This is a genomic window from Jiangella ureilytica, assembly GCF_004348545.1.
Taxonomy (GTDB): Bacteria; Actinomycetota; Actinomycetes; order Jiangellales; family Jiangellaceae; genus Jiangella; species Jiangella ureilytica.
Genome location: NZ_SMKL01000006.1, coordinates 55,992 through 112,557, shown reverse-complemented (window position 1 = coordinate 112,557; position 56,566 = coordinate 55,992). Strand labels below are relative to the sequence as shown.

General features: G+C 70.9%; 52 protein-coding genes and 3 pseudogenes (2 of these 55 only partly in view). 32 read left to right on the top strand and 23 right to left on the bottom strand.

Annotation, left to right across the window (positions count from 1 at the left end; genetic code table 11):
- Positions 1–95, top strand: the final stretch of a protein-coding gene (locus E1212_RS04225; protein ID WP_131979567.1) for an ABC transporter permease. It extends 697 nt beyond the left edge of the window; only the last 95 of its 792 coding nucleotides appear in the window; the start codon falls outside the window, past its left edge; the stop codon is at positions 93–95.
- Between the two features lie 43 nt (positions 96–138).
- On the opposite strand, the gene E1212_RS04220 is transcribed toward E1212_RS04225, so the two are convergent.
- Genes E1212_RS04220 through E1212_RS04205 form a run of 4 tightly spaced genes read right to left on the bottom strand, consistent with a single transcriptional unit; the run spans position 139 to position 7,506 of the window.
- Positions 139–3,417, bottom strand: coding sequence for an AfsR/SARP family transcriptional regulator (locus tag E1212_RS04220; RefSeq protein WP_131979564.1), 3,279 nt, complete (start codon positions 3,415–3,417; stop codon positions 139–141).
- Positions 3,418–3,453: 36 nt separating this feature from the next.
- Entirely contained in the window at positions 3,454–4,278 is an 825-nt protein-coding gene (locus tag E1212_RS04215) for a serine hydrolase domain-containing protein (RefSeq protein ID WP_131979561.1), read from the bottom strand.
- A gap of 48 nt (positions 4,279–4,326) precedes the next feature.
- Positions 4,327–6,375: a M3 family metallopeptidase gene (locus tag E1212_RS04210; protein ID WP_131979558.1), complete on the bottom strand. Its 2,049-nt coding sequence runs from the start codon at positions 6,373–6,375 to the stop codon at positions 4,327–4,329.
- A gap of 9 nt (positions 6,376–6,384) precedes the next feature.
- Complete coding sequence (locus E1212_RS04205; protein ID WP_131979555.1) at positions 6,385–7,506, bottom strand: Gfo/Idh/MocA family protein; 1,122 nt, start codon at positions 7,504–7,506, stop codon at positions 6,385–6,387.
- Positions 7,507–7,885: 379 nt separating this feature from the next.
- On the opposite strand from E1212_RS04205, the gene E1212_RS04200 reads away from it, so the two are divergent.
- The 3 genes from E1212_RS04200 to E1212_RS04190 all read left to right on the top strand — a co-directional run bounded on the left by E1212_RS04200 (position 7,886) and on the right by E1212_RS04190 (position 10,302).
- Complete coding sequence (locus E1212_RS04200) at positions 7,886–8,812, top strand: aldose 1-epimerase family protein (protein ID WP_203416363.1); 927 nt, start codon at positions 7,886–7,888, stop codon at positions 8,810–8,812.
- Positions 8,813–8,923: 111 nt separating this feature from the next.
- Positions 8,924–9,871: a DNA polymerase domain-containing protein gene (locus E1212_RS04195; protein WP_131979549.1), complete on the top strand. Its 948-nt coding sequence runs from the start codon at positions 8,924–8,926 to the stop codon at positions 9,869–9,871.
- A 227-nt stretch (positions 9,872–10,098) separates the two neighbouring features.
- A complete protein-coding gene (locus E1212_RS04190; RefSeq protein WP_131979546.1) occupies positions 10,099–10,302 on the top strand; it encodes a cold-shock protein in 204 nt (67 codons plus the stop codon).
- Positions 10,303–10,358: 56 nt separating this feature from the next.
- Here the strand turns inward: E1212_RS04190 and tsrT are convergent, their stop codons facing one another.
- Both tsrT and E1212_RS04175 read right to left on the bottom strand, forming a co-directional pair.
- Positions 10,359–12,017, bottom strand: a complete 1,659-nt coding sequence (gene tsrT / locus E1212_RS04185; RefSeq protein WP_131979543.1) for a tryptophan 2-C-methyltransferase — start codon at positions 12,015–12,017, stop codon at positions 10,359–10,361.
- A 378-nt stretch (positions 12,018–12,395) separates the two neighbouring features.
- Positions 12,396–13,826, bottom strand: a complete 1,431-nt coding sequence (locus E1212_RS04175; RefSeq protein WP_131979641.1) for a tryptophanase — start codon at positions 13,824–13,826, stop codon at positions 12,396–12,398.
- A gap of 304 nt (positions 13,827–14,130) precedes the next feature.
- Between E1212_RS04175 and E1212_RS04170 the strand changes: the two genes are divergently transcribed.
- Together E1212_RS04170 and E1212_RS04165 are read left to right on the top strand one after the other, a co-directional pair.
- Positions 14,131–15,111, top strand: coding sequence for an AraC family transcriptional regulator (locus E1212_RS04170; protein WP_131979539.1), 981 nt, complete (start codon positions 14,131–14,133; stop codon positions 15,109–15,111).
- 61 nt (positions 15,112–15,172) lie between these two features.
- Positions 15,173–15,778: a cupin domain-containing protein gene (locus tag E1212_RS04165; RefSeq protein WP_162605308.1), complete on the top strand. Its 606-nt coding sequence runs from the start codon at positions 15,173–15,175 to the stop codon at positions 15,776–15,778.
- Positions 15,779–15,798: 20 nt separating this feature from the next.
- Here E1212_RS04165 and E1212_RS29885 read toward each other — a convergent pair whose 3' ends face one another.
- A complete protein-coding gene (locus E1212_RS29885) occupies positions 15,799–17,295 on the bottom strand; it encodes a helix-turn-helix domain-containing protein (RefSeq protein WP_203416359.1) in 1,497 nt (498 codons plus the stop codon).
- A gap of 283 nt (positions 17,296–17,578) precedes the next feature.
- Here E1212_RS29885 and E1212_RS04155 point away from each other — a divergent pair, with 283 nt between their 5' ends.
- Together E1212_RS04155 and E1212_RS04150 are read left to right on the top strand one after the other, a co-directional pair.
- Positions 17,579–18,610, top strand: coding sequence for a nucleotidyltransferase family protein (locus tag E1212_RS04155; protein WP_203416355.1), 1,032 nt, complete (start codon positions 17,579–17,581; stop codon positions 18,608–18,610).
- A 79-nt stretch (positions 18,611–18,689) separates the two neighbouring features.
- Positions 18,690–18,989: a helix-turn-helix domain-containing protein gene (locus tag E1212_RS04150; protein ID WP_131979530.1), complete on the top strand. Its 300-nt coding sequence runs from the start codon at positions 18,690–18,692 to the stop codon at positions 18,987–18,989.
- Here the strand turns inward: E1212_RS04150 and E1212_RS29250 are convergent.
- On the bottom strand, positions 18,984–19,346 hold the full coding sequence (locus tag E1212_RS29250; protein ID WP_162605307.1) for a helix-turn-helix transcriptional regulator: 363 nt from the start codon (positions 19,344–19,346) through the stop codon (positions 18,984–18,986). The two genes, E1212_RS04150 and E1212_RS29250, sit on opposite strands and share 6 nt — an antisense overlap.
- A 177-nt stretch (positions 19,347–19,523) precedes the next feature.
- On the opposite strand from E1212_RS29250, the gene E1212_RS04140 reads away from it, so the two are divergent.
- The 5 genes from E1212_RS04140 to E1212_RS30680 all read left to right on the top strand — a co-directional run bounded on the left by E1212_RS04140 (position 19,524) and on the right by E1212_RS30680 (position 22,228).
- Entirely contained in the window at positions 19,524–20,528 is a 1,005-nt protein-coding gene (locus tag E1212_RS04140) for an ABC transporter ATP-binding protein (protein ID WP_131979524.1), read from the top strand.
- Positions 20,525–21,340 (top strand): ABC transporter ATP-binding protein, encoded by an 816-nt coding sequence (locus E1212_RS04135; protein WP_131979521.1) that lies wholly within the window; start codon positions 20,525–20,527, stop codon positions 21,338–21,340. Before E1212_RS04140 ends, E1212_RS04135 begins: the two co-directional genes overlap by 4 nt.
- A gap of 83 nt (positions 21,341–21,423) precedes the next feature.
- Positions 21,424–21,648: a DUF5988 family protein gene (locus E1212_RS04130; protein ID WP_131979518.1), complete on the top strand. Its 225-nt coding sequence runs from the start codon at positions 21,424–21,426 to the stop codon at positions 21,646–21,648.
- Positions 21,645–22,049, top strand: a complete 405-nt coding sequence (locus E1212_RS04125; protein WP_162605305.1) for an aldolase/citrate lyase family protein — start codon at positions 21,645–21,647, stop codon at positions 22,047–22,049. Before E1212_RS04130 ends, E1212_RS04125 begins: the two co-directional genes overlap by 4 nt.
- Entirely contained in the window at positions 22,046–22,228 is a 183-nt protein-coding gene (locus E1212_RS30680) for a hypothetical protein (RefSeq protein ID WP_275296148.1), read from the top strand. Before E1212_RS04125 ends, E1212_RS30680 begins: the two co-directional genes overlap by 4 nt.
- On the opposite strand, the pseudogene E1212_RS04120 reads toward E1212_RS30680, so the two are convergent.
- The 6 genes and pseudogenes from E1212_RS04120 to E1212_RS04100 form a co-directional block, all read right to left on the bottom strand.
- Positions 22,206–22,598 (bottom strand): annotated as a pseudogene (locus tag E1212_RS04120) (CoA transferase); the annotation flags it as partial. The gene E1212_RS30680 and the pseudogene E1212_RS04120 overlap by 23 nt on opposite strands.
- Positions 22,595–23,044, bottom strand: a complete 450-nt coding sequence (locus E1212_RS04115; protein WP_203416351.1) for a MaoC family dehydratase — start codon at positions 23,042–23,044, stop codon at positions 22,595–22,597. The gene E1212_RS04115 and the pseudogene E1212_RS04120, both read right to left, overlap by 4 nt.
- A 158-nt stretch (positions 23,045–23,202) precedes the next feature.
- Entirely contained in the window at positions 23,203–24,216 is a 1,014-nt protein-coding gene (locus E1212_RS04110) for a GNAT family N-acetyltransferase (protein WP_131979515.1), read from the bottom strand.
- Positions 24,217–24,810: 594 nt separating this feature from the next.
- Positions 24,811–25,432: pseudogene (locus E1212_RS04105) on the bottom strand (N,N-dimethylformamidase beta subunit family domain-containing protein).
- A gap of 88 nt (positions 25,433–25,520) precedes the next feature.
- Positions 25,521–25,964: pseudogene (locus tag E1212_RS31005) on the bottom strand (N,N-dimethylformamidase beta subunit family domain-containing protein); the annotation flags it as partial.
- 511 nt (positions 25,965–26,475) lie between these two features.
- The gene (locus tag E1212_RS04100) at positions 26,476–26,868 is read right to left on the bottom strand and encodes a hypothetical protein (protein WP_131979509.1); all 393 of its coding nucleotides are present in this window, start codon (positions 26,866–26,868) and stop codon (positions 26,476–26,478) included.
- A gap of 197 nt (positions 26,869–27,065) precedes the next feature.
- On the opposite strand from E1212_RS04100, the gene E1212_RS04095 reads away from it, so the two are divergent.
- From E1212_RS04095 to E1212_RS04085, 3 genes are read left to right on the top strand one after another with little or no spacing between them, the layout of a single operon-like run.
- Positions 27,066–28,064: a 3-oxoacyl-ACP synthase III family protein gene (locus E1212_RS04095; protein ID WP_131979506.1), complete on the top strand. Its 999-nt coding sequence runs from the start codon at positions 27,066–27,068 to the stop codon at positions 28,062–28,064.
- Positions 28,061–28,942: a 3-hydroxybutyryl-CoA dehydrogenase gene (locus E1212_RS04090; RefSeq protein WP_131979503.1), complete on the top strand. Its 882-nt coding sequence runs from the start codon at positions 28,061–28,063 to the stop codon at positions 28,940–28,942. Before E1212_RS04095 ends, E1212_RS04090 begins: the two co-directional genes overlap by 4 nt.
- Positions 28,943–28,966: 24 nt before the next feature.
- A complete protein-coding gene (locus E1212_RS04085; protein WP_238992242.1) occupies positions 28,967–30,160 on the top strand; it encodes a phthiocerol/phthiodiolone dimycocerosyl transferase family protein in 1,194 nt (397 codons plus the stop codon).
- Here E1212_RS04085 and E1212_RS29240 read toward each other — a convergent pair.
- Complete coding sequence (locus E1212_RS29240) at positions 30,124–31,413, bottom strand: serine hydrolase domain-containing protein (protein WP_162605302.1); 1,290 nt, start codon at positions 31,411–31,413, stop codon at positions 30,124–30,126. The genes E1212_RS04085 and E1212_RS29240 overlap by 37 nt on opposite strands.
- 180 nt (positions 31,414–31,593) lie before the next feature.
- On the opposite strand from E1212_RS29240, the gene E1212_RS29235 reads away from it, so the two are divergent.
- The 10 genes from E1212_RS29235 to neuC all read left to right on the top strand — a co-directional run bounded on the left by E1212_RS29235 (position 31,594) and on the right by neuC (position 41,929).
- Complete coding sequence (locus E1212_RS29235; protein WP_162605301.1) at positions 31,594–33,981, top strand: hypothetical protein; 2,388 nt, start codon at positions 31,594–31,596, stop codon at positions 33,979–33,981.
- Entirely contained in the window at positions 33,981–35,126 is a 1,146-nt protein-coding gene (locus E1212_RS04075; protein ID WP_131979497.1) for an acyl-CoA dehydrogenase family protein, read from the top strand. Before E1212_RS29235 ends, E1212_RS04075 begins: the two co-directional genes overlap by 1 nt.
- Complete coding sequence (locus E1212_RS04070) at positions 35,119–35,634, top strand: FAS1-like dehydratase domain-containing protein (protein WP_131979495.1); 516 nt, start codon at positions 35,119–35,121, stop codon at positions 35,632–35,634. The genes E1212_RS04075 and E1212_RS04070 overlap by 8 nt, the downstream gene beginning before the upstream one ends.
- A gap of 5 nt (positions 35,635–35,639) precedes the next feature.
- Entirely contained in the window at positions 35,640–36,062 is a 423-nt protein-coding gene (locus E1212_RS04065; protein WP_238992241.1) for a hotdog family protein, read from the top strand.
- Between the two features lie 84 nt (positions 36,063–36,146).
- Complete coding sequence (locus E1212_RS04060; RefSeq protein WP_162605300.1) at positions 36,147–36,794, top strand: acetyltransferase; 648 nt, start codon at positions 36,147–36,149, stop codon at positions 36,792–36,794.
- The gene (locus tag E1212_RS04055; RefSeq protein ID WP_203416349.1) at positions 36,791–37,789 is read left to right on the top strand and encodes an SDR family NAD(P)-dependent oxidoreductase; all 999 of its coding nucleotides are present in this window, start codon (positions 36,791–36,793) and stop codon (positions 37,787–37,789) included. The genes E1212_RS04060 and E1212_RS04055 overlap by 4 nt, the downstream gene beginning before the upstream one ends.
- Positions 37,786–38,919, top strand: coding sequence for a DegT/DnrJ/EryC1/StrS family aminotransferase (locus E1212_RS04050; protein ID WP_131979486.1), 1,134 nt, complete (start codon positions 37,786–37,788; stop codon positions 38,917–38,919). Before E1212_RS04055 ends, E1212_RS04050 begins: the two co-directional genes overlap by 4 nt.
- Entirely contained in the window at positions 38,916–39,728 is an 813-nt protein-coding gene (locus E1212_RS04045; protein ID WP_131979483.1) for an SDR family NAD(P)-dependent oxidoreductase, read from the top strand. Before E1212_RS04050 ends, E1212_RS04045 begins: the two co-directional genes overlap by 4 nt.
- A gap of 28 nt (positions 39,729–39,756) precedes the next feature.
- Positions 39,757–40,782: an NAD-dependent epimerase/dehydratase family protein gene (locus E1212_RS04040; protein WP_131979480.1), complete on the top strand. Its 1,026-nt coding sequence runs from the start codon at positions 39,757–39,759 to the stop codon at positions 40,780–40,782.
- A 4-nt stretch (positions 40,783–40,786) separates the two neighbouring features.
- Positions 40,787–41,929 carry a UDP-N-acetylglucosamine 2-epimerase gene (neuC, locus tag E1212_RS04035; protein WP_162605299.1) on the top strand — a complete coding sequence of 381 codons (1,143 nt, stop codon included), beginning with the start codon at positions 40,787–40,789 and terminating at the stop codon, positions 41,927–41,929.
- A 271-nt stretch (positions 41,930–42,200) separates the two neighbouring features.
- Here the strand turns inward: neuC and E1212_RS04030 are convergent, their stop codons facing one another.
- The 6 genes from E1212_RS04030 to E1212_RS04005 form a co-directional block, all read right to left on the bottom strand.
- On the bottom strand, positions 42,201–43,076 hold the full coding sequence (locus E1212_RS04030) for an ABC transporter permease (RefSeq protein WP_131979475.1): 876 nt from the start codon (positions 43,074–43,076) through the stop codon (positions 42,201–42,203).
- Positions 43,073–44,098, bottom strand: coding sequence for an ABC transporter permease (locus E1212_RS04025; protein ID WP_162605298.1), 1,026 nt, complete (start codon positions 44,096–44,098; stop codon positions 43,073–43,075). The genes E1212_RS04030 and E1212_RS04025 overlap by 4 nt, the downstream gene beginning before the upstream one ends.
- Before the next feature lie 40 nt (positions 44,099–44,138).
- Positions 44,139–45,773, bottom strand: coding sequence for an ABC transporter substrate-binding protein (locus tag E1212_RS04020; RefSeq protein ID WP_131979470.1), 1,635 nt, complete (start codon positions 45,771–45,773; stop codon positions 44,139–44,141).
- A gap of 103 nt (positions 45,774–45,876) precedes the next feature.
- Entirely contained in the window at positions 45,877–46,872 is a 996-nt protein-coding gene (locus E1212_RS04015; protein WP_131979467.1) for an NAD-dependent epimerase/dehydratase family protein, read from the bottom strand.
- A gap of 175 nt (positions 46,873–47,047) precedes the next feature.
- Positions 47,048–47,542 carry a nuclear transport factor 2 family protein gene (locus tag E1212_RS04010; protein ID WP_131979464.1) on the bottom strand — a complete coding sequence of 165 codons (495 nt, stop codon included), beginning with the start codon at positions 47,540–47,542 and terminating at the stop codon, positions 47,048–47,050.
- Positions 47,539–48,201 (bottom strand): nuclear transport factor 2 family protein, encoded by a 663-nt coding sequence (locus E1212_RS04005; protein ID WP_131979461.1) that lies wholly within the window; start codon positions 48,199–48,201, stop codon positions 47,539–47,541. The genes E1212_RS04010 and E1212_RS04005 overlap by 4 nt, the downstream gene beginning before the upstream one ends.
- Here E1212_RS04005 and E1212_RS04000 point away from each other — a divergent pair.
- The 5 genes from E1212_RS04000 to E1212_RS03980 all read left to right on the top strand — a co-directional run bounded on the left by E1212_RS04000 (position 48,200) and on the right by E1212_RS03980 (position 53,114).
- Positions 48,200–49,141, top strand: a complete 942-nt coding sequence (locus E1212_RS04000) for a succinylglutamate desuccinylase/aspartoacylase family protein (protein ID WP_131979458.1) — start codon at positions 48,200–48,202, stop codon at positions 49,139–49,141. The two genes, E1212_RS04005 and E1212_RS04000, sit on opposite strands and share 2 nt — an antisense overlap.
- Entirely contained in the window at positions 49,138–50,259 is a 1,122-nt protein-coding gene (locus tag E1212_RS03995; RefSeq protein ID WP_131979455.1) for a pyridoxal-phosphate dependent enzyme, read from the top strand. Before E1212_RS04000 ends, E1212_RS03995 begins: the two co-directional genes overlap by 4 nt.
- Positions 50,256–51,224 carry a Gfo/Idh/MocA family protein gene (locus E1212_RS03990; RefSeq protein ID WP_131979452.1) on the top strand — a complete coding sequence of 323 codons (969 nt, stop codon included), beginning with the start codon at positions 50,256–50,258 and terminating at the stop codon, positions 51,222–51,224. The genes E1212_RS03995 and E1212_RS03990 overlap by 4 nt, the downstream gene beginning before the upstream one ends.
- Complete coding sequence (locus E1212_RS03985) at positions 51,221–52,021, top strand: SDR family NAD(P)-dependent oxidoreductase (protein ID WP_162605297.1); 801 nt, start codon at positions 51,221–51,223, stop codon at positions 52,019–52,021. The genes E1212_RS03990 and E1212_RS03985 overlap by 4 nt, the downstream gene beginning before the upstream one ends.
- A 121-nt stretch (positions 52,022–52,142) precedes the next feature.
- Positions 52,143–53,114, top strand: coding sequence for an aldo/keto reductase family protein (locus E1212_RS03980; RefSeq protein ID WP_131979447.1), 972 nt, complete (start codon positions 52,143–52,145; stop codon positions 53,112–53,114).
- A 105-nt stretch (positions 53,115–53,219) separates the two neighbouring features.
- Here the strand turns inward: E1212_RS03980 and E1212_RS03975 are convergent, their stop codons facing one another.
- Both E1212_RS03975 and E1212_RS03970 read right to left on the bottom strand, forming a co-directional pair.
- Complete coding sequence (locus tag E1212_RS03975; protein ID WP_131979445.1) at positions 53,220–54,140, bottom strand: SMP-30/gluconolactonase/LRE family protein; 921 nt, start codon at positions 54,138–54,140, stop codon at positions 53,220–53,222.
- Between the two features lie 81 nt (positions 54,141–54,221).
- Positions 54,222–55,115, bottom strand: coding sequence for an IclR family transcriptional regulator (locus tag E1212_RS03970; RefSeq protein ID WP_131979442.1), 894 nt, complete (start codon positions 55,113–55,115; stop codon positions 54,222–54,224).
- 284 nt (positions 55,116–55,399) lie between these two features.
- Here E1212_RS03970 and E1212_RS03965 point away from each other — a divergent pair, with 284 nt between their 5' ends.
- Positions 55,400–56,566, top strand: the 5' portion of a protein-coding gene (locus E1212_RS03965) for an aspartate aminotransferase family protein (RefSeq protein ID WP_131979439.1). The gene runs 105 nt beyond the window's last position; the window shows 1,167 of its 1,272 coding nt (coding positions 1–1,167); its start codon is at positions 55,400–55,402; the stop codon falls past the right edge of the window.

Below are 56,566 nucleotides of genomic sequence, written 5' to 3'. Positions count from 1 at the left end.
ACAACGCGATCCTGGCGCTCGGCTGGACCGTCGTGATCGGCGTGTTCAGCTACCTGTGGGCGATGAAGCTGTTCCGCCGCCCGCCGGTCCGCTGAGCTGGCTGCTACATCCGATGCGTCGGGCCGGGCCTGCCCGCAGCTAGGGTCGCCCTGGCTCGGCGTCCGGCACCGACGATGTCGAGGAGGCCTCCGGCCCCCTCTCATCGCCGGTCTGCCCGGCCCGCCGAGGGGCCAAGACGGACCCGGCCAGCTCGACCGCCCAGGAATGGGCCGCCGCACCGTCGCGGCCGGTGAGGTCCCGCACCGTCTCGGCCCACACCTGCGAGGCCGCCCCGTCGCCCAGTGCGATGCGGGCGGCCTCGTCGGCGTTCCGGGCCTCCGGGGCGGACCGGTCCAGCCCGCCGGCCAGCGTCTCGACGGCGGCCAGCAGCCGGACGGCGTCGGCGGGCCGGCCCACCCGCAACGCCTGGTCCGCGGCCCCCACCAGTACCCGGCCGAGCACGTCCTCGTCGCTGTTCTGCCCCAGCTCGAGAGCGGCCGCGCGCTCCGTCGCCGCGGTCTCCAGGTCGCCGGCCGCGGCGGCCAGGTGGCCGCGCGACGTGGCGACCATCGCCAGGAAGAACGGGTGCACGGAGATGTCCTGCAGCAGCCGCTCGCAGCGGTCCATCTGCACCCGGGCCGTGTCGAGGTCGCCGGTCCACCGGGCCAGGTCGCTCTGGTACAGCGCGAGGCCCGCCACGGAGTCGGCCCAGGCCAGCCCGGCGGCGTCGTGCTCGGCACGGGCCAGCGCGGCCGCACTGCCCTCGTGGTCGCCGAGCAGCCAGCGCAGCTGCGCCTCGCGGCCGCGCATGAAGACGACGTCCTCGACGGTGCCGACGGCGGTGGCGCAGGTGATCGCCTCCTCGAAGAGGCGCAGGGCCGCGGCGAGGTCGCCCTGCCGTGCCTCCAGGTCGCCCATCGTGGTGAGCGCGAACGAGGTGCCCCACCGCTCGCCGGTCTCGCGGAACTCCGCCAGCGCCAGCTCGACGTGCTCGCGCCGTTCGGCGAACGAGAGCTGACGGGCGTAGTTGAGCCGAGCGAGCGCCCGGACCCACGGGTCGTCGTTCTCGAGCAGCGACCGCATGTTCGCGCCGAACCGGCCCTCGGTGGGCGACATGAAGTCCGCGAGGCCGCCGACCATGACCAGCAGCGGGTTGCTCCGGTCGCCGCCGGAGAGCCGCTCGGCCTCGGCGATCCAATCCTTCACGATCCACTCGTCGCCCAGGCCGGCGGTCGCCGTCATGGCCAGGCCCGCGTACGCCGTCGCCCTGGTCACGTCGTCGGCCGGGCCTGGCACCGCCAGCGCCGCCGTCGTCAGCTCCGCGCCCTCGGTCCGGTGGCCCGACAGCCACCAGTACCAGAGGGCCGCCACCGTCAGCCGCAGCGCGCCCCGGGCGTCGCCGGCCGCGGCCGCGCCGCGCAGCGCCACGGTGAGGTCGTCGTGCACGGCGCGCAGCCGGCGCAGCCAGACCAGCTGCTCGGCCCGGCGCAGCTGTGGCTCGGCGGCCTCGGCCAGCTCCGTGACGTAGCGCAGGTGCGCCCGGCGGACGGCGTCGAGCTCGCCGGCCTCGTCCAGCCGCTCCAGGCCGTAGGCCTTGATCGTCTCGAGCATCCGGTACCGCGGCGCGTCGCCGTCGTCGTCGACCACGAGCAGCGACTTGTCGCTCAGCGAGATCAGCTGGTCGAGCACGTCGGCGCCGTCGCCGCACACCTGCGCCGCCGCGTCCGCCGTCGCCCCGTGCGCGACCACGGCCAGCCGGCGCAGCACGACCCGCTCGGGCTCGGGCAGCAGTCCCCAGCTCCAGTCGACGACGGCGCGCAGCGTCCGGTGGCGGGGGAGTGCGGTGCGGCTGCCGCCGGTGAGCAGCCGGAACCGGTCGTCGAGCCGGGCGGCCAGCTGCTCCACCGTCATGGTGCGCAGCCGGGCGGCGGCCAGCTCGATCGCCAGCGGCATCCCGTCGAGCGCGCGGCAGATGCGGGCGACGGCGGGGGCGTCGGCTTCGGTGAGGGTGAAGCCGGGGCGGACGGCGCGCGCCCGGTCGACGAGCAGCCGGACGGCGTCGACGCCCAGCAGGTCCGCGGCGGCGCCGTCGTCCTCGGGCGGCAGCGCCAGCGGCTCGACCGGCCAGACCGCCTCGCCCGTGATGCCCAGCGGCTCGCGGCTGGTCGCGAGGACGCGCAGGTCGGGGCAGTCGCCGAGGAGCCGGTCGGCCAGCGCCGCGGCGGCGTCGATGACGTGCTCGCAGTTGTCCAGCACCAGCAGCGCGGCCCGGGTACGCAGCGCCGCGACGAGGCGGCCGGTGGCGTCGTCGTCGGAGCTGCCGCCGAACGGCTGGTCGCGCAGTTCCAGGGCGCCGAGCACCGCGGCCGGCAGATCCGCACCGGCCGCGACCGGTGCCAGCTCGACCAGCCAGACGCCGTCGGGCATCCGGTCGACCAGCGTCCGCGACGCCTCGCCGGCCAGCCGGGTCTTGCCCGACCCGCCCGGCCCGGTCAGCGTCGTCAACCGGTACTCGCCGACCAGGTCGCGCACCCGGACGACGTCGGCGTCGCGGCCGATGAAGCTGGTCAGCCCGGTGCGCAGGTTGGTCCGGGCGGTGGCCCGCCGCTCGTCGGGAGGTGCAGGGGCAGGAGCGGGCTCCGAGGAAGGGGCCGCCAGCTCGCCGCGGAGGACGCCGGTGTGCAGGGCGGACAGCTCGGCCGACGGGTCGGTGCCGAGCTCGTCGGCCAGCGCCTCGCGGGTCCGCTCGTAGGCCGCCAGCGCCTCCGCCGGGCGGCCGGCCGCGACCAGCGCCCGCATCAGCTGCCCGACCAGGCGCTCGCGCAGCGGATGCTCGGCGACCAGCGTGGTCAGCTCGGTGGTCAGGGCGGCGCCGCGGCCGAGCCGGAGCGCGGCGTCGACCCGCTCCTCCGTCGCAGCGAGCCGCAGTTCCTCGAGGCGGGTCCGCGGCGCCTGGAAGAACTCCGACTCCGCGACGTCGAGCAGCGCCGGGCCGCGCCACAGCGCCAGCGCCTCGCCGAGCCGGTCCGCCGTCGTCTGGTCGTCCGACGCCGACCGGGCGGCCGCGACCAGCCGCTCGAACCGCGCGGTGTCGACGGCGTCCGGGGGCAGGGCCAGCCGGTACCCGGCCGGGTGCGACTCGACGGCCAGCCCCGGCAGCGCCCGCCGCAGCCGCGACACCAGCGCCTGCAGCGCGTTCGCGGCCCCCGCCGGCGGGTCGTCGCCCCAGATGCCGTCGACCAGCTGTCCGGCCGGGACCAACCGGCCGGGGTCGAGGGCCAGGACGATCAGCAGCGTGCGCAGCCGCGCGCCGGCGATGTAGACCGGCGCGTCGTCGTCGTCGAGGACCTCCAGCGGCCCGAGCAGCCCGATGCGCACCGGAGGCATTCTCCCCCAGAGCGCTCGCGCTCCCGGCTAGCCGCGCAGCTCGGCGACGACGGCGTCGCTGAACGGCGGCCACGCCTCGGCCGCCCACGGCCCGAAGTCGCGGTCGGCGAGTGCGACGCAGGCGGCACCCAGGTCGGGGTCGACCCAGAGGAACGTGCCGGCCTGGCCGAAATGGCCGAACGTGCGCGGCGAGTTGGTGGTGCCGGTCCAGTGCGGCGACTTGCCGTCGCGGATCTCGAAGCCGAGGCCCCAGTCGTTGGGGCTGCGCATGCCGAAGCCGGGCAGCACGCCCACGAGACCGGGGAACTGCACCGTCGTCGCCTGCTCGACGGTGGACGGGTCGAGCAGCGTGGGGGAGAGGAGCTCGGCCGCGAACCTCGCCACGTCGGCGGCCGTCGACCGCGCCCCCGATGCCGGCGACCCTTCGAACACCGTCGCCGTCATGCCGAGTGGGCGGAGAACGCCGTCGCGCACGTAGTCGGCGAACGGGATGGCCGAGTGCTTCGCGACGTGGTCGGCCAGCTGCTCGAACCCGGAGTTCGAGTACAGCCGCCGCTTGCCCGGCGCCCAGGCGGCCTTGTGCTCGTCGAACGCCAGCCCGGAAGTGTGGGCGAGCAGGTGGCGGACGGTGGAGCCCTCGGGCCCGGCCGGCTCGTCCAGCCCGACCGCCCCCTCCTCGACGGCGAGCAGGGCGGCGTAGGCGGTGATCGGCTTGGTCACCGACGCCAGCCGGAACACCCGGTCCTGGTCGCCGTGGGTGCCCGCGACGACGGCGCCGCCGGCGTCCGCCCGCACGACCGCCGTCGCGGCGTTGCCGACCGGCCACTGCTCGATGATCCGCACGCTCTGCATGCCCACGACCCTATGCGCGCCGGTAGCGGCGACGGGCGACCCGGGTGACTACCGGGCCAGGCCGCGGCGGACGAGGAGCGGCTCGATCTGGGGGTCGCGGCCGCGGAAGTTGCGGAACGCCTCCATCGAGTCGATGCTGCCGCCCCGCGAGAGCAGCTCGCGACGGAAGTGGTCGCCGTTGGCGCGCTCGAGGCCGCCGTTCTCCTTGAACCACTCCACCGTGTCGGCGTCGAGGACCTCGCTCCAGATGTAGGAGTAGTAGCCCGCGCTGTAGCCGCCGGAGAAGATGTGCGCGAAGTACGAGGTCCGGTACCGCGGCGGTACGGACTCGAGCGCGACCCCCGCCTGCGACAACGCGGCCGCCTCGAACGCCAGCGGATCCTCGACCACCGTCCCGGGCGCGATCTCGTGCCAGGCCAGGTCGAGCAGCGTCGCCGCCAGGTACTCCGTCGTCGCGAAGCCCTCGCCCCAGATCTGCGAGTCGAGCAGCCGCTGCACGACGTCCTGCGAGAGCGGCTCGCCGGTGGAGTGGTGGACGGCGTAGTTCTCGAGGACCGAGGGCCAGACCGCCCACATCTCGTTGACCTGCGACGGGAACTCGACGAAGTCGCGGTACACGCTGGTGCCGGAGAACGTCGGGTAGGTCACCGACGAGAACAGCCCGTGCAGCGCGTGGCCGAACTCGTGGAACATGGTGTTGACCTCGTCGAACGTCAGCAGTGCCGGCTCGCCGGCCGGCGGCTTGACGATGTTGAGGTTGTTGACGACGACTGGCTTGGTGCCCATGAGCGCCGACTGCTCGACGAAGGAGTTCATCCAGGCGCCGCCGCGCTTGGAGTCGCGGGTGAAGAAATCGCCGATGAACAGGCCGATCCCGGTGCCGTCCTCGTCGAACACCTCGAAGACGCGGGCGTCGGGGTGGTACGCCACCAGGTCGGGACGCTCGGTGAACGACAGGCCGTAGAGCCGGCCGGCCGCGTGGAACACGCCGTCGCGCAGCACCCGCTCGAGCTCGAAGTACGGCCGCAGCTCGGCCGCGTCGATGGAGTACGTGGCGCGCCGGACCCGGTCGGAGTAGTGCGCCCAGTCCCACGCCTGCAGCTCGAACTCGTCGCCGATGGACTCCTGCAGCCGGGCCGCCTCGGCGTGCGCGTTGGCGACGGCGGCCGGGGTCAGCTTGCCGAGCATGTCGTGGACGGCGGCCGGCGTCTTGGCGGTGCGGTCCTCGAGCACGTAGGTGGCGTGGTCGGGGTGGCCGAACAGTGCGGCCCGCTCGGCCCGCAGCGTCGCGATGCGCGCGGCCGTCTGCAGGGTGTCGTTGTGGTCGCCATGGGCGCCGCGGCTCACCGACGCGCGGTGGATGCGCTCGCGCAGCCCCCGGTTGGTCAGTGACGTCAGCACCGGCTGGCCGCTCGGCAGCCCCAGCGTGATGACGTACTTGCCGTCCAGCCCGCGCTCGCGGGCGGTCTCGGCGGCGGCGGTGACGGCGTCGGCCGCCAGCCCGTCGAGCTCGGCGGCGTCGTCGACCACGACGGCGGTGGCGTTGGTGTCGGCGAGCAGCTTGTTCTGGAACGCCGTCTGCAGCGCCGACAGCTCCTCGTTGATGGCGCGCAGCCGGGACTGCTGCTCGTCGGTCAGGCCGGCGCCGGCCCGGACGAAGTCGAGGTGGTAGCGCTCGAGCAGCCGCCGCGACTCGGCGTCGAGGTCGCCGGCTCCGTCCTCGACCAGCGCCGAGATGCGCGCGAACAGCCGCTTGTCGAGGTGGATGGCGTCGGAGTGCGCGGCCAGCTTCGGCGACACCTCGCCCTGGATCTCCTGGATCTCCTCGTCGGCGTCGGACGACGCCTGGTTGAAGAACACCGCGGACACCCGCTGCAGGATCTGCCCGGACCGCTCCAGCGCCACGACGGTGTTCTCGAACGTCGGAGGCTCTGCGTTGGTGGCGATGGCCTCGACCTCGGCCAGCTGGTCGGTCATGCCGCGCTCGAACGCCGGCCGGTAGTGGGCGGTCTCGATGCGCTCGAACGGCGGCAGCTGGTAAGGCAGGTCGCTGACGGCGAAGAACGGGTTCTGGGCTTCCGCACCGGGAGTCTGCATAGACGCACGCTACCCGAGCAGCGACGACGGCTCGCGGCCCGGCTCGTCGGCCGGCGGGACCGCGGCGGGCCGCTGCGCCGGTGTCTCGACGGCGACCGCGCCGGTGCTGTCGGCGGCCGACCGCAGCACCGATTCCATGATGTCGAGGACGTGCAGTGCCAGCGTCCCGTTCGCCCGCGCCGCGTCCGCTGACGGTGCCGTCATCAGTTCCGCGACTCCGAGGCCGCGCCCGCTGATGCGGTATCCGGCCGCGACCGGCAGCGGCTCCCAGCCGGCGCCGCCGAGGCGGCGCAGCAGCACCTCGCCGTCGAAGTGGTTCGGGTCGGGCACGATCAGCGATCCGGCCGAGCCGTGCACCTCGATCGGTTCGGCTCGGGTCGCGACGGCGTCGAAGCTCATCGTGACGGTGGACAGCGCACCGGAGGCGTGCGTGAGCACCCCGGTGACGTGGGTGAGCACCTCGACAGTGATCTCCTCGCCGGTCCGCGGGCCGCTGCCGATGGTCCGCGTCGGCCGCGCGGTGCTGCCGGCGCCGAGCACGGACACGACCGGCCCGAGGAGCGTGACCAGTGCGGTCACGTAGTACGGGCCCATGTCGAGCAGTGGCCCGCCGCCGGTGGCGTAGTAGAAGTCGGGGTCGGGGTGCCAGCGCTCGTGGCCGGGGCAGAGGAAGGTGGCCGTGGCCGCGGCCGGGGTGCCGATGAGGCCGGTGTCGACGGCGTGCCGCGCGGTCTGCACGCCGGTGCCGAGGACGGTGTCGGGTGCGCCGCCGACCCGCACCCCGGCCGCGGCGGCCGCCGTCAGCAGCCGCCGTCCGTCGGCCACCGTCGCGGCGAGCGGCTTCTCGTTGTAGACCGCCTTGCCCGCCGCTATCGCCGCCAGCGCGACGGGCGCGTGCCCGGCGGGGGGCGTGAGGTTGAGCACGACGTCGACCTCCGGGTCGGCCAGCAGGGCGTCGACGGAGACCGCGCGGACCCCGTCGAGCCCGGCGACCGCCGCCTGGGCCCGTGCCTGGTCGAGGTCGGCCACCGCGACCACCCGCACGGTGCTGAGCCTGCGCAGCGTGTCGAGGTACTGCCCCGAGATCGCCCCGGCTCCGACGATGCCGACACCTACGACCTGCTGGCCCACTGCAGTCCTCTCTTCACGACGGTGCGCACGTTCTCCTCGCAAGTGCACGGCTCATCGGTCGCCGCCGTCGGGCAGGGTGAGCCCGTAGAACCACCGCGCGGTCTCGGCGCGCAGGTGCGACGCGACCGCCGGTCCGTACCCGTCGACACCTCGATCAGTGCGGACGAGACCGGGTCGAACCCGCCGGCCAGCTCCGCGATGGGCCAGTCGCTGCCCAGCATCAGCCGCTCCGGCCCTTCGGGTTCCAGAAGTGCTGATGCGCGTCGATCAGGGGCACGGGCTCCTCCTCGGCGACTGCTGGCGTCGCGGGCAGGCTACCCGGCACGTCCCGGCTACAGTGACCACGCCGATCCGACCATCGCCGGCGCGAGGAGAGCCCGTGGACGCCACATCCAGCACGGCCCGGCACGCCACCCACGTGCTCGAGCTCGGCACCACCCGCGCGGTCGTGTCCGAGTACGCCGCCGCGCTGCGCGCGCTGACGGTCCGCGGCACGGAGCTGATCGAGCCGCACGACGCCGACGGCCCGCCGCCGCTGGCTGCCGGCGCCGTCCTCGTACCCTGGCCCAACCGCGTCGACGGCGGCCGCTGGCTGCTGAGCGGGGTCGAGCAGCAGCTCGAGATCACCGAGCCCGCGGCCGGGCACGCGGTGCACGGCCTGCTCATGCGCACCCGGTACAGTCGCGGCTCGTGCGCCGCCGCGTCGGTCACGCTGGCAGCCCCCGTCACGCCGCAGCCGGGCTACCCGTTCACGCTCGACACCGCCGTCGAATACGAGCTCGCGCCCGACGGCGTCGTCGTGCGGCACCGCGTGCGCAACGCCGGGAACGGCCCTGCCCCGGTCGCGCTGGGCACCCATCCCTACCTGCGCATCGGCGACGTGCCGGTCCGCGACCTGACGCTCACCGTCCCGGCCGGGCGGGCGTTCCGCATGGACGACCGCTTCATCCCCACCGGCACCTACGACGTCACCGGCACCGACGACGACCTGCGCGGCGGCGTCCACGTGGGCGACGGCCCCGGCCACGCCTGCTTCACCGACCTCGCCGTCAGCGGCGGCGTGGTCACCTCGTCGCTGCGGGCGCCCGACGGCCGCACGCTCGAGCTCTGGCAGGAGCCGGCGTTCGGTTACGTCCAGATGTGGGTCACCGACCGGTTCCCGGGCCCCGGCGGCGAGACCGACGCCGTCGCCGTCGAGCCCATGACCGCCCCGCCCAACGCGCTGCGCACCGGCGAGGCGCTGCGCTGGCTGCTGCCCGACGAGACCTGGACGCTGACCTGGGGTCTGCGGCTCGCTCAGGGATAGGTTGAGGCCTACGGGAGGCCAGGCACACCGGCGGCCACTGGGCGCCGGTGGCTCGCACGAGTCGTCGGTCCGGCGTTCGTCGGGTGTGGCCGGACCTGAGAGGAGATGTCGATGAGCGCCGACGAGGAACGCGACGGTGTCCCGCTGACCCACCTCGACCAGGTGCTGTCCGACGGCGACGACGCCACCAAGCGCGACCTCGTCGACTATCTCGACGCCGTGCACCAGCGGATCCTGCCCGGACTCGAGGGCCGGCCGCTGTCGGTGGTCCGCGTCCGGCCCGGTCAGCCCGGCTTCATGCAGAAGAACATCCCCAAGTACGCGCCGTCCTGGATCCCGACCGTGAAGACATGGGCGCAGGCGTCCAAGCGCGAGGTGTCGTACGCGCTGTGCAACGATCGCCGCACGCTGCTCTGGTTCGCCAACCAGCGTGCCGTCGAGTACCACCCGACTCTGGTCAAGGCCGACGCCTGGGACGTGCCGACGCACCTGATCATGGACATCGACCCGCCCGAGGGCGAGACCTTCGCGGCCGCCGCGGCCGCCGCGCAGCTGGTCCGGCAGGCGCTCGAGAACGACGGGCTGACCGGCGCGGTGAAGACCAGCGGATCCAAGGGCGTGCACATCTTCGTGCCGCTCGAGCCGCAGTCGCCCGAGGACGTCGCGGCCGCCACCCGGGCCGTCGCCGCGCGGGCCGAGCGGCTGGACCCGTCGCTGGCCACCACCGCGTACATCAAGGACGACCGCGGCGGGAAGGTGTTCCTCGACTCCACCCGGGCCGGCGGTGCCACCGTCGTCGCCGCGTACAGTCCGCGGCTGCGGCCCGGGCTGCCGGTCTCGTTCCCGGTGAGCTGGGATCGGCTCGACACGGTGACTCCGGGCGACTTCACCGTCCACACCGCCCTCGCCCTCCTCGGCGACGACGACCCGTGGGCGGCAGCCATGCCGGCACCCCAGCGGCTGCCCGCCGATCTGGTCGAGGAGGGGCACACGATCCCCGTCGCCCGGGTCGCCGCGATGCACGAGGGCAAGCGGCGCGCCCGCGAGCGCCGCGAGTGACGATCCGGGTGTTCGGGCCGGCCCGTGCTAAGCTTTCCTGCGGTTGCATGAGCAGTTCCTGGCACGTTGTCGAACGCCCGCGGATTGTCACACTCCTGCGGGCGTTCTTGCTACGTGCCCACGAGCATCGGTGTCCGGCAGTGGGGGGACGACCACCGCGGCAACCCGGATCAGGCCATCTGGCCGATCCGCATCCGTACTCGTAACCCCACAGAAGGAGCAACACCATGGCACAAGGCACCGTGAAGTGGTTCAACGGCGAGAAGGGCTTCGGCTTCATCGAGCAGGACGGTGGCGGCGCGGACGTCTTCGTCCACTACTCCGCCATCAACGCCAACGGCTTCCGCACGCTCGAGGACAACGCGCGCGTCGAGTTCGACATCACGCAGGGCCAGAAGGGCCCGCAGGCCGAGAACGTCCGCCCCATCTGAGCCGACGTCCGGTCACACATGGCCCCGCCGGTCAGCCGGCGGGGCCATCGTCGTCTCTAGGCCGGGACGGTGTCGCCCATGATCTGCTCACGCACCGGCCAGTGCGACCAGAACGCGCCCTTGTATCCCAGTTCCGTGAGCTTGAGCAGGAACGGGTTGTCCGCGTAGTTGTTGTCCTCCGGCGTCAGGCCGGGTGCCGTCGGCAGCATCACCCGGGGCCGGTCGTGCTCGGGCACCCACTCCCACAGCAGCTCCAGGCTGGTCAGCCAGCGATCGCCCGGGTGGGTGTTGAGGGCGCCGTCGGGCAGGGCCGGTGAGAAGTAGTACACCGGCCGGAAGCCGCCCATCGGGTCGAACATGAACTGCCGCTCGTACTCGACCCGGCTGTGGCATTGCTCCAGGGTCGACAGCAGGATCGGCGCCGTCGCGGTGTTCGACTGCACGCCGGGGACCACCCGGGTGCCGCCGCTGCGGGCGGCCAGGTCCTGGCCGAGCGGCGAGTACGGGAACGCCCTGAGGCCCAGCGTGAACCCGACCACGGTGGCGTCCAGCGCCAGCAGCCCGTCGACGCAGTCCTTCATCGTCTGCGCCGTCTCGCCGGGCATGCCGAGCAGCGCCTCGACCATCGTCAGCATGCCGTACTGTCTTGCCAGGTCACAGAGCTTCTCCGTGTCGGCGTGCGTGTAGAAGCGGGTGCCGCGGCCGGTCACCTTCCAGCCGTCGAGCACGTCGTCACGAACGTGGTCCGGTGCCACGTTGATGCCCGCGCAGCCGGCCTCGGCCAGCAGGGCGGCGTACTCCTCGTCGAACGGCGCCGGCTGCACGTAGATCCAGAGCCGCAGGTCGTGCAGCGGCGAGGTGTGGTCGGCCCGCTTGCGCCGGACAATCTCGCGCAGCACCGCCTTGCTGTGGGCGATGTTGAGGTTGAACTCGCTGTCCGTGGTGTGCAGGTCGTGCACGCCCTGCGACGTCAGCAGCTCCATCTCGTCGACGACGGCGGACTCGGCGCGCCGGGCGAACCGGTTGCCCTTGGCATCGGGCTCGACGCAGTGGGCGCAGGTGAACGTGCAGCCGTTCTTCGTCAGGATGTTGCCCAGCCCGCCGCGGCGGTAGTAGGCGAGGTTGTCGACCTTGTGCCGCGTCCCGGAGCGTCGCGTGTACGCCGTCGCCCGGTTCACCAGCTCGACCCGGCCGTCGGCGACCAGCGGCGTGCGGTGCGGGATCTGCCGGACGTCGCCCTTGCCCAGGTTGATGATCAGCCCGGGGACCTTGGCCGGCGAGTCGCTCGTGGCCAGCATGGTCGCGAGCTCCACCACCGTCGTCTCGCCCGGGCCCTTCACGCCGTAGTCGATGCCGAACCAGTCGACCAGGGCGAACGGCATCGACGAGAACCCCACCCCGCCGCCCACGATCGGCGCCGTCGTCCAGCGCTGGATCTCGCGCACGATGTCGCGGTGGGAGTCGAGGAAGACGCGCTGCTCCTGCGGGTAGATCGTGTCGGTGTTGCGGAACGTCACCCCGACCAGCAGCGGGCGGCGCTCGCCGAAGAATCCCGCCACCTCCGAGCGCCACCGGTCGCGCACCAGCGTCAGGTCGAGCACCTCGACCTCGAACCCGGCCGCCTCGAGCGACGTGGTGAGGATGTCCAGTGCGTACGGCGTGATGGGCGGGTGCACCAGGTTGGGGTTCACCAGAGTCACGAGCGGTCTGCTCACCGAGCCTCCCCGGGGATGGAGTCGATCATCAAGCCTCGCAGCCGCCTGGGGCCTTGGGGAGGGGGCCGTTTTCCGGCGGCTCGCTGGCCTGCGGCGATTCGTGAAACGGACAGGAGTCTTCGTGTTCTGTCCTGGAACCGGGGTGGCCTGTTGATCACCCTCGAAGGGTGCAGACGATCGTCCCCCGGAACGGATCGGCGGCGACCGACGCTCACGTCGGGGCCGTCATCCGGCGCGCTCGCAGCCGGCTGGGCTACAGCCAGTACGGCATCGCCGACGAGCTGGCACGGGTCTCGGGCAACGGCTCGCTCACCCGCGACGAGGTCGCCCGGTGGGAGCGCGGCAAGCGGATCCCAGGCCCGTACTGGCGGCAGTGGATCAGCGAGGTGCTCGAGGTGCGCTCGTCGGAGCTCGAGGCGGCGGCTCGCCAGGCTCGGCGGGCCCGGGCGGCGCGGGCTCCGCGATCGGGGCGAGCACGGCCGTGAAGTGGCGCAGCGACCCGGTCTGCTCCACCACGCGGTAGCCCGGGATCTCCGCCGCCTTCGCCACCACCGTCGCCGCGGTCTCGGCGACGTACTCGAGGTGGCTCTTCGTGTAGACCCGGCGGGGGAGGCAGAATCGGACCAGTTCGCGCGGCGCGGGCAGATCGTCGCCGCCGGCCGGGTCGGGTCGCCCGAACACCAGGGTCCCCAGCTCGGTCACCCGCACCGCGCCGGCCAGGTACAGCTCGTTGGCCAGCGCCGTCGCCGGGAACCGGTGCGGCGGCACGTGCGGCAGCAGCCGAGCGGCGTCGACGTAGACGGCGTGGCAGCCGGTGGGCTGCAGCACCGGCAGCCCGGCCTCGGCCAGCCGGTCGCCGAACCAGCGCGCGGTCTGCGCGCGGTAGCGCAGGTACGCCGGCTCGGTCACCTCGCGCAGGCCCTGCGCCAGCGCCTCGAGATCGCGCCCGGCCAGCCCGCCGTACGTCGGGAACCCCTCGACGGCGATCAGGTGGTCGCGGCAGCGGCGGGCCAGCTCGGTGTCGCGCAGCGCGATGAGGCCGCCGATGTTGGCGACGCCGTCCTTCTTCAGGCTGGCCCAGCACCCGTCGGCCAGCCCGAACACCTCGCGCGCGACCTCCCGCGGCGGCCGGCCGGCGTGGGCGGGGTCGCGCTCGGTGATGAGGTAGGCGTTCTCGGCGAACCGCGAGGCGTCCAGCAGGAGCGGCACGCCGTGCGCGGTGCACAGCTCGCGCGCGGCGGCCACGTTGTCCAGCGACACCGGCTGGCCGCCGCCGGCGTTGTTCGTGATGGTGAGGACCACACACCGCACGCTGACGCCGTCGGGCCCCTCGAGCAGGCCGCGCAGGGCGGGAAGCGAGATGTCGCCGCCGAACGCCGCCGGCGCGGGCGCTTCCGACGGCAGGTCGACGGCGACGGCCCCGGCCGCCTCGACGCTCGCCCGCGTCGTGTCGAAGTGGGTGTTCGCCACGCTGACGTCGCCGGGGCGCAGCAGCCGGCCGAGCAGGATCCGCTCGGCCGCCCGGCCCTGGTGGACCGGGATCACCTCGTCGTAGCCGGTGAGGTCGCGCACCACCGCCTCGAACCGCTCGTACGACCGCGCGCCCGCATACGACTCGTCCCCGTCGAGCAGGGCCGCCCACTGAGCCGACGACATGGCGCTGGTCCCGGAGTCGGTCAGCAGGTCGATGGTGATGGCCCGCGCCGGCACCCGGAACAGGTTGAACCCGGCATCGGTCAGCGCGCGGCGGCGCTGGTCCGGATCCGGGAACGGGATCGGCTCGACGGCCTTGATACGGAACGGCTCCATGAAGTCGGGCACAGATAGTCCCTTCCCGATGTGCGACTCGATGTCATCAAGTCTGTGCGAGCCACGCCGCCGCAGGCAGGGGCCAGTTTTCGGGTCGGGGCGAGACTGTGACGTCGAGGCCGGTTTTGTGACACTCGTCAGGGTGACGGGGCGTGCCGGGCGTACTACCGTCACTGTTGATCTTGTTGTCGACTGACGTGCTAGGCAACGGTGCGGTGCCGTGGAATGCTCTCTCCAGAAGCGCGGGAGTGAGGGTTGCTCATCGCTCCGAACCAAGGGGGAGCGTCCGCAGGGGAGAACCGTCATGACGACCATGCCGCTCGATCGATATCCCGTGTTCCAGTCACATGAACTGGACCACGCGCGTGAGGTGGTGGGCCGCATCTTCACGCCGCACCGCCTCGATCTGCTCGGCCGCTCGACCGAGATCGACGCCCGGATGAACACCCGGCGCATCGACCGCATCTCGGCCAACTACATCACCTACGGAGGCGACGTCGTCATCGAGCCCGGCGAGCTGGGGTCGTTCTTCGTCGTTCAGGTGCCGCTCACGGGGCACAGCCTGATCCTCTACGGCAACGAGGAGCTGCTGTCCACGCCGGACACCGCCTCGGTCATCTCGCCCACCATCCCGCTGACCCAGCGCTGGTCGGCCGACTGCTCGCAGCTGATCCTGCGCCTGGAGCGATCGGCGCTCGAGGCACATCTGCGCGACATGATCGGGGCGCCGCTGCCCGCACCGGTCCGGTTCGAGCTCGGCATGGACGTCAGCGCCGGCCCCGGACGCAGCTGGCTCTCGGTGTTCCGGCTGCTGGTCGAGGAGCTGGACCGGCCTGATCACAGCATGCTCAACAAGCAGGTCGTGGCCTCGGAGTACGAGGACTGGCTCATGACGGGGCTGCTGCTGTCGCAGCCGCACAACTACACCGCGCTGCTCGACGACACCACGCGGACGCCGGTGCCGCACCGGGCCGTCACCATTGTCCGCGAGCTGATCGAAAGCCACCCGGAGTGGCGGCACACCGTGACGAGCCTGGCCAGAGAGGCGCAGGTCAGTGTCCGCTCGCTGCAGCTGGGCTTCCGGCTGCACCTGGGCACGACGCCGCGGGCCTATCTCACCCAGGTGCGCATGCAGCGCGCCCACGAAGAGCTGCTCGCCGCCCAGCGCGACACCACCACCGTCAACGCCGTCGTGGCCCGATGGGGGCTCGGCCATCCGGGGCGGTTCGCGCGGGCCTACAACGCGCGGTACGGCGAGTTGCCGTCGGAGACCCTGGCCCGGTGAACGGGCGCGGCGCCATGACCCCGACACGGACATGATCATGGCGCCGCTCGATCGTTTTCCCGTGCTGCGGTCCTCTGACGTCGACCACACCCGCGAGGTGATCTACCGCTTCGTCCACCGTCACCCGATCGAGCCGGTGCGCCCCGGCGACGGCCTCGACGCCTACCTCAACTGTCGCCGGCTGGAGCGCATCTCGGCCGGGTACCTGGCGTTCGGCGCCGAGACGCGGACGCACCCCGGCGAGCTGGACTTCTACGTGCTGCAGGTCGTGCTCTTCGGCACGTACACGGTACGGATCGGCGAGGATGAGGTGACCGCGCAACCGGGTGCCGGCGTGGTGCTCTCACCGGGGGCCGATGTCAGCACCTGGTGGTCGGCCGACTGCGGTGTCCTGTCCTTCCAGGTGAGGTCGGTGGACTATCGCGAGCACCTGGAGGGGCTGCTGGGCCGTCCGCCGGAGCGCGAGCTGCGGTTCGAGCCGGCCATGAACCTGTCCGAGGGGCGCGGACACGACCTCAACGTCGGCATCGTCCGTCCGCTGACGCAGCGGCTCAACCACGTGTTCGGGGTGGTCGGCAACCCGGTGACGGTGCGGCGGCTGGAGGACACGCTGCTGACGGGGCTGCTGCGGGCACAGCCCAACACGTACTCACGCGAGCTCGGCTGAGCCCGCCGGGCGGGCCCGTCTCAGCCGAAGAGGTCGAGCTGCGGCGCGAGCGTCCGCGCCTCCTGCACGAGCGACCGGATCGCGGGCAGCGCGGCCTCGACGTCGTGCGCGGCGACGCGGTTGTCGCGCCCGACCGGGTGGGCGAGGCTCAGCAGCCGGCGGTGGAGCAGCTCGAGGTGGCCGAAGCGGTCGCCGAACTGCGCGATGACGGCGCGGCTGACGACGTCGCCGTCGGCGCCCGCGGCGGGACGGAGGCCCTGCGCGGCCAGCAACCCGCAGCCCACGAGCTCCGCGGCCTGGCAGACCAGCACGAACGCCGACCCGGGGGAGGCGGCCATGACGTCCTCGGCGGCGGCGAGGTGGTGTGCGGCCTGGTCGAAGTAGGGCCGGCCGTCGGCCGCCGGGCCGCTGAACAGCTCGAGCCGGCTGCCGGCCAGCAGTTCGGCCACCAGGCTCGCACCGCCCGTCCAGCCGCCCGCCGAGACAGGCACCGTGTCGGATCTGGCCGGCGGCGCTATGTGAACGACGGGTTCCGCGCCGTGCTGGCGGGGGATGCGGATCGGCTCGTGCGGGCGGGTCCGTACGGTCACCAGGGTCGTGGGGCGGAGGCCGCGGGCGGCCACGACGCCGTTGGCCGGTCCGCCCGTGCTGGTCGTTCCGCCCGGGCGGCGGGTGCCGTCAGGACGGCCCACCACGGCGAACGCGACGCGGCGGTGCAGCCGGCGCTCGGCCCGGCGCGCCGCGGCCAGCAGCTCCGGCCGGCGGGGCGTGTGGTCGTGGTCGGGCGTGAGCCGCACCTGGATGACGTCCGGCTCCGGGCCTACGACGCCGGTGAACCGCTCCGCCCAGGTGCCGGTGAGGGCGATCCGGGCGACGCCCGCGACGCGGCCGAACTCCTCGCCGACGATCTGCGGCACCCCGTAGGTGCCCCGGATCAGCTCGGTGAGCGGGGCAAGGGTGGGGCGGTCCGTGGCTGCCCGCATGAGCCGGATGGCGCCGTCGTTGCGTCTGGTCAGGATGCCCGCATCCTCCAGGAGCTTGGCCTCCTTCGACACCGACGCGAGCGAGCCGCCGGCGTGCTCGGCCAGTTCGGTGAGGCTGAACGCGCGGTCGGGGTTGAGCAGCGTGGCCGCGAGGATGCCCGCCTGCACCCGCGACCTGAACACGGGCAGCAGCGCCGGCGTGCCCTGGGGCCGGCGAGGCGTTCCCGACTCCGGCAGCGGGGCGACCGCGGCCGCCTGCCCGAGCCGGTTCTGCCGCCGCGCCGTCGCCGCACCCGCGTCCAGCCGTTGGACCGGGACCTCGAGGACCACGGCGAGCCACTGCCGCCACTCATGCCGGGGAACCTGCCGGCCGCGCTCCCAGCGGGCGACGCGATCGCGGCCCATGGTGGGCTTGCCGGAGACCGCGGCCAGTCTGTCGGCGAGCGTGTACTGGCTCATGTGCAGGCGCAGCCGGGCCGACCGGATCAACTGGCCGATTGGCGGCTCCGCGGCACCGTGAAATTCGGGGTTCATATCGCGCACACCTCTTTCGAAAGCCCGGCTCCGGGGTTGCATGGGCTTCTGATCGGAGGCTACGGCGATTGTCGCCGCCTCGCCGGTGCACTTCGCGACGAACGATGTCCAGAATGCGAATGAGCCCGGTTCGCGTATCGAGGCCGGTGTTTCACCTGGTCAGAGATGTGAGCGGGCAGGAAAGTCGTCCCCTGCCCGGTTCGGCGGTATCGCTATCACGCTGACCTCAGCAGTGCGACCAGGAGTGTGCGACATGAGCCGACAAACGGTGCGACTAGACGACATGCTCGCCGAACACGGCGCGTCGATCCGCGAATGCCTCACCATCATCGACACCCACGACGTGGGGACGGTTTTCGTCGTGGACGACACCGGGCGGCTGTCCGGTGCCGTGCGGGAGCGCGAGATCCGGCGGGCGCTGGTCACCGGCGCCCAGCCCGACGACCCCGTCGCGAACCTCGTCGGCTCGCCGTCGGCGACCGCCCGGCCCGGAGAGGGCCGGGCCGAGGTGCTCGACGTCATGCGTGCCCTCGGCGTCGGCGAGGTCCCCATCGTCGACGGCGACGGCCGCGTAGTGGGCGTACACGTCGAGACCGACGTGGTCGGCGCCGAGCCGCTGACGAACTGGGCGGTCGTCATGGCCGGCGGACGCGGCACCCGACTCGCCCCCCTGACCGACTCCGTCCCCAAGCCGATGCTCCCCGTCGCCGGCCGCCCGATCCTCGAGCGGATCGTGCTCCATCTCGTCGGCGCCGGAATCCGCCGGGTCTTCCTCTCGGTGAACTACCTCGGCGACATCGTCGAGGAATACTTCGGCGACGGGTCGGCGTACGGCTGCACCATCGACTACCTGCGCGAACGAGCGGACCGGCCGTTGGGGACGGGCGGGGCGCTGGGGCTGCTGGACGAGATCGGGGAACGTCCGGCGGCCCCGGTCCTGCTGATGAACGGCGACCTCGTCACCGGCTTCTCCGTCGCCGACCTGCTTGCGGCGCACGAGGCTCATGGTGGCGTCGCCACCCTCGCCGCCACCGAGTACGAGCACCAGGTCCCCTTCGGTGTCCTCGAATCCGACGACGGCCGGCTGCGCCGGATCGTGGAGAAGCCGCGGCATTCATGGTCGGTCAACGCCGGCATCTACGTCCTCTCGCCGGCTCTGCTCGCCCGCGTCCCCCGCGACGAGCCGTACCCGGTCACCCGGCTGTTCGAGGACTGCCTCGCCCGCGGCGAGGGCGTCGGCGTCTGGCCGCTGCGCGATTCCTGGCAGGACATCGGGCGTCCCGCCGAGCTCGCCCAGGCGCGCGGCCAGGCCTGACCGCGTCGCGCACACATGATTGTGCGAAGCCCACTGCTGTGGGCTGACCAGTGCCGCCGCCTCGCTCAGCCTCGTGGGGATGACGGCGCCACTGGAACGATCGGACGACTGGCCGCAGGTGGCCCGGGCGCTCGGCGTTCGAGTGAGCTCTCTGCGGCTGTCGCGGGGCCTGACCCAGGAGCAGCTTGCCCACTTGGCCGGCATCAGCCGCGGCTACCTGCAGAAGGTCGAGCACGCGCGCGCGTGCCCCGGCCTGGACGTCCTGCTGAGGATCGCTCGTGCTCTGGGCGTCACCGTGGTCGACCTCCTGCCAGTAGGGATCGCAGGCCTGCGCGACGATGACCCGGGTGCGGTTGACGAATCGTGCCGCTACTCATAGTGTTCTCGGCGAATCGTCCGTTGTCTCGGCCCATGGCCGGTGTCGCACCGCCTCGGGCAGCAGCCCGTCCGGAAGTAGATCGAGGAACTCGACCTCGAGGGCCCGCGAGATCGCGAGCAGCGTGGCCACGCCGGGATTGCCTACGCCAGGACGTCCGTCCTCGCCTCGGGAGTTGTTGCGGGCGTTCTCGATGTTCTGGACGTGGTTACGGCTGACACCCGCCTCGTGCGCCAGGCCTTCCTGGGTGAACCGCCGATCCTCGGTCTGCCGCTTCCGCTCTTCTCGCAACTGCCGCACGCGCTGGCCGAGCTGCCTGGCCAGCGCCGGCCAGTCGTCGGGAGTCTCGCGTTGCGGCACGTGCACGAGCCTGGATGGCGGGGCCTCGAAGGTCAGCCACCTGTATTGGGCTTTGCCCAATCGAGTGGGTGTGGTCGTCGCTGATGGGCGCGCTTGCCGTCGGGGGAGGAGGACTCTACGCTTGTTTGAAACTGATATTTCAGATTCTCGTATGCCGACGTTCAGACTGGATTCAGCATGACGGTGAGCACGAGGATTCAGCCGCATCGCGTCGACGACGGCGGCGGAGCGTCGACCAGCACACTGGCCATCTCCGACCTGACCGTGCGGTTCCCGAAGCGCTATGGCGACGTGGCGGTGCTCGACGGTGTCGGCCTGAGCATCGGGCCGGGCGAGTCGCTGGCCATCGTAGGGGAGTCCGGCTGCGGCAAGTCGCTGCTGGGTCTGGCGGCTGCCAACATGCTGCCGCCGACCGCCGAAGTGGGCGGGCAGATCCACTTCCGTGGCCGCGACCTCTACCGGCTGCGCGGACGCGAGCGCCGGGCGGTCCGGGGGGCCGGCATCGGCATCGTCTACCAGGACGCGCTCACCAGCCTCAACCCGGGCATGAGCATCGGCGCCCAGCTGCGCCAGGTGTTCCGTCTCGGGTCCCCATACACGCCGTCGGACCTCCTCGACGCCGTCGGGCTGCCCGACGCGCGCATCCTCAAGGCGAAGCCGTACCAGCTCTCGGGTGGCCAGCGGCAGCGGGTCCTGATCGCCCTGGCGCTGGCGCGCGAGCCCGACCTGCTCATCGCTGACGAGCCGACGACGGCGCTGGACGTCACCGTCGAGGCCAAGATCATCGAGCTGCTCCAGCGGCTCCAGGCGGAACTCGACTTCGCGCTGCTGTTCATCAGCCACGACCTCGCGATCGTCTCGCAGCTCTGCCACCAGGTCGCGGTGATGTACGGCGGCCAGCTCGTCGAGACCGGGCCGACGGCCGAGATCCTGACGAACCCGCGGCACCCGTACACCGCCGGCCTGCTCGCGGCGAGCAGCAGCCTCGACGAGGGCCATGGCACGCTGGCGACCATCCCCGGCTTCGTGCACCCGCCGACGGAGTTTCCCAGCGGCTGTCGGTTCCGCGACCGCTGCTCCCACGCCCAGGACGACTGCGCTGCACGGCCCGTCCTGACCGACGGCCCCCGGCGGCTGGCGTGTCATCATCCGCTCACCTCTACGGACGGCGGGCCGCGATGACCGCCGTCGACCTCACCCACGGCCTCGACGAGCAGGCCGACGCGCCCATCTTCGAGGCCCGCGACCTCGTCGTCGACTACCACTCGCGCGGCCAGGTGAACCGGGCCCTGAACCATGTGTCCCTGAGCATCGCCGAGGGCGAGGCCGTCGGCCTCATCGGAGAGTCGGGTTCCGGCAAGACCACCCTTGCCCGCACGCTGCTCGGCCTGATTCGCCCGGTGCACGGCCAGGTGACCTTCCGCGGCCAGGACCTCTACGCGATGAAGAGCATCCCGCGCTATCGCATGCTGGGCCGCGACGCCTCGCTGGTCTTCCAGGATCCGCGCAGCTCGCTCAACCCGCGGCTGACGGTTGGCGCCGTCGTCCGCGACCCGCTCACGGTGCAGCGCATCGGCACCCGGGCCGAGCGCACCGATCGGGTCGCCGCCCTCCTCGAGAGTGTCGGGCTGCCCGCGCAGCTGGTCAGCCGGCCGGTCCGCGCCCTCTCCGGCGGCCAGCTGCAGCGCGTGGCTCTGGCCCGAGCGCTCGCCGTCGAGCCCGGCATCATCGTCGCCGACGAGCCCACCTCCGCTCTCGACGTGTCCGTGCAGGCGCAGATCCTCAATCTCATCCAGCAGGTGCGGGCCAGCCGTCGGCTGGCGCTGCTCGTCGTGTCGCACGACATCCGCGTGATCCGCTACCTGACCGACCGCACCGCCGTCATGTACAACGGCGAGATCGTCGAGCTCGGCTCGACTGCGCGCATCCACGACGATCCGCAGCACGAGTACACCCGCACGCTGCTCGCCTCTGTTCCCAGCCTCAAGCGGTGACGGCGTGAACTCGTCCCCTGGCTGACCCCCACCGTGCTCACGACCCTGGGTATGACGATCCCAGCCCAGGTTAGGGGGCAACGGTGACACGGACGGACGACGACAATGTCCAGGTCGAGCTGGTGGGCTGCACCGGCCTCGGCTCGCACATCTCGGTCGACCGCGCAGCGGTCGACGAGGGCAGGCTGAAGATCCAGTTCGGCGCGGGCTACGAGCACTTCGACCTCGACCACTTCGACGAGCCCGGCGATGACGGCAACCCCGTGCCGGTGTTCGTCTGGACCGACCGCACGTGGATCGCCGAATGACGGCGGAGTGGTCGCACCTGGCGCGGGCCCGGTCGCTGCTGTTCGTGCCCGGCAACCGTCCCGACCGGTTTGCCAAGGCGGCCGGGAGCGGCGCCGACGACATCGTCCTCGACATCGAGGACGCCGTCGCCCCGCCCGCGAAGGCGACGGCGCGGGAGAACATTGGCCGCTGGCTCGCCAACGGCGGTGCCGGTGTCGTGCGGATCAACGACCCGAGCACCCAGTGGTACGACGACGACGTCGCCATGCTGGCTGCCCGGCCGTGCGCCGTCATGCTGGCGAAGGTCACGGCGCCCGGCCAGGTGTGGGAGCTGCTCGGCCGGCTCGCACCCGGCTCCTGCGTGCTCCGCTCATCGAGACCGCGGCGGCGGCGCTCGAAGCTCGCGCCATCTGCTCGGTGACCGGAGTGGTCCGGGCGGTCTTCGGCAACGCCGACCTGGGCCGCGAACTCGGCGTCGATCACGCCGACTTCGCGGCGATGGCGGCCGCCCGCTCGCTCGTCGTACTCGGCTCGGCGGCCGCTCAGCTGCCGCCGCCCATCGACGGCGTCACGACTGACCGGTCATCCCGAATCCACTGAGCGAGCAGCAGACGATCCGCGGGTTCACGTGGGCGAGGTCGGCGTACCTGATCCCCAGCTTCTCGGGGACGTCGCCGCGGAGGTTCGAGTACACCGCGTCGGAGCACCGGACCAGGTCCTCGAACACGGCTCGGCCCTCGGGCGTTCGCACGTCGAGGGTGATGCTGCGCTTGTTGCGGTTGAATGACTCGAAGAAGAGGGAGTCGCTGCCCTCGGCGAATGGTGGCACGTACCGTCCGACGTCGCCGCCCACGGACGGATCCTCGATCTTGATGACCTCGGCCCCGAGCTGAGCCAGATGCAATGAGCCGAACGGCCCGGCGCCGTACTGCTCGAGAGCGATGATCCGCACGTCCTCGAGGGGCCTCACGAGTCCGCCGTCCCGCGCCGCGACAGCGGTTCCTTGGCAGTGGGGAAGAGCGAGCGCGCGGCATCGGCGCCACGTCTGTGAATGTAGAACGTCCGGACGAACGAGAGCACCTCGCCGCCGTGCTGATTCAGCGTCCGGGTGCGGATCGTGACGATTCCCGCCTGCGGACGGCTCTTCGACTCACGCTTCTCCAGCACCAGCGACTCAGACCAGAGCGTGTCGCCTGCGTAGACAGGAGCCGTGAGCCGCACCTCGTCCAGCCCGAGGTTGGCGAAGGCGTTCTGCGTCGTGTCGATCACGCTCTGCCCGATCGCGATGGCGAGGGTGAGGGTGGACACCATCAGCGGACGGCCGAACTCCGACGCCGCACCCACCTCCGCATTGAAGTGCGCCTGGTTGGTGTTCATGGTCAGCAAGGTGAACCAGGTGTTGTCCGACTCGGTCACAGATGCGCGCTGTCAGCATCGGATGCCGGCGGGTCAGCTGAGTGGATGGAGTCGAGATTGCGTCGCGACATGGGGCCTCCGCTGGTCGGCACTCGGGGTCGGCACCAGGATCGGACAGCTGCGGCACTGGCGGACGGGGCCGACTTCCGGCCCGGAGGTCAGAACGAGGTGCTCAGGTACGGAGCCGCCGCCGATGCCGCTAATTGGTCCCACAGGAGCGCGGCTCGTGGCTCCGGCGTGCTGACCCATCCGCTCACCGAGAGCTCACGCATGGAGGTCCCGCCGAGGAAGCCGGCGCCCAGTGCGGCAACGTCCATGATCAGGTCGGGCTCAGCGTTGGTCGGCGTGCAAGAGGCGATGCCGTCGTCGACGTGGAGGTGATAGGTGCCGTCTGCATATCCGTGGGCATCGTGGACTTGCAGGACGAGCGAACCGGTGCCGGACCAGCGCCGGCTCTCGAGAAGGGTCGGCGGGTCGAGAGGACGCAGCCACAAGCCGTCGTGTCGGCGTCGGCTGAGGAGCCGAGGATCGCGCAGCCACCAGGCCAGCGGATCGTCGTCGGCGACCCGCTGAACATGAGCGGTGACGACGAGGTCGAGGGAGAGCAGGTGCCGCCATAGCGCAGCGGCCGTACCGCTGTCGCTCGCCAAGAAGTCGATCACAGTGATCTGGCTATTGGCCGTGTGCTGTGGCGTCCAGGCGACGTTCAGTTGATAGGAGGCGAAGCCTCGATCGGCAACCGCGATGTGGCGAAGCGCGACCTCTGGGTGGTCGGTCAGGCCGAGGGCTGCGCTGACCAAACCGGTATTGGTGGCCAGCCTGTCCCAGTAGGCGTCCGATCGGACGATGTCGCCCGGCGTGCGTAAGGCGACGTCGCGATGGAGTCGTGCCGCCAGCGCGACTGCCTCGGCGCCATCGATCGGGCGCGGGCGCTCGTTGCTCGTCGGGGTGTCGGCGAGCCAGCTCACCCGAGACGCGTCGATACTCATCGTGTCGGCCCAGGTCGCGGGGCCGTAACCGAACCGGCCATAGATCGCCCACTCGGATGGCACCAGGCCGGCGACGGGTTGCCCGTTCGCGATCGCCCGGTCGTGGAGCGCGGCCAGCATGGTGCGCAGCAGACCCTGCCGCGTTGCTGTCGGGTCGACGGTGACGAGCGTTACTCCCGCCATTCGACGGTAGCGCCGTCCGGAACGACTAGACCCAGATCGAGTGCCGCAGCGGTCGCGACGTAGCCCGAGTCGGCCACGACACCGACTGCGTTCCGCGGTGGATAGTTCGCACGGAAGTACGGCTCCAGTCGCCGGGTGTGTTCCCCGGTCAGACCGAAGGTCATCAGGGACTGACTGAGCCAGACCGCGTAGTCCTCGGCCGGGACCTCGACCGCTGTCGGCTGCGTGGACCGGTGGCCGGTCAACCGGCCCTCCAGTCGAAGGCTCGGTTCAGGTGTTGTTTCGCATAGAAAAATCAGTGGTTCATATTGGTATGGTGGCGATCAGAGGGCCGAACGTCAACGAGGCGTCCGGGCCATGGCCCGAACAGGGATGACTCAATCGATGACCGGGAGCTCGAACGGCTCGGGATCGAGGAAGCGGCGTAAAACGCTCTCGGTGATCTTCGAGACGTTGTTGTCGTAGCCGCGATGCGCTAGACACCCCGACCAGGCATGGACCCCACCGAAAAAACGGCGCCGCCGTGCTCTCGCTCGAAGAAGACCATATCGGCCCGCACGTCTGGATGGACACTGCCGCCCTGCGCCGAGTCCATCATGAGCACGTCGTCCACCGCGTGCAGAAATCGGTCGGAGAAGCCGGAGGCGCGACGATGACGAGCGCGTGCGCGGGCGTGCCCAGGTCGTGGTCCACGCGGTCGATCTCGAAACCGGCGGCGCCGAAGGCGTTGACGGCGTTCGAAAAATTGCCGATCATCTCGTCCTCGACCCCCGCGAAGATGAACGTCGCCCGTTCGGACCGGCTGTCCGGTTGGCGGGCGTATGGTCGGCCCGGGCCTTGCCCCTGGGCTGTGAAGCCAACTCCGAGCAGTGCTTGCGGTGGACGTCCGCGCATGCGCCAGAGCCCGCCGAGATCACCGGTGGTGCTCAGGTGCCACTCGCCGGGCTCGGACTCCCACGCGCGCGTCGAGGCGCCGCACCGTCGCACCTCGATGGTGTGCCCTTCCTCGGGATCGAGTCCGACGAACCAGTAGAAGCCGTTGCCGCCCAGGTATGAGGCGGCCACCTGCGGAGGAGTAATCCTGAAAGGCGTCGACGATGCCTTGGCTGGTGTACTCGGGATGAGTTCCAGTGATGACGACTCGATAATGCGACAGTAGGTCGATGCCCTCGTGGTGAATGTCCACGTCGGTGGCGACGTCGTGGTCGATGTCCATCGCCTCGAGCCAGTCGATCACCTGGAGGTCGGCGCTGAACTGGTGGACCGCTCCGGCCCCCCTGATTCAGCGCCGGGCACAGGTACCAAGGGCGCATGTTCAGGATCGGGCGCAGCCATGAGGAGTAGCAGACCCCACTGCCGTCGTGATGGAGGTCGTAGAGGCTGTGAAGTCGATGCTCGACGATGTAGGCGTCCTCGGGACGGCTGGGGTAGTCAACGGTGCCGCCTGCCGACTCCACCTCGGCCCTGGCCGCAGCGCTCTCGAGGACATGCTCGTTGGCGTATGCGAGGTAGCTGAACGTCGGCGCGACGAAGAGCGCCTTCGCTCGGCGCCCCGGGGCCAATGACCGGACGAAGAAGGGGACGTGGTCGGTGCCGCCGTTGGACGCTTCGAGTCTCACCGCATAGACGCCGCTCTCGAGGTCGTCCGGGACTGACCATTCGATGGACGGCTCCCACCCGGCGTCGTCGAGGTCATCGTGATGGAAATGGATGGCGGCGTACTCGGCCGGTGCCTCACTGGCGCTCATCGAGATGTGCCGCCAATGCGGTCCGGTGACTGCCCGGGTGGGCCGGTTGACAGCTAGCCCGTGCCGTCCGCCTACTGCTTCGAAGACACGCCGTGATGTGAAGTCACGGCCGAAGTCCCAGGCTGCAACCGATCCCGGGATCGTTGCTGCGGAGACCCCCTGTCGAAGCTGCTGGAGTTCGGCCGACGTCACTAGGCGCGAGAACATCGAGGGATTGCTGATCCTGCCGTCGAAGGCGCCCTCGATCCGGCGCTCCGCGGGGTCACTGTCCCAGCCCGCCTGATGAGTACACGACCAGCCACGTGCGCGTCGCGGAAGCTCTTGTCGATCTCGCATGACGTGCGCTCCGGCGTGCGGATCACCGAGCGACTCGGAACGGGCATGACTCCTATGGGCAGGACATCCAAGGTCAACGTGTTCTCGGTCGAATCGACACTGCAGGCGACGCTGTACCAAGTCTCCACTGCGAGGCCGCGTCGAGTGGCCACCTCGGCGGTGGCGCCGTCGCTACCTACGACGGCGAAGGCCAACCGGCCATCGGACAATAGCCGCAGCCTCCAGTCGAGGCTGTCACCCCGCCGGCGATGAGAGTGCGATCCGTCGGTCCGACGAGAGTCGGCTGGACAAAGAGATGGATCAGGAGATCAGCGCCTAACTCCAGAGGCGCTTCGTGGACGGCGAGGACGTAGGATCCCGTGACGATGGGCTGATCTCGTCCGAGCCGGCTGCCGTCCAGAGTGCTCGGCACCGATGTTTCGCGGCCATCCACCGCGGGGGACCCATCGTCGTCATGTGCGAGCCGGACCAGCTGGGAGCTGAACTTCGGACTGCCCGTGCTGACCATCACCTTGAGAGTGTCTCCGGGACGGACACTCAGCTGGTCGACATAGCCGGCGATCTCCACGGATCCGCTCCTTCCGCCGGCGCTGGCTCGGCTGCAGAGCAAGGTAGGAGTACGGCCTCAGCGATCGTAGGGAGCAACTTCCCCCCCGAAATATCGGCGGTCGACCACCGGTCTGCCTGAAGTCGTCCTCTGCTGATTGAGGAAGCGGCCGGACAGCCTGGAGTCGTCAGCGAAACGACTCGACGGCTGGAGGATGGGTGGCCGCGACACCACAGCCCGTGGGGATCCTCGGAACCGGGTCCTGTCTGCCCGCTCGTGAGGTCCCGAACGCCGAGGTGGCGGCCCTGGCGGGCGTCGCGCCGGAGTGGATCGAGAAGAAGACGCAGATCCGGACGCGCCGGTACGCGGCGCCGGAGCAGGCCACGTCGGATCTGGCAGCGGAGGCCGGGCGGAACGCCCTCGAAGACGCCGGCGTCGACGCCGCGCAGCTCGACTACCTGCTGGTCGCGACGTCGACGCCGGATTCGCCGCAGCCGCCGACGGCGGCCCTGGTGCAGGACCTGCTCGGCGCCCGCGGCGCGGCCTGCCTCGACCTCAACGCCGTGTGCAGCGGCTTCGTCTACGCGCTCGCGGTGGCGCGCGGGCTGCTCGCCGCGCACCCGGGTGCGCGCGCTCTGGTGATCGCCGCCGACGTGTACTCGCGCATCCTCGACGCCGGGGATCGGAGGACGGCGGTGCTGTTCGCCGACGGAGCCGGCGCGGTCGTCGTAGGCGGCGTTCCGGACGGCCGCGGCGTGCTGGGCGTCGGCCTGCACACGCGCGGCGACGCGCACCAGCTGATCCGCGTCCCCGCGGGCGGCAGCCGGCTGCCGGCGTCGAGCGCCACGGTCGCGGCGGGCCAGCATTGGTTCGCGATGGACGGCCACGCGGTGAGCGACTTCGTGCTCGACGAGGTCCCGCCCGCGATCGACGCGCTGCTGACCGGCGCCGGGGTCGAACGTGCACTCGTCGACCACTTCGTGCCGCACCAGCCGAACGGCAACCTGCTGGACGACCTGGTGGCGAAGTCCGGCCTGGACGGCGCACGGACCCATCGCACGCTCGAGCGCTACGGCAACGTCGGCAGCGCCTGCATCCCGGTGGCACTCGACGAGGCCAACCGTGCCGGCCGGATCGCCGACGGCGATTTGGTGCTGCTGGCGGGGTTCGGCGGCGGCATGGCCATCGGCACCTGCCTGCTGCGGTGGTCGGCATGACGACCTCGAGCACAGCCCCCATCACCAGGGTCGGTGTCGTCGGGTGCGGCGTGATGGGCCGCGGGATCGCCGAGACGTGCGCCACCGCCGGGCTCGACGTCGTCGTCGCCGTGAGCCAGCCGGAGTCGGTCGAGCCGCGCCGGCGCAGCCTCGACGACGCCTTCGCGCGGGCCGTCCAGCGCGGCACGCTGACGAAGGACGACGCAGAGCGGGCCCGGCGCCGCGTCGTGCTGACGGCGGACCTGAGCGAGCTCGCCGACCGCGAGCTGGTGTTCGAGGCCGCCCCCGAGGACGAGGAGACGAAAACGCAGATCTTCGCGACCCTCGACAAGGTCGTCGAGAGCCCGGACGCCGTGCTGGCGTCGAACACGTCGTCGATCCCGGTGATGAAGCTCGGTTGCGTGACCCACCGGCCGGACCGGGTGCTGGGCGCGCACTTCTTCAACCCGGCGACGCGGATGCCGCTGGTCGAGGTGGTCGAGTCGCTGCTGACCGACCGCGGCTGCACCGAGCGGGTGGAGTCGTTCCTGACCGGCGTGCTGGACAAGCAGGTGGTGCGGGTCCGCGACCGGTCCGGGTTCATCGTCAACGCCCTGCTGTTCCCGTACCTGATGTCGTCGATCCGCATGCTGGAGTCCGGCTTCGCGACCGCCGCCGACATTGACACCGCCATGATGCTCGGCTGCAACCACCCGATGGGCCCGTTGGCGCTGGCCGACTTCGTGGGCCTGGACGTCGTCAGCGCCATCGGGGAGTCGCTGCACCACGAGTTTCGCGAGCCCCACTACTCGCCGCCGCCGCTGCTGCGGCGCATGGTCGACGCCGGCCTGCTGGGCCGTAAGACTGGCCGCGGCTTCCACGACTATGCGGGCACATAGCTGACGATGGGAAGCGCAGTGGCGATGCAACGACCCCTGGACGAGCTCGAAGTTCAATTGCGGTCTGCTCTGACCTATTTCGCAGAATTTTCCGGCAGCCTGGATGAAGACAGGATGGCACGTGCCTTCCACCTGCTCTGTGCTGAATTTCCCGTTCTTCGCGCCCAGATTCGCTCGATGGGAACCGAGCATCTCCTGAGCATTCCGCTCAATGGTCAGCCATCAGTCACCTTCCGTGAAGGAGGAATGGCCGCGCTGCGAGAAGAGGCCGACAGGCAGTGGACACCTGAGCAGAGCGTGGTTCGGTTGATCATCATCCAAGGACGCGAGGTCGGCTACGTAGGTCTACGGACCGATCATGCGGTGGCCGATGGCCACGCCACGATGGTGATGTTCGGGGAGCTCTGGCGCTTGTATACCGATATCGGTACCGGCAAGGCAACCTCCGTCGAGGTAAACTCGGGCCTCCCTCGACCGCCGCTTGAACTGCTTGAGGAGAGATGGGGCGTCACTGAGCCGGCACGTCCGGGTCTGGCGCTGGAACCTGCCCAGGCAAGCGTGCTCGTCGATCGATATATCAGCTTGTCCGAGGGCGTGACCGCCGAACTGATCAAGACCGGGCGTTCCCTGAACCTCACGGTTCACGCACTCGTCAGCGGCGCGATTCTCGTCGCGCTGCGTCGCCGGGACGGCCGATCGAGCGCGGCATCGATGGGCTGCTGGACTGCCGTGGATCTCCGAGATCGAGTCGCACCGTCCGTCGGGGTAAGCGAGACCACGAATCTTCTCGGTGTCCACCTAGGTCAGGTGGCGGTGGCGAGACGAGACGCTCCCGCAGAGGTCGGGCGCGCGGTGAAGCAACAGCTGGATGCGGCCCTGGCGCGCCGCGAGGTGCGGCCTGTCGATTTGTCGTCGATGTTGCTGTCATCGATCGAAACGGAGCTCGAGCCACGCATCGCTCAAATGATCATCAGCAACATGGGAGTAATGCCAGAGTTGGCGCATCCGACTGACATCACATTACGCAGCGTGTTCCGAACCGCCGCCCCGCTCGCTTCCCCGGCAGCTTTTCCTGAGTACTCGGTGTACACGTATGCTGGGCAGCTCAACATCAGGTGCTCGTATCCTTCGGCTCAGTTCTCTGCGGAAGAGGCCGAGGAGTTTGCTGGGGAGACCAAGGGTCAATTGCTACGCATGGTTTCCCTTGCGGACTCCTGACGCCGACTGCGGGCCTGCTGGCGCTGGGGCAAGCGGTCAAGGCACTCGTAGGTCGCTCGGATCAGGTGAGCGCCGAGGGGCGAGGACCACGAGAGGTGGCTTCGAACGAAGCCGACACCGATTCTGCTCACTGGGTCGGCGAAGCCGAGTTGGCCACCGAATCCAGTGTGTCCGAACGAGCGGTCTTCCCGGCCCCAGTCGGCGGCTGAACCATCCGGCTGACGCACCGGTCTCATGAACCCAAGGGCCCATCTCGCGTCCACGCCTGTCACGAGGTCCGGGCCGTGCCTACGCTCACTGGAATACAGAGAAACGGTGGCATCCGAGATACCGTGTGGGGGCGGGATGTCCCCGCACACGAGGGCGCCGTACAGAGTCGCAAGCGCCCGTGCTGTGCCGGTGGCGTTGAGCGCGGGTTGCTCGATCTCGAGCATTCTCGGCGCGAAGAATGCATCGTTCGTGACGAAGCAACTTCCGGCTATGGCGAGGTGGGCCTGCGCCACCGGCGATGACGGATCGGCGAATTTGTCGCCCCAGATGGCAGCGACGTCTCGAGGCATCGTGTCCGGTAGGATGACCTGCGCGACAACGCCTTGCTGGGCGATGGGCGTTCCCAGGGCGAGGTCGATGTCGAGCGGCTTGACGATCTCCTCGCGAATGAACGCGCCAAGGGAGGTGTCGGTGATGCGCCGAATGAGCTCGCCGACGAGCCAACCCATCGTGAGGACGTGGTAAGAGTGGCGTGACCCTGGCCGCCAGCGCGGACAGGCGCGGGCCAGACGGTCGACGAATTCGTGTGACTTCTCCCAGCCCTCCCCGTTGGGGCCCACGATCTCGTCGTGGTGAGGGATGTCGATGAGCCCAGCCGCGTGGGTCAGGAGCTCTTCGACCGTGACGTCGGACTTGCCGCTCGCGGCAAACTCTGGCCAGTACCTGGACACCGGGGCATGGATGTCGAGGAGCCCGAGCTCACTGAGCCTTGCAGCTGCGACAGCGGTCACGCCCTTGGTGGCCGACATGAGGACGCCTCGAGTATCGGCGTCCCATGGCCGGCCTCCAGCCCGGCCTGCCCAGAGATCGACGACAAGGGCTCCATCGAGGAACACCGCAAAGGCTGCGCCTCCGCGACCCACCTCCGACCGGTGCGCGCCGAAGGCCTCTCGCACCGATTCGAAGCCCGGCGAGACCTGTCCGCGTACGTCGTCGTGATCTGGCCCCAACTGGAATCCCCTCTTGCTGAGCCGGAGCAGCACGTATCTGAGCGATATTCCATTAAATAAAATGGCAGTTTCGATCGTATCACGGTGTTGAGGCCTCATGTCCGCGCACGCAGGCGGCCTGCCTGAATTCGTCCTCTGCCTTCCAAGGGTCGCTGCAGGTGGGCTTGGTGCTTGATCCAGATCAGTGAGTTGCGACGGCGAGAGGAACGCGCGATGACGCAGGAGCTGTACGTCGCGATCGTCAGCAGCAGCCCGGCCTTCCACGCCACCGCCGCGGCGGCGCTGGGCCAGCTGGCGGGCGCGAACCGCTGGTTCGCCGGCGCGCTGGACAAGGACGTGTTCCCGACCGCCTGGCCGGAGCCGGCCCAGGTACTGGCGGAACGCGCGAACACCTACCTGGACGAGGCGCTGCCCGAGGCCCGGGTCGAGTTGGTCGAGGTGGCCCGCCTCAGCCTGGTCGAGGACAGGCTGCGCCAGGTGCTGCCCCCGCAGACGACGGAGCCCGGTGACGGCCCGCGCCCGTGGACCGCCGCACCGACGGTGCTCCTGCTGGTCGACGCCACGACGGCGGTGACCGGCGGTGACGTCGGCGGCCGGCTGGACACCGTCGTCGAGACGCTGGCGAAGCTGCGCCAGCACCTGGGCATCGGCGTCTCGCCGTACTCCGTCGTCGTCTACGACGAGGTGGACGAGGACCAGGTCTACTCGCGGACGGTGTGCACGTCGCGGAGCCTGCCCGATGAGGACTGGGTGCTGGCCGCCGAGATGCTCACGGCGTTCACCGACCTGGTCCAGGCCCGCCACGTCAACCAGCGCGCGCTGCTGCCGGACACCGAGCGCGCCGGAACGCTGGCACTGGCCCTGACGGACTTCCTCACCGCGCAGTCGGGTCCGAGCTGGGCGCTGCACTTCTTCACCGGCACGCTGCCCGCCAAGCTCATCCAGGATGCCACCACGATCGCCCGGCAGGCCGGCCACCCCGTCCTGCGGGGTCCCAACGAGCACAGCCTCGCGTGCGGAGCGCTGGCCCGCTGGCAGCTCGACCAGGCGCCGTTCCTGCTGGTCGCGACCGCCGGCATGGTCGACGAGCTCAAGGGCACTCTGGCCAACCTGCGCGACTCGCAGGCGCGCGGGTTCATCGTCTTCGGCGAGACGGCGCCCGGCGGCTGGCAGCCCTTCCAGGGCACCGTCCACGACGACGAGGACGCCCGGGCCGTGTTCGCCGCCCGCGGCCTGCCGTGCTTCTACCTGACCGAGCCGGAGCGGCTGGCCGAGGACCTCGCGACGGCGTTCCGGGCGTACCACCGCCGCAGCGGACCGGTGGTCCTGCTGACGGCCCCGTCGATCCTGCGGATGGACGGCCCGATCGACATCCCCAAGGTCACGGTCGCGGCCGCGCACCCGCGGGCCGACGACGACACCGTCGACGCCGTCGCCCGCATCCTCAACGAGGAGCCGGGTCCGGTCGTCTGGCAGTGCGGCAACCTGACCGAGGACGAGCGCGGGCTGGTCTACGAGCTCGCCCACCGGGCCGGCATCGCGCTGGTCGACTCGCTCGGACGGCCGGGAACCGTCGCTCGCTACCACCAGGGTCGTGAGGTCGAGGAGTTCGTCGGCACGATGAGCATCTACGGGTGCTCGCCACAGGTCTGGAGCCTGCTGCACCCCGGCGGCAAGCGGCTGGGTCACGGCGACCATGCGCTGTTCTTCCTCAAGAGCCGCATCACCGACCTCGCGACGCCGTACCCGGAGAAGGTGCTGTACCAGGACTGCCGGATCGTGCAGGTCACGGACACCCCGGCGCACGTCGCCCCCTTCACCGACCTTCCGGTGGTCGAGGAGTTGTCGTCATTCCTGCGCCGGCTGGCGCCGCGGGTCGCCCCGGGCGAGTGGGTGGTGCGGGCGCGGCGTGAGGCGATCGCCCGGGCCCGGCGGGCCACCGGCGACCCGCTCGCCGCGGTCCCGTCGGTGCCCATGAGCCACGAGCACTTCTTCACCGCGGTCGACGGCGTCCTGCGCGGCCTCATCACGGGCCACGGCTACGAGTACACCGGCTTCTACGACGTCGGCCGCGGCGGCATCTCGGCGATCCGCAACCTCGCGCGCACCGGGCCGGGGTTCTCCGGCTGGTACGGGCGGGCACTGATGGGTGACGCGCTGCAGGCCATCCCGTCGATCGCGCTGACCCGGCCGGGCAACGTGCTGGGCTTCATCGGCGACGGGGCCGCCCGCCTGGTGCCGTCGTCACTGCCGAGCCTGGCCCAGCAGCTACGGCACGAGCACGGCCGGGTGGACGGCAACATCAGCATCTTCTTTCTGCTCAACGGCGGGTACTCCATCATCCGGTCGAATCGCGAGCTGCAGCACGCGGCCACCGCGGATGCCCAGATGTCGCTCCTGACGCCGGTCGAGCCGCCCTGGCAGGAGACCTGGGCCGGCACGACAGTGACGCACGAGCGGCTGGTGACCGTCGATCCGGATCGGCTCGCGGACCGGCTGCTGACACCGTCGTCGATCAACCTGTTCTCCGTCTACCTCGCCCACGACAACGAGGGCGACGACATCATGCCCACCTCACGGAAGAGCTGGCGGTTGCGCTGATGGACTTCACCATCCCCGACGACCTGCGTGACTTCGTCGACATCGTCCGCCGGTTCCGCGAACGCGAGCTGATGCCGCTCGAGCGCGACTTCCTGCTCGAGGGCCGGTTCCCCGCGGAGCTGCGCACCGAGCTGGAGCACCGGGCCCGGCGGCAGGGCCTCTGGGCGCTGGACGTGCCCGAGGAGCTCGGCGGTCAAGGCATCGGCACGCTCGGCGCCTGCCTGGTGGGCGAAGAGCTGTTCCGGCACCCGGCCATGTTCGAGTTCGGCGGCAGCCCCGAGCCGGTGCTGTACGCCTGCACCGAGGAGCAGCGGCACCGGTACGTCTATCCGATCATCAAGGAGGACCTGCGCTGCTGCTACGCGTTCACCGAGCCGGGCGGCGGGTCGGACGTCGCGGCCGTCCGCACGCGGGCCGTCCGCGACGGCGACAACTGGCTGATCAACGGCACGAAGACGTTCATTTCCTACGCCGAGCGCGCCGACTTCGTGATCCTCTTCGCCACCGTCGACCCCGACCTCGGCTCGCGCGGCGTCACCTGCTTCGTCGTCGACATGGACACCCCGGGTCTGACGCGGTCGCGGCCGATCCCCACCATGGGCGACGACTGGGACCCGCACGAGCTGTCGTTCGAGAACTGCGTGGTGCCCGACGCCAACCGGGTCGGCGAGGTGGGCGGCGGCTGGCGGCTCGCGACGGAGCAGCTCACGCACGGCCGGCTCAAGATCGCCGCCTTCCAGCTCGGCATCGCGCGGCGCTGCATCGACATCGCGGTCGAGTGGGCGAAGGAGCGCCGGACCTGGGGCCGGCCCATCGCGTCGCGGCAGGCGGTGCAGTGGATGCTGGCCGACTCCGTGACGGAGCTCGAGGCGGCTCGGCTCCTCGTCTACCGGGCCGCCTGGCTGGCCGACGAGGGCCGGACGATCACCAGCGAGGCGTACATGGCCAAGCTCTATGCCACCGAGATGGCGCAGCGCGTCACCGACCGGTGTCTGCAGATCCTCGGCGGCCTGGGGTACACGCGCGAGCTGCCGATCCAGAGCTTCTACCGCCAGGTCCGGGTGTGGCGCATCGGCCACGGGACCAGCGAGATCCAGCGCTGGATGATCGCCCGCGAGCTCCTGGGCGAGGCCGCCCATGACTGACGGCGACGGCATCACGACCGGCGGCGACGGCGTCAGGACCGGTGGCGACGGCGCCATCGCGGCGGCCGCGCGGCGGCTGGCCGCCGAGACCGGGGTGACCCGGCGCCGCGACCTCGGCTCGCTGGCGGCCCGCGACCTCGAACGGTTCGCGCTGGCCTCCGGTAGCGCGCTGCCGCCGGACGGACAGGCGCCGCCGTTGTACCTCAGTTCCGTCATGGGGTGGTCGCCCGGCCCGCCGGAGGCCGAGCTGCGACCGGACGGGTCCGGCACCGACGAGACCCGTGGCTTGCCGCTGGAGGGACTGCGGCTCATGGGCGCCGGCCAGGACCTGGAGTTCCACCGCCCCGTCCGGGCCGGCGACCACGTCGTCGAGCACACCACGCTCACCGACGTCCGCCACAAGGCCGGCCGCTCCGGCGACCTGCTGGTCCTCCGGGTGCGCCGCGTGTTCGCCGACGGCTCCGACCGGCCGCTGGTGACGTGCGACGAGACCTTCATCGCGAGGTGAGCGCCGTGACCGTAGCGACGGATGTCGTGCCCGGCGTGGCCCTGCCGCCGTACCGGCTGCGCGCCAGCACTGTGCGGCTGTTCCGGTTCAGCGCCGTCACCTGGAACGCGCACCGCATCCACTACGACGCCGCTTACGCGCGCTCCGAGGGGTACCCGGACGTGCTCGTGCAGTCGCACCTGCACGGCTGCGTCCTGCTCAACGCCGTCCTCGCCTGGGCCGGGCCGGACGCGACGCTGCGCGCCTTCGGCTGGCGGAACCGCGGCATCGCCGTCGCCGGCGACGAGCTGGTCGTGACGGGTGAGGTCGTCGCGGTGCGCGACGCGCCCGGGGAGTGCGTCGCGAAGCTGCGGCTCGAGGAGCGGGACCAACGCGGCGAGCTGTGCGCGCCGGGCCACGCGACGGTGGCCTGGCCGGCCGGGCCGTAACGCGCCCCCTGCCCCGGGCAGGCCGGGCGAACCACAATCGACAGCGCTGGTCAGAGAGCATTTCCCGGCGGAAGGACGACTCGCGTGCGCCCACTGGTGATCCTCGGATCCGGCGGCCTCGGCCGCCAGATCATCGGCCTCGCCCAGGACGTGGAGCAGCAGGCCTCCACGTACAAGCTGCTGGGCTTCCTCGACGACGGCGTCGACGAACCCGACGTCTGGGGCGTGCCGGTGCTCGGCGGCGACCACCAGCTGGCCGAGCTCGACGCCCGCTACGTCATCGGCGTCGGGCTGCCCACGGCGCGGCGCCGGCTGGCCGATCTGGCGGCCTCGTACGGACGCGAGCCCGCGACCCTCGTGCACTCGGCGGCGTGGATCGGACTGCACACCAGCGTGGGCGCCGGCTCGCTGATCTTCGAGACGGCGCACGTCGTGGCCGGTGCCCAGGTCGGGCGGCACGTGATGATGGAGGTCAACACGTTCGCCGGACACGACTCCCGCATCGGTGACCACGTGCTCCTGGCCGGCGGCGCCTCCGTCGGCGCCCGGGCTGTCATCGGCGACGACGTCATGCTCGGCATCGGCTGCATCGTGCTGGGCGATGTCGTCGTCGGGGACCGCGCGGTCGTCGGGGCCGGCGCGGTCGTCACCAAGGACGTCCCCGCCGATTCCGTCGTCGTCGGCATCCCGGCGAAGGAGACGCGACTGCGGCGCGGCCGGATCACCGCATGACGAGCGGGCTGGCCGGCCGGCGGGTCCTGGTGACCGGCGCCGACGGGTTCATCGGCAGCCACCTGGTCGAGCGGTTGCTGCGCGAGGCGGCGTCCGTCAGCGCGTTCTGCGTCTACAACTCCAACGGCTCCTACGGCTGGCTGGACGAGCTCGGCGCCGATCAGCTGGCGGCCATGGACCTGCAGCTGGGCGACATCCGCGACGCCCGGTCGGTGCGCCGGGCGGTGCAGGACTCCGACATCGTGTTCCACCTGGCCGCGCTGGTCGCGATCCCGTACAGCTACCAGGCGCCGGAGTCGTTCGTCGACACCAACATCACCGGCACCCTCAACGTGCTCGAGGCCGTCCGCGACGCCGGGCACGTGCGCATGGTCAGCACGTCCACCAGCGAGGTGTATGGCACGCCCGAGTCGGTGCCGATCACCGAGACGCACCCGCTGTGCGGCCAGTCGCCGTACGCCGCCTCCAAGATCGCCGCCGACCAGCTGTGCCAGGCCTACGCCCGCTCGTTCGGCGTCGACGTGCTCGTCCTGCGGCCGTTCAACACCTACGGGCCGCGGCAGTCCGCGCGCGCCGTCATCCCCACGATCCTCGGCCAGCTGCTCGCCGGTGCGAGCGAGGTGCGGCTCGGCAGCCTTTCGCCTCGCCGCGACCTCACCTTCGTCAGCGACACCGTCGACGGGTTCATCCGCATGGCCCTCTCGGACCTGGCGCCCGGCTCGCTCGTGCAACTGGGCACCGGCCAGTCGGTCTCGATCGGCGAGCTGTTCGAGCTGTGCTGCGCGGTCACGGGCGTCGACGCCGTCGCCGTCACCGATCCGGAGCGGGTGCGGCCCGAGGCGAGCGAGGTGCAGCTGCTGCTGTCCGAGCCGAGCCGGGCCAAGGAGCAGCTCGGCTGGCAGGCCGGCTGGTCACTGCGCGACGGGCTCGCGGCCACGGCCGCCTGGCTGGCCCCGCGCGTCGACCTCGAGCGGGCGGCGAGGTACCAGCGATGATCCCGCTGGCGGAGCCGTCGCTGGGCGGCAACGAGGCGCGCTACCTGCGCGAGTGCGTCGACACCGGCTTCGTCTCGTCGGCCGGGCCGTTCGTCGGCCGGTTCGAGCGCGAGCTCGCGGCCGCCGTCGGCACCCCGAACGCCGTCGCCTGCGCGAGCGGGACCGCCGCCCTGCACGTCGCCCTCCGCATCGCCGGCGCCGGGCCCGGAACCGTCGTCGCCGTCTCGGACTTCACCTTCATCGCCTCGGCCAACGCCGCCCACTACACCGGCGCCGACCTGCTGCTGGTCGACAGCGAGCCGCAGACCTGGAACATGGACACCGAGCTGCTCCACGACGAGGTGGTGCGCCGGGCCCGGCTCGGCCGGCCGATTCCCGACGTCGTCGAGGTCGTCCACGTGCTCGGCCACCCAGCCCGCATGGAGCCACTGTTCGATCTGCGCGACCGCTTCTGGATCGACATCGTCGAGGACGCGGCGGAGTCGCTCGGCGCCTCGTGGACGGCCGGTCAGCTGGCCGGGCACCAGGTCGGCACGGCGGGCGACCTCGGCTGCTTCTCGTTCAACGGCAACAAGATCATCACCGCGGGTGGCGGCGGGATGATCGTCACCGCCGACGGCGACCGCGCCGCTACCGCGGCCCACCTCACCACCCAGGCCAAGGTCGACGGCGAGCACTACCGCCACGACGACGTCGGCTACAACTACCGGCTCACCAACATCGCCGCCGCCGTCGCCACCGCCCAGCTCGAGCAGCTGCCGGCGAAGGTGGCGGCGAAACGCGCGGTGGCCGCCCGGTACCGGGACGCGCTGCGGTCCGCCCCGGTGACCGCCCCGCCGGTCGCTTCATGGGCCGACCCGACGTTCTGGCTCTACTCCGTCCTCCTCGACGACCCCGGCCTCGATCCGGAGAAGATCGTCGCCGCCCTCGCCGCCGACGGGGTCCAGGCCCGGCGGCTCTGGCCGCCCCTGCACGACCAGCGCCCCTACCGCGCCGCGGACCGGATCGGCGGCGGGGTGGCGGACGACCTGTACCGCCGCGGCCTGTCCCTGCCCAGCTCCGCGCACCTCTCCGAGCGCGACCAGGACACCGTCGTCGCATCCCTCACCTCGGCACTGGCGGCGTCATGAGAGTGGAATGGGACGGAGCGGGTGGTCTGCCGAGGGTCGCGATCATCACCGGCGGTGGCCGGGGGATCGGCCGGGCGATCACGCTTCGGCTCGCACGGAACGGCTGGCGGTGCCTGATCGCTGGCCTGGACGAGGACGACCTGAAGGAGACCGCGGCCCTGGCCGGTCCGCCGTCTGAGCCGGTCGAGACGATCTGCTGCGATCTCGCCACCGTCGACGGACGCGAGGCGCTCATCGGCTGCTGGTCCACCATGGCGCTGCGGCTCGACCTCCTGGTCAACTGCGCGGCGCGGTCCAGCGCGATGCCGCTGTTCGAGCAGTCGCCGGACACGTGGCGGGCGGAGCTCGAGACCAACCTGGTCGCGGTGGCGCTGCTGTCGGGCTGGGCGATCGGACGCATGAGGGAACAGGGCCGAGGCGCCGTCGTCACCATCGGCTCGATCTACGGATCGCTCGGTCTCAATAGTGCCTTCTACGAGGGAACGTATCCGCAGGAGAGCCCCGGCGGACCGATGCGGTCACCGGCGTACCACGCCTCCAAGGGCGCTGTGGCAGCGCTGACCAGGGAGCTCGCGATCGTGGCCGGGCAATGGAACGTCCGGGTCAACACCGTCTCACCCGGAATGATCAAGACGCCGGAACGTCCCGTCCGTGCCGACAATGCCGCTCGCCTCGCTCGTGCGACGCCCCTGCGCCGGCTCGGCCGGCCCGAGGAGATCGCTGCCGTCGTCGAGTTCCTGGCATCCGACGATGCCTCGTTCGTGACCGGCGCCGAATGGGTGGTCGATGGCGGTTGGTCGGCGTGGTGACCCCTGGACATGAGAGGACTGGCACGCGATGAAGATCCTGATCACTGGTGTGGCGGGCCGTGTCGGCACGGAACTGGCGGCGCGGTCGCTGGCGGCCGGTCACACGGTCCGGGGGACGGTGCGCCCCGGCGGGCATGCGCTGCGCCCGGCGCTGGCCCGCGAGGTCGAGATCGTCGAGGCGTCGCTGGCCGACGCCGGCGCCCTCGCCAGGGCCGTCGAGGGCGTCGACGTGGTCGTGCACCTGGCGGCCCGGATGGTGCCCGGCGACCTGCCGATCGACGAGTTCTTCGACGGCAACGTCCTCGGCACCGTCCGGTTGCTCGAGGCCGCCGTGGCAGGCGGGACGGTGCGCCGATTCGTCCTGGCCAGCACCGACAACACCTACGGTCCGGCCAGACCGCGCTTCACCCCGATCACTGAGGAGCACCCGCAGCTGCCGGGCGACTACTACGGCACCTCGAAGGTGCTTGCTGAGCAGGTGGTGCGGAACTGGGGCGAGCTGTACGGGCTCGAGCACTCGATCGTCCGGCTGGGATCTGTGGTGGAGCCCCGCGAGGTGTTGCCGCTGTTCCGGCTGAGCTGGGCCCGCGCGTTCCTCGCGGCGCAGCACCAGGCCGGGCGGCGGGGCAACCTGTGGCCGCTGTTCGCAGACCGGTCCGACTTGAGCAGAGTCCTGGACGAGGCCGTAGGGAAGCGGGACGACGATCCCGCCGTCGCGCTCACCGGGCCGGCGAGCACGTCATGGGCGATCCACCTCACCGACGTCCGCGACGCCGCCGACGGGCTGCTGCTCGTCGTCGACCGTTCGGATGCCGCGAACCAGGCGTTCAACGTCGTCGGTCCGCGGACCACGACGTTCACCGAGGGTGCTGCCGTCATGGCCGGCCGGTTCGACCTCGACACGGTCACCGTCGAACTCCCGGTGACGCTCGCCTTCGCGGTGTCCCACCAGAAGGCGGCCCAGCGGCTTGGTTACGCACCGACTCGAGACTTCGCGGCCATCGTCGATGCGGCGGTCGGCGAGACCGACCTCGCCGGAACACGGACCGGCTGACCACATGCGGCGGATTTGTGTATTCACGGGCTCCCGGGCCGACTATGGGCCGCTGTTCCCGCTCATCCAGAAGCTCCACCGCGACCCGGAGATAGACCTGCAGCTGCTCGTGTCCGGCGGTCATCTCGTGGGCTCCCAGGGTTCGACGGTCGACCAGATCGAGGCCGACGGCTTCCGGGTCGACGAGCGGGTTGACGTCGTGCTGGCATCTGACTCGCCCACGGCGGTCGCGAAGTCGCTCGGCCTGGGTCTGATCGGCTATGCCGACGCGCTGGACCGCCTGCGGCCGGACATCCTCGTCGTTCTGGGCGACCGCTACGAGGCGCTGGCCGTCACCGTCGCCGCCGCATTGCGGCTGCTGCCGGTCGCCCACATCGGCGGGGGCGAGCTCTCGCACGGCTCGACGGACGACTCGGTGAGGCATGCGATCACGCAGTTCGCCCAGCTGCACTTCACGTCGAACGAGGAGTTCCGGCAGCGGGTGATCCGGATGGGGGAGGACCCGGCTCGCGTGCACGCCTTCGGCGCACCGGGCCTCGACACGGTGCGGACGATGTCGTTTCTCTCCCGCGCCGAGCTCGCCGACGTTCTGCGCTTGAAGCTGAACGATCCGCTGTTCGTTGTCACCTATCACCCGGCCACCGCGGATCCGCGGGGGAGCCGTGAGGGCATCGAGGGTCTGCTGGAGGCGCTCGACGACTTCCCCGACGCGACCGTCGTCTTCACCGGCACCAACGTCGACCAAGGCGGGTCGGGAGTGTTCGCGCCCATCGAGCGCTATGTCGCGGACAACCCGCACCGATCCATGACCATGCCGTCGCTCGGCCAGTCGGTGTACCTGAGCCTTGTGAAGCACGCGTCGGTCGTCGTGGGGAACTCGTCGAGCGCCCTGGTCGAGGCGCCGGCCCTGCACACGCCGACGGTGAACATCGGCAGTCGCCAGAACGGCCGGCCCCGAGCCGCCTCGGTCATCGACTGCGGCGAGTCGGCGCGGGACATCGCCGCCGCAATCCGCCGGGCCCTGGAGCCGGCGCACATCGCGAGGACCGCCCACAGACGATCCCCCTTCGGGGACGGGCACTCGGCCGGACGGATCCTCGCCGCCATCCGCGACATGGACCCTGGTCCGAGACGGGACTCGATGTAGTCGTTGAGATGGCGATGATCCGGAATCGGACGATCAGCCCGTCACGGAGGTCCATGCGACGGCGTTCCGTCGTGCCCGACAGTGACGCTCTTCTCGCGCTGGATCGGCGTACCGATTGAGACCCCGAATCTCAGCACGACATCCGCTACCAGCAGGTCGACGTACGGTTGGAGGTCGCGAACTCGCTCTTGGAGCCTCGAGACGACGGGATCGAGGACTTTTGGGCAAGCGTGACGTTGTCCATGGCGCTTTTGGTGTCGGTGCGTCGCTCTCATCGCATTCGCACATGCTTGCCGATCATTTCGGAGTAACGGTTGAGGCCGAAGACAGCTGCGAGTACGGCGAAGCCGGGGAAGAGCGAGATCCACCATGCGCCTGTGCTGATCATCGTGTAGCCATCGCGGATGATGTTTCCCCAGGACGGTGCTGGCGGCCGAATCCCGGCGCCGATGAACGATAGGGCCGCCTCCGCGACGATTGCCTCGGCCATGGTGATCGTGATGAAGACCGTGACAGGGAGGGCGATGTTGCGGCTGATGTGGAAGATGACCAAACGTCGCCGACTGGTTCCGGTGAGCCTGGCTGCCAGCACATAATCTTCGCCGTACTCCTTGAACACCAGGGCCCGCATCACCCGCGCCATGGGCGGAGTGAAGAGTACGCCGAGCACGATGATCGTGGTCGAGAGATGTGGGCCGATCGCGGCGGCCAAGACGATGGCGAGCAAAATGCCCGGGAACGCGAGACCCACATCGACCACGCGCATGATGATCTCCGAGAGCCAGCGCGGACCAGTTGCCGCCGCAGCGCCGAGAATGCCCCCGGCCACGAGGGCGATCAGAGTAGAAGCGACGGCAACGAGCGCGCTCAGCCGCGCACCGTGCAGGACACGAGCAGCGATGTCGCGGCCGACCTGGTCAGTGCCGAATGGATGATCCAAACTCGGCGGGCTGAGGGCGTTGGAGGGATCCAGAGCCGTGGGCGAGGTGGTCCAGATCGCCGGAAGGGCGAGCAGGACGATCATGGCGAGGAGAACGATCAACGCGCTCCAGTGGGCAACGGGCCCGCGTAAGCGGCTGGCCGGAGGGAACCCCCGGCCCGGCGGGTCGGCCTCGAATCCGCTGACGAGCGTGCTCTGTGCGGTCATGATGTCCCCGCTTCCGCGCTCTGCGGTGCAAGTACGAGATAGAGAAGATCCACGACCAGGTTGACCGTGACGAACGCCGTCGCCCCCACCAAGGCGGCGCCCCTGACGACCGCGAGGTCACCTTGGTTGATGCCGGTGACGAGAAGGGTTCCCAGCCCGGGGAGGTTGAAGACCACCTCGACCAGGATTGCGACGGACATCATGGCTCCGACGAAGATCCCAACGACGGTCAAGGGAGCGAGCAGCGCGTTCCGGAACACACTCTGCCCGAGGGCGACCGGCCAGGAGACACCTGCGCCGATAGTGGTGCGGACATAGTCCTTCGCCAACTCATCGGCCATGGAAGCGCGGACGATACGTGTGAGGGCGGCCGCGAAGCCCATGGCGAGGACGAGGGCCGGGCCGATCATCGAGGTCAGCCACGCCGTGAACCCCATGGAGAGCGGCACGTAGCCACCGGAGGGAAGAACGCCGAGTGACACGGCAAAGACTTGGATGAAGACGAGGCCGGCCCAGAAGCCAGGTGTTGCCTGCGCGAAGGCTGCGAGCGTGCTGATGACGCGGTCGGTGGCGCGGCCCTCCTTCCAGGCCGCGGCTGTGCCGAGGAGTGCCGCCACCGGTAGCGAGATCAGCAGTGAGAGACCGATGAGCTCTACGGTCACGGGGAGCGCCTGACCGATGAGAGTGCTGACCGGTTCCGATCGCACGATGGCGTCTCCGAGGTCGAGATGCACCAAGTCCACCAGGAAGTGCCAGAACCGAAGCGGCAGCGGGTCGTCGAGCCCGTGTTCGGCGGCGAACTGGCGGCGCGCCTCGGCGTCGGCGAGCATGCCGAGGCGCGCGGTGACCGGATCGTTCGGTGAGAGGTCGACCATGATGAACATCGCGAGCGAGACCCCGAGCAGGATCAGGGGCGCCATCGCGAGACGACGAAGCACATAAGGCCACGTCGCTCGGCGTGCGCGGCGACGTTCGGTGACATCGTCGTCGCCCAGTTCGGGATCCGCGATGAGCAGGACCATCAGGGGGCCTTCCGTAGCGGGCTGTTGAAGGTGCGCGCCGTCAGCCGTGGACACCGTCGAGGACGAATCCGGCGGCGGGTATCGGTCGGAAGCCAGAGAGGCTCGACGACCATGCGGTGATGCGTTGGACTGAATGGAGTGTCGGCGCGGGTACCTGCTCCTGGATGAGTTCGAGAATCTCGGACAGCGCTTGACGATAGCCGGCCTCGTCGGCCGATCCAGCGGCTTCTGCCAGCAGCGCTTCAGCGTCGGCGGCCCCGTCCCAGCGCATGAACTCACGGGGCACAATGCCGAAGAAATGGGCCCGGAGCATGGTGTCCAAGGCTGGGCTGAAGGCACCGGACAGGTCGCCCTTGAAGAGCCAGGCGCTGTAGCGGCCCTCCTGGACCATGGCGATTCGGCTGCCATGCTCGCCAGGCAGGAGGTTGGGCTGGAAGCCGGCGTCGATGAGGTTCTGCTCGATGATGGGGATCTGCGAGTCGATCTGACTATTGCCTGCCGAGATCAGCAGGTCCATTGGCACGGGGCCGGTGCCATGGCCGGCCTCGCTCAGTAGCCGCCGAGCTTCATCTGGGTCGAAACGATAGGAGATCGTCGGTGGGGTGGCGTCGGGATGGCTCGGCAACCAGCCGTCCCAGTTGGGCTTCGCGTGTCCGAAGAAGCTGGTACTGGTGATCGCGTCCCGGTCGATCGCGAAGCATACGGCCTGACGGGCCCTCAGGTCGTCGAAGGGTGGTTTGCCGCAGTGGAAGAGCATGTGGCTGCAGTCGTAGCCGTCGACGACACCCACCTCGACGCGTTCATCTCCCTCGAGTTGAGCGTTAGCGCTCGGCGGCACGTCTTCGATCAGCTTGAATCGCCCGCTCTGCAGACCAGAGATCCGTGCCGTCGAGTCACCGACGTTGGTGATGGTGATCCGCTGGTAGGTGGGCTCGCGATCACCGGTGTACTCGGCGTAGCGCTCGAGCGTGACCTCCTGGCCGGAAATAGCTGAGACGACCCGATACGGGCCGGTGCCCACGGGTTGCAGGGCGAGTTCTTCCGTGACGACTGTGCTGGAGAGCACAGGATCCATCGTGAGTCGTTCGGCGAGCAACGCGGTCGGAGCCTTCAGCGTGACCTCGACAGCGTGGTCGTCGATGGCCGCCACGCCGGCGATGAAGTTGAGGAACTGCGTGTTGAAAGCCCCGACAGCCGGGTCGAGCAAGCGCTGGAGCGTGAACACGACATCGCCCGCGGTGAAAGGGCTTCCGTTGTGGAAACTGACACCTTGCCGGAGCCCGATGCGGTACGTGGTCGGATCGATCTGCTCCGGTAGGGCCTCTGCGAGTTGTGGAAGCACTTCCGTGCGAGGAGCGAACGGGTCCAGTTGGTAGAGGCGGTCGCCCCATAGCGTGGAGATGGCGATGGCTCCCTCGAGTGGGCTGGTGGGATCCAGTCCGTTCCACGCGCTCGTCTGGCCTGCGGTGAAGACAACTGAGTCGCCGCCGGAGGTCGGCCCCTGGTTGGTGGAGCCGGTGCTGCAAGATGTGACCAATGACGCCAGCCCAAGGCCCGCCGCTCCCAGACCGGCTCGGCGAAGAAGCTCACGTCGGCTGACGCGGTCTTGCCAGAGACTCTCGAACCTGTCGTTTTGCCAGCTCGCATTCATATCGAGTCTCCTGTCGATCTTCATCGGCGGACACCCAAGAAAATGAAACGCCGGTTTCAGTGAAATTAGAGTAGGTCCCGACCGGTGTCAACGGGTGCTGGGGATTGCCGGACTGACATGGTGGGGATCAGCATGCCGAATCGAGCATTCGGACGAAGTCGCGTTGTGGCTCGAAGCCGAGCATGGTGCGGGCGCGGCGGATGTCGAGCTCGAGATGGTGCGCCATCGGCATCTCGACCATGAGTTTCGGCACGCCGTAGGCGTCGGCGATAGCGGCCGCGCCGTCGTCGTGGGAGGTGGGGCGGGCGGCGGCGAGGTTGAAGGCGTGGCCCACGGCCTCGGGCTCGGTGAGTGCCAGGTAGAGGCCGTCCACGGCGTCGCGGACGTCGAGGATCGAGAGGGTCCACGGGATGCCGTCGGGGCCGGTCAAGCCCACGGCGGTGTCACCTGGCGCGTCGCCGGTCTGAGCATCGAAGATCTTGACCAGGTCTGGCTGGCCGTCGAAGAGGTGCCAGATGTGGCAGTCCTTGCCCAGCGCCTGCCAGCTCAGGACTCGCCGCCAGAAGTCGAGGCGGAACATGTCGCCGGCCTCCTCGGGGCTGACGACGGTCGCGAACCGGGTGATGGCGAACGGGATGGCGTACTGGGCGGCGTGGTTGCGCAGAATGTACTCGCCCAGCAGCTTGCCGGTGCCGTAGTAGTCGGCCGGTTCCTGCGGCGAGTCCTCGGTCAGCGGCACGGCGGGTGGCGCCCCCGGGCGGTAGGTGCCGTCGGAGCTGGCCAGCACGAACCGATCGATCGGGACGCCGGCCTTCACGACGCCCTCCAGCAGCCGGAGGGTGCCGAACGCGTTGACGTCGTAGAAGCGGTCGACGGCGGTGTCGCTGCGGATCAGCTGGGCCGCGAGATGGACGACATGGGTGACGTTCTTGCACGCGGCGTCGATGGCCGGCTGGTCGCTGAGATCGGCCTCGACGATCTCGACGTCGGGGAAAGGGTCGAGCTTGCTGCGCAGCGGATCGCCCGGTAACACCATGGCCTTGACGTCGGCGCCGGCGGTCACGAGGCGCCGAACCATGTTCGCGCCCACCCTGCCCGCCGCACCGGTCACCAGTACACGCATGTCACGCACCACTTCCCGTTCTCTGTGATCGTTGCGACACGGTGAGTACGTGCCGGAATGAGCCAGGTAGCCGATGGTGGAAATGGAACCGGTGTTTCACTCATCGTGACACCAGATCGGCTTGAACTCAATCCAGGAACGGGCGATGGGACTGACGGCGGGCTGAGCGCTGCGGTCAGGCGCGGACGGACCAGCCGACGCCCAAATGGGTCTCGATGTAGTCGGCCAGGTTGGCGATGATCCGCATCCGGGTGATCAGGTGATCTTCGAAGTCCATCACGACTACGGCGAGATCGTTGCGCACGACGGCGCCGGTTCGCTTGATGCGGTAGTTCTCCGCGATCAACGCGACCACCTGGTTCCCCTCGGCGATGAACTCGATCGGACGCTCGATCGGGTCGAGCAGGTCCAGTTCGCCGACGATGTCGTCCTCCCAGGACAGCATGTCTGCCAGCGCCTGCTTTCCGTGGATCACGCCGGGATAGGTGGGTACCCGCTCGTCCCGCGGCCCGTCGTGGGACCAGATGATGTCTTCGGCGCACAGGTCGATCAGTGGCTGGTAGCAGGTCGTCGTGTCGCGGATGGAGGAGTGGATGTAGTAGTACGACCACGCGCGCAGCGCCAGGCCGGTGTTGATCTGCTCTTGGCTCCACTGGGCAGGATCGGTCATCGGGCGGCCTCCGAACTCCGGTGGTGACGGTGTGCGTCGATGAACTCAGCCATCTCGTAGACCCGTCGGTCGCGGACGATCAGGCCGTCGCGAAACTCGAGAACGGCGGTGAAGGCCTTGCCCTCGACCCTCTGGCCGGTCAGCACGATGTCGTAGCTCTCGCGCCCCAGTACCACGGCGCGCTGGGTGTCGCATACGAAGGAGAGCGGCTCGTCGAGGTGCACGTCGCCGAACAACCCGGGTGCGAGCCTCGTCCAGAAGTCGATGATGGCTGCGCGCCCGTGCAACGCCGTCCCCAGCGGCGTGTCGGCAGGCACGCCGAACGTGAGCATGCAGTCGGTCGCGATCAGGTCGGTGTAGGGCCGGAAGTCCTCGGGTGCGCGCGGCCGGCCGGCCGCGGACTCGATGCCGGAGAACGCCTTCTGTGCCAGCAGTTTGCATGTCACGCGGGTTCGCGCCTCTCGGAGTGAGCGGTGTACGTGGCCGTATCGATCGTCTCGCGCGGGAATGGCCGTCGCGATGGTGGCGGGTTTCGCCTGCGGCATCGGTTGTTCAACGAATGGAACCTGTGTTTCAGTATGGTAGATGGCGGTGGTCCATGGCTCAACGTGGCGGCCGTTCTCTCGATCATGCCGATGACAGCCGAGGGCGGTGCACATGGAGCTCGGTACGGTCTCCACGGATCAGACGGCGCTGGCGGGCGGGGCGGTGCTGACGACGGTCCGCGGCGGTGCGGGCCCGATGGTCGCGCTGCTCGGCGGCGTGCATGGCGACGAGGACGAGGGGGTCCTCGCGGTGCTCCGGGTCGTGCGCGAGCTGGCCGGCGCGCCGCTGGCCGGGACGGTGCGGGCGGTCGCACGTGCCCACGCGGCGGCCTGGGCGGCGGGCAGCCGGACCGGCCCGCTCGACGGCGGCAACCTCGCGCGCTGCTTTCCCGGCGATCCGAAGACCGGCCCCACGGCCGAGGTCGCGGCGTCGATCACCGAGTCGGTCATCGACGGCGCCGACGTGCTGATCGACCTGCACTCGGCCGGCGTGGCCTACGGCATGCCGCTGTTCTGCGGCTTCGTCCGCGACGCCGGCGACGCCGACGGGTCGAGGCGGGCGGCGGCGGCGTTCGGCGCCCCGCTGATCTGGGCGCACTCGGGGACGCCGCCGGGACGAAGCCTGTCCGTGGCGGCCGAGCGCGGCATCCCGGCGATCTACGCCGAGTGCGGCGGCGGTGGCGCCATCCGCGGCGACCACCTCGAGGCCTACACCCGTGGCGTGCTGGGCGTGCTGGCGGAGTTCGGGCTGCTACGGCCCTCGCGGCGACCGACGTTGCGCGCCGAGGCGAGCTGGGTCTACGACGGCGGCGGCGACCTCGACGCGGGGGTCCTGTCGCGCCACGACGGCTTCTTCGTGAGCACGGTCACCGCGGGCGACATCGTCCCGGCCGGGGGCGAGATCGGTCGCCTCCACGGGTACGACGGCACGCTGCTCGAGACCGTGGCGGCGCCGGCGGCGGGCATGGTGATGTTCCTGCGCCGCCGGGCGCGCACCCGTGCCGGCGACGTGCTCTTCTCGCTGGCCGGCCTCGACGACGGAGCGGGCGCGTGAGCGGGCGGGGGCTCGCCCGATTCGCGGCCGATCTGCCCGAAGTGGGCGAGCTCGTGACGCTCGGCGAGGGCGACACCCCGGTCATCGGCCTGCCGGTGCTGGCCCGCCGGCTCGGCCTGGGCCGGCTGACGGCGAAGCTGGAGTCGCTGAACCCGACCGGGTCGTACAAGGACCGCATCGCCGCGATGTCCCTCTCGCTGGCCCGGCACCAGGGCCGGCGGGGCTGGATCGCCTCGTCGTCGGGGAACGCGGGCGTCGCGATGGCAGCCTACGGGGCCCGGGCTGGGCTGCCCGGGTTCCTCTGCCTGGTCGCGTCCGCTCCGCTGGAGAAGCGGGTCCCGCTGCTGCCGTACGCGGCCGCCGTCGTGAGCGTCGACGGTGTCGGCGACCACGCGACGACGCAGCGCATCACCGGGCTGGTCGACCAGGTACTGGCCGCGGCCAAGAGGCACGACCTCTACCTCGGCATCACCGCGCACGCGTTCAACCACGACGGCATGCGGGGCGCGGACACCATCGGTTACGAGCTGGCCGAGCAGGCCGACACCGCCACACACGTCTACGTCTCCGCCGGCGGAGGCGGGCTGTTGGTCGCCGTCGCGCGCGGGATGGCCCACGGCGGCATGCGGGCGTCCGTCGTGGCCTGCCAGCCGGCAGGGTGCGCGCCCATCGTCGACGTGTTGCAAGGGGTACGGGTGGAGCCGCTGGTGACCCGGTGCGAGACGACGGTCTCCGGCCTGCAGGTGCCGAACCCGCCGGACGGCGTCGCGGCCGTGGGCGCGGTGACGGCATCGGGTGGCTGGGGCACGGCTCCGGCCGACGCCGAGATCCTGGCCGCTCAGCGGCTTCTCGCAGCGGCCGAGGGCGTGTTCGTCGAGCCCGCCGCCGCTACGACGCTGGCCGCGCTCATCGCCGACGTCGAAGCGGGCCGGATCGGCTCCGGCGCCGACGTCGTGCTGGTGCTGTCCGGCGCCGGCTGGAAGGACCTGGGCCGATTCGGCCCCGGCGCGGGCACCCTGCCGGTGGTGGCCGTCGACGACATCGCCGGGCGGGTGGCCGACTGGGCCGCCGGATCGTCCGGCGCACGAGCCGAGATCACTGGGAGGGTCGCATCATGAAGGTGATCGTCGTAGGCGCCGGGTTCATGGGCAGCCTGCACGCGCGGACGGTGCGCGACTCGCGGCTGGCCGAGCTCGCGGGCGTCGTCGACAGCGCCGGCTCCGTGGCCGCCGCCGTCGGCGCCGAACTAGGCGTACCGGCCTACACCGACCTCGGTCGCGCTCTGGCCGAGACCCGGCCCGACGTGGTGATCGTCGCCACGCCCGACTCGGTGCACCGGCCTGCGGCCGAGGCCGCCATCGCCGCTGGCGCGGCCGTCCTGGTCGAGAAGCCGCTGGCCACCACCGTCGCCGATGCCGAGGCCCTGGTGGCGCTGGCCGCCGAGCGCGGCGTGCGGCTGATGACCGGCCACATCACCCGGTTCTACCCGCGGTATGTGCAGGTGGCCGAGACGGTGCACTCCGGCCGGCTGGGCCGGCCGGTCCTGGTGACGACCTCGACCTGGGGCCAGCGGTCGCTGGGGGAGCGGGTCGCGGGCACGACGAACCCGCTGTGGCACTTCGCCATCCACGACATCGAGCTGATCCAGTGGCTCACCGGCGGCGTCGTCGCCGAGGTCGACGGCGCGCAGCTGATGGAGTCGGCGTCCGGGGTCGCCACGTTCGCCGCGACGGGCACGGTGAGCTCCGGCGCCGCGTTCCACCTGGCCACCGGCTGGACGCTGCCCGACAGCGCCGGGCCGCGCTGGGACCTCAAGGTGCACTGTGAACGGGGCGTGGCGCAGGCCGCGTGGAGCTCCGACGGCGTCACGAGCTTCGGTGCCGACGGCGCCGAGGAACTCGACTGCCTCTCCTGGCCCACGCTGCACGGCCGCGTCGAGGGCGCGCTGCGCCTGGAGGTCGAGCACTTCCTCGCGGCGGTGGCCGACGGCACCCCCTTCCTCGTCCCGCCGGAGGCCGCGGTCGACGCCGTCCGCAGCGCTGCGCTGCTGGAGAAGGCCTGCACCGTGCGGAGGCTCCCGTGACGGCGGCGGGCATCGCGATCGTCACCGGTGCCGGCAGCGGCATCGGCCGCGCGACGGCGGTCCGGCTCGCCGAGGCCGGGTACCGATGCCTCCTGGCCGGACGCCGCGAAGCGCCATTGAAGGAGACCGGCGAGCTGATCGGCGCCCAGGGCGGGACCGCCTCGGTGGTGTCCGCCGACGTCACGACCGACGAGGGCCGGATCGCCATCCTGCGGGCGGCCGACGAGGCGGCCGAGGGATGGGAGGTGCCGCTTCGTGCGCTGGTCAACAACGCAGGCGACTCCAACCTGGCGCCGCTGTTCGCCCAGGACGTCGGCCGGTGGCGCGAGAACTTCGCGCTCAACGTCGAGGCGGCCGCGTTCCTGGCCATCGAGGCGATGCGCCGCATGCGCGAGACCGGCGGCGGCGCCGTCGTCAACGTCGCCTCCGTGTACGGGAAGGTGGCCCTCAACAACGCGTTCTACGAGCCCCGGCTGCCGGCCGACACGCCCGACGGTCCGGTCCGCGACCTGTCGTACGCGGCGTCCAAGGGCGCTGTGCGCATGATGTCGCGGGAGCTCGCCGTGGCCGGCGCGCCGATGGGGGTCCGGGTCAACACCGTCTCGCCCGGGATGGTCGACGTCGGCAAGGTGCCGCTCGATCCCGAGGTGGTCCGCACCTTCAGCGCGGCCACGCCGATGGGCCGCCTCGGCCGGCCCGACGAGATCGCCGGGGTGGTGAACTTCCTGCTCTCGCCCGAGGCCGGCTTCGTCACCGGCGCGGAGATCGTCGTCGACGGCGGCTGGACCATCTGGTGACTGGCTCCAGCGGCGCCCGCCGTCCGGCGAAGACCGGCACCTGACCACGGCACCGGGCCCGGCGCTGCAATGGTGGCAGGGCCCGGACCGGCCGGGCCGGGACTCGTCGTGGAGGGCGCCCATGCGGTACCGGCAGCTGGGGCGGTGGGGGATCGAGGTGTCGGAGATCACCCTCGGCACGTGGCTCACGCACGGCGGGCTTGCGGCGGGGGCGGCCGCCGTTGCCTGCACTCGGCGCGCCTACGAGCTCGGCGTGAACCTGTTCGACACCGCCAACGTGTACCCGGAGGGCCACGAGGGAGAGGCCGAACGCGTGCTCGGGGCCTCGCTTGCCGTGTTCCCGCGTGACAGCTACCTGGTCGCGACCAAGGTGTTCTCGCCGATGGGCGACGGCCCGCTGCTGCGCGGCCTGTCGCGCAAGCACGTGCTGGCCCAGGCCGATGCCTCGTTGAGCAGGCTCGGCCTGGATCACATCGACCTCTACCAGTGCCACCGTTACGACCCCAAGACGCCGCTGGAGGAGACCGCCGCGGCGATGGACCACCTCGTGCGGCAGGGCAAGGTGCTCTACTGGGGCGTCTCGGAGTGGGCGGCGGAACAGCTCGACGAGGTGGTCGCCCTTTGCCGAGAGCAGCGGTGGGCGGTCCCGGTGTCGGACCAGCCCCACTACTCGGCGCTGTGGCGTGAGCCCGAGGCGAGCGTGCTGCCGGCCTGCGCCCGGCACGGGCTCGGGGTGCTGGCGTTCGCCCCGCTGGCCCACGGCGTGCTGAGCGGCAAGTACCGCGCGGGCGCGGCCGCACCCGCGGGGAGCCGGGCGGCCCGGCCCGCGGACCGGTGGATGTTCGACCGGTACCTGACGCGGTCGGTGCTCGCCGCCGTCGCGGAGTTTCAGGGGCTCGCCGAGCAGGCCGGCTGCTCGCCGGCACAGTTGGCGCTGGCCTGGTGCCTGCGCGATCCGGCCGTTTCCTCGGTCGTGGTCGGGGCCTCGACCATCGCCCAGCTCGAGGCGAACGCCGTCGTGCCCGACCTCGGGATCGGCGCGGATGTCATCGAGCTGGCCGACAAGGTCCTGGGCGTGGTCCGGCTGAGCTGACCGCGCTCGCCGGCTACGGCGACACCAACGCGATCACTGCCGGGTCGATCACTACGTCGATGCTCACCTCGTGCCCTCACGCACGTGGAGATGGAAACAGATCGCTCAGTCCAGTTCGTAGGGGTGGTGCTCGAGCAGCTCCGGCGGGATGCCGTGGCGGGGGAAGGGCGTGCGGCGCTGGCCGCGAACGGGTGTGGTCAAGACGAAGACGTCGCCGGCGAGGCGGCCCTGGCGGCCGTGCTGGGGAGCGGCTTGGGCGGCCGTCGTGATGTAGAGCTCATTGCGGTGCGGGCCGCCGAACGTGCAGCTGGAGACGTTCGGGGTGGGGACGGCGACGGCGCCCAGCAGCCGGCCGTCGGGGGCGTAGCGGCGGACTTCGCCGGCGCCCCAGACGGCCAGCCACAGGCAGCCCTCGCTGTCGACGGTGAGGCCGTCGGGCAGCCCGTCGCTCGACGGAATCTCGATGAACCGCTCGGGGTCCGACGGGACACCCGCGGCGCCGTCCCAGCGGTAGCGGTTGACGCTCTGCGCGATGGTGTCGACGTGGTAGAACCAGCGGCCGTCGGGGCTCCAGTCGAGGCCGTTGGACATGCCGATGCCGTCGAACAGCGCCGCCGCTGTGCCGTCGGGGTCGACGCGGTAGAGAGCGCCGGTGAATCGCGGGTCGTGCGCGGCGGTGCCGGCGACGAACCGGCCGTCGGGCGCGCACTTGCCGTCGTTGAACTGGGTGGCACGGTGCGCCTCGACCGGCTGCCAGAGGGCGGGGAGGTCGTTCCAGCCCGCCAGCACGAGGACGCCGCGCCGGCCGGCGAGCAGGAACCCGCCGCCGTCGATGAGCGCCACACTGCCCAGTGGCTCACCGATCTCGCGGTACGCGACGTCGCGGCTGGCGCGGTCCCAGCGCCACAGGTGTCCGGCCGGGATGTCGACCCAGTAGAGCGTGCCGGAGCGGGGGTCGTAGACGGGGCCTTCGCCGACGTCTGCACGGCAGTGAACCAGCAGGCGCGGCTGAGTCGTGTTCACCATCGTCCGTCGGTTCGTCCTCTCGTCGCGGCGCCCGTAGCGCCGGCCCGAGCCGCCCGCCCCTGCACCACGGGCGGACCGGGGTCAGCCTCCTGCCTGGTCGGTTCGGTGGCCTCCGGGCTCGCCGGCCAGGTGCGCGGCCACCTCGGCCAGCCTGGCCGCCACCACGGGGACCTCGTCCATGGTGAACCGGACGGACGGCGCGCTGACGCTCAGCGCCGCGGGCAGCCGGGTGCCGAGAATGGCGACGGCGACGCAGCGGCCGTCCTCCTCGTTCTCGCCGTCGTCGACGGCGTATCCCTGCCGCCGGACGGTGTCGAGCTCGGCGTCGAAGGCCTCGGCTGAGGTGATCGTGTGACCGGTGCGGGGCTTGAGGTCGACCTGCTCGAGCAGCTCGGCGACCTGGCCCGCGGGCAGCTGGGCCGCGATGGCCTTGCCCAGCGCCGTGCAGTAGAGCGGGTCGCGGCTGCCGCGGACGCTCACCATGCGCACCGTGCGCGGGCTCTCGGCGACCTCGACGTAGCGGACGAGGTTGCCGTCGAGGACGCCCAGGTTGGTGGTCTCGCCGGTCTCGTCGCGCAGCCGCTCCAGCCAGGGGCGGGCGCGGTCCTGCAGGACCTCGAGGTCGCGCGACTGCATGCCGACGAAGCCGAGACCGAGCCGGTAGCGGCCGCCGGCGTCGCGCTCGACGTAGCGGTGCTTCTCGAGCGTCCAGAGGTAGCGGAACGCCGTGGCCTTCGCCATGCGGATCGAGCGGTGGATCTCGACGAGCGACATCGGCTCGGTGGACTCCTGGAGCACGTTGAGCATTGAGACGACCCGTTCGACGGATCGGTTGTTGTACTTGCGGGCTTGTTCGGGTGTGGCGGTGGCCGGGTCGGGCGCGTCGTGGATGTCGAGGTGCTCGTCGCCGGCTTCGGGGGTGGACTCGGGGTCGAGATCGTCGGGGTTGCGGCCTGCGGGCCGTCTGCGTGGCATGACGCCGCCTCCGTGGGTTTCTGGATCCGAACCTGCAGTTTCAGACTGAGAATACCGGAATCAAGATCATCTGCCAGGGGCCAGTTTCGCGGCAGTTGCTGCGTGCCGGCGCCCGCTGGCCCATCGCCCTTGATCCCGGTCGCAGGCGGATGCTGCGAACTGGCCCCCTTGACGCATGGTTTCTGACGATCGTAGCGTGATTTGCCAAGTGGAGCATCTGTTTCGATAAACAAAACGCCGTGATCCCGGAGCCCGTGTCCAGCCAGCCCGGCAGGAGTCCGTTCATGAGCACAGATGCTCGACCACATGTCCGTTCCCAGGAGCTCCACCAGCGGGCCAGCCGCTGCACGCCCGGCGGCGTCCACTCCAACGTGCGGCTGCCCGGCCCGCGGATCTTCTTCGAGCGGGCCGACGGGGCCTGGCTGCGCAGTGTCGACGGCCACGACTACGTGGACTACCTGCTGGGCCAGGGGCCGAACTTCCTGGGCCACGCGCCCGCGGCGGTGGTCGAGGCGGTCAACGAGGCCTGCCGCTACGGGGTGATCTTCGGCGGCCAGCACGAGATCGAGGTGCAGGCGGCGGAACTGGTCTGCGAGACGCTGGGGTGGCCCGACATGGTGCGCTTCGGCGTCTCCGGCACCGAGGCCGTGCAGGCGGCGTTCCGGCTGGCCCGCGCCGCCACCGGCCGCACGAAGATCGTCCGGTTCGAGGGGCACTACCACGGCTGGCTCGACAACGTGCTGATGGCGCCCGACGGCGACGGCTGGGGGACGGCCAGCGCGGGGCAGCTCGCCAGCCACCTCGACGACGTCGTGGTGCTGCCGTGGAACGACGCGGACCGGCTCGCGGAGGTGCTGGCCGCCGGCGGCGACCAGGTGGCCGCCGTCATCATGGAGCCGGTCATGATCAACGCCGGTGTCATCGAGCCGCTCCCCGGCTACCTCGAGCGCGTGCGCGAGCTGTGCACGTCGCACGGCATCGTCCTGATCTTCGACGAGGTGCTGTCGGGGTTCCGGCTCGGGCTCGGCGGCGCCGCCGGCCGGTACGGCGTCACGCCCGACCTCGCGACGTACGCCAAGGCGCTGGCGGCCGGCTGGCCGGTCGCGGCGCTGGCCGGCCGGGCGGACCTGATGGAGCGGTTCGGCACCGGCGAGGTCAACCACTCGGGCACGTTCAACGGCTCCGTCGTCGCGACGGCGGCGGTCAAGGCGAGCCTCGAGCGGCTGCGCGACGACCCGCCGTACGCCGCCGTCGAGGAGCACGGCATGGCCCTGATGGCCGGCATCCGCGAGCTCGGCGAGACCTACGGCGTCCCGCTGCGGGCGGCCGGGCTGCCGGCGGCGTTCCACGTCTCGTTCGGTGACGCCGACGTCGTCGACTACCGGACGCTGCAGCAGCTCGACCTCGCCCGGTACGAGAAGCTCGCCGACCGGCTGGTCGACAACGGCGTC

Bases quoted from the DNA above. Each gene is read 5' to 3' on its own strand.
- E1212_RS04005 (WP_131979461.1), bottom strand. From the start codon at position 48,201: ATGTGCACCGCCCTCGGCTGTCATCGGCATGATCGAGAGAACGGCCGC.
- E1212_RS04000 (WP_131979458.1), top strand. From the start codon at position 48,200: ATGGAGCTCGGTACGGTCTCCACGGATCAGACGGCGCTGGCGGGCGGG.
- E1212_RS29885 (WP_203416359.1), bottom strand. From the start codon at position 17,295: ATGAACCCCGAATTTCACGGTGCCGCGGAGCCGCCAATCGGCCAGTTG.
- E1212_RS04010 (WP_131979464.1), bottom strand. From the start codon at position 47,542: ATGACCGATCCTGCCCAGTGGAGCCAAGAGCAGATCAACACCGGCCTG.
- E1212_RS04030 (WP_131979475.1), bottom strand. From the start codon at position 43,076: ATGACCGCACAGAGCACGCTCGTCAGCGGATTCGAGGCCGACCCGCCG.
- E1212_RS04085 (WP_238992242.1), top strand. From the start codon at position 28,967: ATGCAACGACCCCTGGACGAGCTCGAAGTTCAATTGCGGTCTGCTCTG.
- E1212_RS04055 (WP_203416349.1), top strand. From the start codon at position 36,791: ATGACGAGCGGGCTGGCCGGCCGGCGGGTCCTGGTGACCGGCGCCGAC.
- E1212_RS04215 (WP_131979561.1), bottom strand. From the start codon at position 4,278: ATGCAGAGCGTGCGGATCATCGAGCAGTGGCCGGTCGGCAACGCCGCG.
- E1212_RS04040 (WP_131979480.1), top strand. From the start codon at position 39,757: ATGAAGATCCTGATCACTGGTGTGGCGGGCCGTGTCGGCACGGAACTG.
- E1212_RS04125 (WP_162605305.1), top strand. From the start codon at position 21,645: ATGACGGCGGAGTGGTCGCACCTGGCGCGGGCCCGGTCGCTGCTGTTC.
- E1212_RS04045 (WP_131979483.1), top strand. From the start codon at position 38,916: ATGAGAGTGGAATGGGACGGAGCGGGTGGTCTGCCGAGGGTCGCGATC.
- neuC (WP_162605299.1), top strand. From the start codon at position 40,787: ATGCGGCGGATTTGTGTATTCACGGGCTCCCGGGCCGACTATGGGCCG.
- E1212_RS04070 (WP_131979495.1), top strand. From the start codon at position 35,119: ATGACTGACGGCGACGGCATCACGACCGGCGGCGACGGCGTCAGGACC.
- E1212_RS04195 (WP_131979549.1), top strand. From the start codon at position 8,924: ATGAGCGCCGACGAGGAACGCGACGGTGTCCCGCTGACCCACCTCGAC.
- E1212_RS04015 (WP_131979467.1), bottom strand. From the start codon at position 46,872: ATGCGTGTACTGGTGACCGGTGCGGCGGGCAGGGTGGGCGCGAACATG.
- E1212_RS04155 (WP_203416355.1), top strand. From the start codon at position 17,579: ATGCTCGCCGAACACGGCGCGTCGATCCGCGAATGCCTCACCATCATC.
- E1212_RS03975 (WP_131979445.1), bottom strand. From the start codon at position 54,140: ATGGTGAACACGACTCAGCCGCGCCTGCTGGTTCACTGCCGTGCAGAC.
- E1212_RS04140 (WP_131979524.1), top strand. From the start codon at position 19,524: ATGACGGTGAGCACGAGGATTCAGCCGCATCGCGTCGACGACGGCGGC.
- E1212_RS03980 (WP_131979447.1), top strand. From the start codon at position 52,143: ATGCGGTACCGGCAGCTGGGGCGGTGGGGGATCGAGGTGTCGGAGATC.
- E1212_RS04050 (WP_131979486.1), top strand. From the start codon at position 37,786: ATGATCCCGCTGGCGGAGCCGTCGCTGGGCGGCAACGAGGCGCGCTAC.
- E1212_RS04110 (WP_131979515.1), bottom strand. From the start codon at position 24,216: ATGGCGGGAGTAACGCTCGTCACCGTCGACCCGACAGCAACGCGGCAG.
- E1212_RS04020 (WP_131979470.1), bottom strand. From the start codon at position 45,773: ATGAAGATCGACAGGAGACTCGATATGAATGCGAGCTGGCAAAACGAC.
- E1212_RS29235 (WP_162605301.1), top strand. From the start codon at position 31,594: ATGACGCAGGAGCTGTACGTCGCGATCGTCAGCAGCAGCCCGGCCTTC.
- E1212_RS04170 (WP_131979539.1), top strand. From the start codon at position 14,131: ATGACGACCATGCCGCTCGATCGATATCCCGTGTTCCAGTCACATGAA.
- E1212_RS04150 (WP_131979530.1), top strand. From the start codon at position 18,690: ATGACGGCGCCACTGGAACGATCGGACGACTGGCCGCAGGTGGCCCGG.
- E1212_RS04075 (WP_131979497.1), top strand. From the start codon at position 33,981: ATGGACTTCACCATCCCCGACGACCTGCGTGACTTCGTCGACATCGTC.
- E1212_RS04210 (WP_131979558.1), bottom strand. From the start codon at position 6,375: ATGCAGACTCCCGGTGCGGAAGCCCAGAACCCGTTCTTCGCCGTCAGC.
- E1212_RS03970 (WP_131979442.1), bottom strand. From the start codon at position 55,115: ATGCCACGCAGACGGCCCGCAGGCCGCAACCCCGACGATCTCGACCCC.
- E1212_RS04190 (WP_131979546.1), top strand. From the start codon at position 10,099: ATGGCACAAGGCACCGTGAAGTGGTTCAACGGCGAGAAGGGCTTCGGC.
- E1212_RS04135 (WP_131979521.1), top strand. From the start codon at position 20,525: ATGACCGCCGTCGACCTCACCCACGGCCTCGACGAGCAGGCCGACGCG.
- E1212_RS04175 (WP_131979641.1), bottom strand. From the start codon at position 13,826: ATGGAGCCGTTCCGTATCAAGGCCGTCGAGCCGATCCCGTTCCCGGAT.
- E1212_RS04090 (WP_131979503.1), top strand. From the start codon at position 28,061: ATGACGACCTCGAGCACAGCCCCCATCACCAGGGTCGGTGTCGTCGGG.
- E1212_RS03990 (WP_131979452.1), top strand. From the start codon at position 50,256: ATGAAGGTGATCGTCGTAGGCGCCGGGTTCATGGGCAGCCTGCACGCG.
- E1212_RS04025 (WP_162605298.1), bottom strand. From the start codon at position 44,098: ATGGTCCTGCTCATCGCGGATCCCGAACTGGGCGACGACGATGTCACC.